Origin of the sequence: Gordonibacter faecis (assembly GCF_030077735.1) — a bacterium.
GTDB lineage: Bacteria > Actinomycetota > Coriobacteriia > Coriobacteriales > Eggerthellaceae > Gordonibacter > Gordonibacter faecis.
This window is the reverse complement of the sequence record NZ_JASJEU010000006.1, coordinates 57,061-102,803: the sequence shown is the minus strand read 5'-3', so window position 1 is coordinate 102,803 and position 45,743 is coordinate 57,061. Positions and strand designations below refer to the sequence as shown.

Annotated in this window: 41 protein-coding genes (1 of these 41 running past the window's edge); 27 read left to right on the top strand and 14 right to left on the bottom strand. The window is 60.6% G+C overall.

Translation table 11 applies throughout. The annotated features are described in order from the left end of the window. The first annotated feature begins 408 nt into the window (after positions 1-408). From QNJ86_RS03480 to leuB, 5 genes are all read left to right on the top strand, one after another. Positions 409-1,314: a peptidoglycan-binding domain-containing protein gene (locus QNJ86_RS03480; RefSeq protein WP_283831198.1), complete on the top strand. Its 906-nt coding sequence runs from the start codon at positions 409-411 to the stop codon at positions 1,312-1,314. A 151-nt stretch (positions 1,315-1,465) separates the two neighbouring features. Beyond that, positions 1,466-1,948 (top strand): spore coat protein SP96, encoded by a 483-nt coding sequence (locus QNJ86_RS03475; protein WP_283831197.1) that lies wholly within the window; start codon positions 1,466-1,468, stop codon positions 1,946-1,948. 177 nt (positions 1,949-2,125) lie between these two features. After that, complete coding sequence (gene leuC / locus QNJ86_RS03470; RefSeq protein ID WP_283831196.1) at positions 2,126-3,394, top strand: 3-isopropylmalate dehydratase large subunit; 1,269 nt, start codon at positions 2,126-2,128, stop codon at positions 3,392-3,394. 138 nt (positions 3,395-3,532) lie between these two features. Continuing rightward, entirely contained in the window at positions 3,533-4,030 is a 498-nt protein-coding gene (locus QNJ86_RS03465; RefSeq protein ID WP_283831195.1) for a 3-isopropylmalate dehydratase small subunit, read from the top strand. Between the two features lie 2 nt (positions 4,031-4,032). Then, positions 4,033-5,142 carry a 3-isopropylmalate dehydrogenase gene (gene leuB, locus QNJ86_RS03460; RefSeq protein ID WP_283831194.1) on the top strand — a complete coding sequence of 370 codons (1,110 nt, stop codon included), beginning with the start codon at positions 4,033-4,035 and terminating at the stop codon, positions 5,140-5,142. Positions 5,143-5,248: 106 nt separating this feature from the next. Here the strand turns inward: leuB and QNJ86_RS03455 are convergent, their stop codons facing one another. Further along, positions 5,249-6,238 carry a CPBP family intramembrane glutamic endopeptidase gene (locus QNJ86_RS03455; RefSeq protein WP_283831193.1) on the bottom strand — a complete coding sequence of 330 codons (990 nt, stop codon included), beginning with the start codon at positions 6,236-6,238 and terminating at the stop codon, positions 5,249-5,251. A gap of 133 nt (positions 6,239-6,371) precedes the next feature. Between QNJ86_RS03455 and QNJ86_RS03450 the strand changes: the two genes are divergently transcribed. The 6 genes from QNJ86_RS03450 (at position 6,372) to QNJ86_RS03425 (ending at position 11,956) form a co-directional block, all read left to right on the top strand. Then, a complete protein-coding gene (locus tag QNJ86_RS03450) occupies positions 6,372-7,115 on the top strand; it encodes an ABC transporter ATP-binding protein (protein ID WP_283831192.1) in 744 nt (247 codons plus the stop codon). A gap of 12 nt (positions 7,116-7,127) precedes the next feature. After that, positions 7,128-8,735: a hypothetical protein gene (locus tag QNJ86_RS03445; protein WP_283831191.1), complete on the top strand. Its 1,608-nt coding sequence runs from the start codon at positions 7,128-7,130 to the stop codon at positions 8,733-8,735. A 49-nt stretch (positions 8,736-8,784) separates the two neighbouring features. Next, positions 8,785-9,123, top strand: coding sequence for a hypothetical protein (locus QNJ86_RS03440; RefSeq protein ID WP_283831190.1), 339 nt, complete (start codon positions 8,785-8,787; stop codon positions 9,121-9,123). A 34-nt stretch (positions 9,124-9,157) separates the two neighbouring features. Next, the gene (locus tag QNJ86_RS03435) at positions 9,158-9,673 is read left to right on the top strand and encodes a GntR family transcriptional regulator (RefSeq protein ID WP_283831189.1); all 516 of its coding nucleotides are present in this window, start codon (positions 9,158-9,160) and stop codon (positions 9,671-9,673) included. Then, positions 9,674-10,795 (top strand): DUF1648 domain-containing protein, encoded by a 1,122-nt coding sequence (locus QNJ86_RS03430; RefSeq protein WP_283831188.1) that lies wholly within the window; start codon positions 9,674-9,676, stop codon positions 10,793-10,795. 201 nt (positions 10,796-10,996) lie between these two features. Beyond that, positions 10,997-11,956, top strand: a complete 960-nt coding sequence (locus tag QNJ86_RS03425) for a LysR family transcriptional regulator (protein ID WP_283831187.1) — start codon at positions 10,997-10,999, stop codon at positions 11,954-11,956. Between the two features lie 84 nt (positions 11,957-12,040). On the opposite strand, the gene QNJ86_RS03420 is transcribed toward QNJ86_RS03425, so the two are convergent. Next, entirely contained in the window at positions 12,041-13,876 is a 1,836-nt protein-coding gene (locus tag QNJ86_RS03420) for an FAD-dependent oxidoreductase (protein WP_283831186.1), read from the bottom strand. Positions 13,877-14,146: 270 nt separating this feature from the next. On the opposite strand from QNJ86_RS03420, the gene QNJ86_RS03415 reads away from it, so the two are divergent. Continuing rightward, complete coding sequence (locus QNJ86_RS03415) at positions 14,147-16,048, top strand: ABC-F family ATP-binding cassette domain-containing protein (RefSeq protein WP_283831185.1); 1,902 nt, start codon at positions 14,147-14,149, stop codon at positions 16,046-16,048. A gap of 154 nt (positions 16,049-16,202) precedes the next feature. Here QNJ86_RS03415 and QNJ86_RS03410 read toward each other — a convergent pair whose 3' ends face one another. Then, the gene (locus QNJ86_RS03410; protein WP_283831184.1) at positions 16,203-17,357 is read right to left on the bottom strand and encodes a helix-turn-helix domain-containing protein; all 1,155 of its coding nucleotides are present in this window, start codon (positions 17,355-17,357) and stop codon (positions 16,203-16,205) included. 279 nt (positions 17,358-17,636) lie between these two features. Here QNJ86_RS03410 and relB point away from each other — a divergent pair, with 279 nt between their 5' ends. Continuing rightward, positions 17,637-17,864 (top strand): type II toxin-antitoxin system RelB family antitoxin, encoded by a 228-nt coding sequence (relB, locus tag QNJ86_RS03405; protein ID WP_283831183.1) that lies wholly within the window; start codon positions 17,637-17,639, stop codon positions 17,862-17,864. After that, the gene (locus tag QNJ86_RS03400) at positions 17,864-18,139 is read left to right on the top strand and encodes a type II toxin-antitoxin system RelE family toxin (protein ID WP_283831182.1); all 276 of its coding nucleotides are present in this window, start codon (positions 17,864-17,866) and stop codon (positions 18,137-18,139) included. The genes relB and QNJ86_RS03400 overlap by 1 nt, the downstream gene beginning before the upstream one ends. A 31-nt stretch (positions 18,140-18,170) precedes the next feature. On the opposite strand, the gene QNJ86_RS03395 is transcribed toward QNJ86_RS03400, so the two are convergent. Beyond that, complete coding sequence (locus QNJ86_RS03395) at positions 18,171-19,586, bottom strand: L-cystine transporter (RefSeq protein WP_283831181.1); 1,416 nt, start codon at positions 19,584-19,586, stop codon at positions 18,171-18,173. Between the two features lie 604 nt (positions 19,587-20,190). Here QNJ86_RS03395 and QNJ86_RS03390 point away from each other — a divergent pair. After that, the gene (locus QNJ86_RS03390) at positions 20,191-21,591 is read left to right on the top strand and encodes an MATE family efflux transporter (protein WP_283831180.1); all 1,401 of its coding nucleotides are present in this window, start codon (positions 20,191-20,193) and stop codon (positions 21,589-21,591) included. Positions 21,592-21,860: 269 nt separating this feature from the next. After that, a complete protein-coding gene (locus QNJ86_RS03385; RefSeq protein WP_283831179.1) occupies positions 21,861-22,835 on the top strand; it encodes a helix-turn-helix transcriptional regulator in 975 nt (324 codons plus the stop codon). Between the two features lie 76 nt (positions 22,836-22,911). On the opposite strand, the gene QNJ86_RS03380 is transcribed toward QNJ86_RS03385, so the two are convergent. Further along, complete coding sequence (locus QNJ86_RS03380; protein WP_283831178.1) at positions 22,912-23,961, bottom strand: Fic family protein; 1,050 nt, start codon at positions 23,959-23,961, stop codon at positions 22,912-22,914. A gap of 144 nt (positions 23,962-24,105) precedes the next feature. On the opposite strand from QNJ86_RS03380, the gene QNJ86_RS03375 reads away from it, so the two are divergent. The 4 genes from QNJ86_RS03375 to QNJ86_RS03360 all read left to right on the top strand — a co-directional run bounded on the left by QNJ86_RS03375 (position 24,106) and on the right by QNJ86_RS03360 (position 27,694). Then, entirely contained in the window at positions 24,106-24,825 is a 720-nt protein-coding gene (locus QNJ86_RS03375) for a response regulator transcription factor (RefSeq protein ID WP_283831177.1), read from the top strand. A gap of 133 nt (positions 24,826-24,958) precedes the next feature. Continuing rightward, on the top strand, positions 24,959-25,873 hold the full coding sequence (locus QNJ86_RS03370) for an ATP-binding cassette domain-containing protein (protein ID WP_283831176.1): 915 nt from the start codon (positions 24,959-24,961) through the stop codon (positions 25,871-25,873). Next, the gene (locus QNJ86_RS03365; RefSeq protein ID WP_283831174.1) at positions 25,866-26,792 is read left to right on the top strand and encodes a hypothetical protein; all 927 of its coding nucleotides are present in this window, start codon (positions 25,866-25,868) and stop codon (positions 26,790-26,792) included. Before QNJ86_RS03370 ends, QNJ86_RS03365 begins: the two co-directional genes overlap by 8 nt. A 5-nt stretch (positions 26,793-26,797) precedes the next feature. Next, complete coding sequence (locus QNJ86_RS03360; protein WP_283831173.1) at positions 26,798-27,694, top strand: sensor histidine kinase; 897 nt, start codon at positions 26,798-26,800, stop codon at positions 27,692-27,694. On the opposite strand, the gene QNJ86_RS03355 is transcribed toward QNJ86_RS03360, so the two are convergent. From QNJ86_RS03355 to QNJ86_RS03345, 3 genes are read right to left on the bottom strand one after another with little or no spacing between them, the layout of a single operon-like run. Then, positions 27,691-28,911, bottom strand: a complete 1,221-nt coding sequence (locus QNJ86_RS03355; protein WP_283831172.1) for a diphosphate--fructose-6-phosphate 1-phosphotransferase — start codon at positions 28,909-28,911, stop codon at positions 27,691-27,693. The two genes, QNJ86_RS03360 and QNJ86_RS03355, sit on opposite strands and share 4 nt — an antisense overlap. A 52-nt stretch (positions 28,912-28,963) precedes the next feature. Continuing rightward, on the bottom strand, positions 28,964-29,344 hold the full coding sequence (locus tag QNJ86_RS03350; RefSeq protein WP_283831171.1) for an MmcQ/YjbR family DNA-binding protein: 381 nt from the start codon (positions 29,342-29,344) through the stop codon (positions 28,964-28,966). After that, positions 29,331-30,593, bottom strand: coding sequence for a M50 family metallopeptidase (locus QNJ86_RS03345; protein ID WP_283831170.1), 1,263 nt, complete (start codon positions 30,591-30,593; stop codon positions 29,331-29,333). Before QNJ86_RS03345 ends, QNJ86_RS03350 begins: the two co-directional genes overlap by 14 nt. A gap of 204 nt (positions 30,594-30,797) precedes the next feature. Here QNJ86_RS03345 and QNJ86_RS03340 point away from each other — a divergent pair, with 204 nt between their 5' ends. The 3 genes from QNJ86_RS03340 to QNJ86_RS03330 all read left to right on the top strand — a co-directional run bounded on the left by QNJ86_RS03340 (position 30,798) and on the right by QNJ86_RS03330 (position 33,677). Then, positions 30,798-31,490 (top strand): TetR/AcrR family transcriptional regulator, encoded by a 693-nt coding sequence (locus QNJ86_RS03340; RefSeq protein WP_283831169.1) that lies wholly within the window; start codon positions 30,798-30,800, stop codon positions 31,488-31,490. A 193-nt stretch (positions 31,491-31,683) separates the two neighbouring features. Further along, positions 31,684-33,006 carry an MFS transporter gene (locus tag QNJ86_RS03335; protein WP_283831168.1) on the top strand — a complete coding sequence of 441 codons (1,323 nt, stop codon included), beginning with the start codon at positions 31,684-31,686 and terminating at the stop codon, positions 33,004-33,006. Positions 33,007-33,086: 80 nt separating this feature from the next. Next, entirely contained in the window at positions 33,087-33,677 is a 591-nt protein-coding gene (locus QNJ86_RS03330; protein ID WP_283831167.1) for a TetR/AcrR family transcriptional regulator, read from the top strand. 52 nt (positions 33,678-33,729) lie between these two features. Here QNJ86_RS03330 and QNJ86_RS03325 read toward each other — a convergent pair whose 3' ends face one another. After that, positions 33,730-33,891, bottom strand: coding sequence for a hypothetical protein (locus tag QNJ86_RS03325; protein ID WP_283831166.1), 162 nt, complete (start codon positions 33,889-33,891; stop codon positions 33,730-33,732). 92 nt (positions 33,892-33,983) lie between these two features. Between QNJ86_RS03325 and QNJ86_RS03320 the strand changes: the two genes are divergently transcribed. Continuing rightward, positions 33,984-34,604, top strand: coding sequence for a class I SAM-dependent methyltransferase (locus tag QNJ86_RS03320; protein WP_283831165.1), 621 nt, complete (start codon positions 33,984-33,986; stop codon positions 34,602-34,604). An 83-nt stretch (positions 34,605-34,687) separates the two neighbouring features. Here the strand turns inward: QNJ86_RS03320 and QNJ86_RS03315 are convergent, their stop codons facing one another. Both QNJ86_RS03315 and QNJ86_RS03310 read right to left on the bottom strand, forming a co-directional pair. Continuing rightward, complete coding sequence (locus QNJ86_RS03315; protein ID WP_283831164.1) at positions 34,688-35,995, bottom strand: glycoside hydrolase family 3 protein; 1,308 nt, start codon at positions 35,993-35,995, stop codon at positions 34,688-34,690. 435 nt (positions 35,996-36,430) lie between these two features. Next, a complete protein-coding gene (locus QNJ86_RS03310) occupies positions 36,431-36,733 on the bottom strand; it encodes a helix-turn-helix transcriptional regulator (protein WP_283831163.1) in 303 nt (100 codons plus the stop codon). A gap of 196 nt (positions 36,734-36,929) precedes the next feature. Here QNJ86_RS03310 and QNJ86_RS03305 point away from each other — a divergent pair, with 196 nt between their 5' ends. From QNJ86_RS03305 to QNJ86_RS03295, 3 genes are all read left to right on the top strand, one after another. Then, the gene (locus QNJ86_RS03305; RefSeq protein ID WP_283831162.1) at positions 36,930-39,296 is read left to right on the top strand and encodes a DUF6273 domain-containing protein; all 2,367 of its coding nucleotides are present in this window, start codon (positions 36,930-36,932) and stop codon (positions 39,294-39,296) included. A gap of 21 nt (positions 39,297-39,317) precedes the next feature. Next, complete coding sequence (locus tag QNJ86_RS03300) at positions 39,318-40,175, top strand: InlB B-repeat-containing protein (protein ID WP_283831161.1); 858 nt, start codon at positions 39,318-39,320, stop codon at positions 40,173-40,175. Between the two features lie 414 nt (positions 40,176-40,589). Further along, entirely contained in the window at positions 40,590-43,088 is a 2,499-nt protein-coding gene (locus QNJ86_RS03295; RefSeq protein ID WP_283831160.1) for a ribonucleoside triphosphate reductase, read from the top strand. A gap of 167 nt (positions 43,089-43,255) precedes the next feature. On the opposite strand, the gene QNJ86_RS03290 is transcribed toward QNJ86_RS03295, so the two are convergent. The 3 genes from QNJ86_RS03290 to QNJ86_RS03280 form a co-directional block, all read right to left on the bottom strand. After that, on the bottom strand, positions 43,256-44,359 hold the full coding sequence (locus QNJ86_RS03290; RefSeq protein WP_283831159.1) for a hypothetical protein: 1,104 nt from the start codon (positions 44,357-44,359) through the stop codon (positions 43,256-43,258). Further along, positions 44,310-44,822, bottom strand: coding sequence for an RNA polymerase sigma factor (locus QNJ86_RS03285; protein WP_283831158.1), 513 nt, complete (start codon positions 44,820-44,822; stop codon positions 44,310-44,312). Before QNJ86_RS03285 ends, QNJ86_RS03290 begins: the two co-directional genes overlap by 50 nt. Before the next feature lie 278 nt (positions 44,823-45,100). Next, a protein-coding gene (locus QNJ86_RS03280) for an anaerobic ribonucleoside-triphosphate reductase activating protein (protein WP_283831157.1) crosses the window boundary here: on the bottom strand, positions 45,101-45,743 show its 3' portion. Its footprint extends 62 nt past the window's final position; the window shows 643 of its 705 coding nt (coding positions 63-705); its start codon lies off the right edge, out of view; it ends in the stop codon at positions 45,101-45,103.

Sequence of the window (45,743 nt, the reverse complement as noted above, 5' to 3'; positions counted from 1 at the left end):
CATGCAACCTACATTGGAAAGGACGTACTCGCCATAAATCTGGCGACATAAAGAGTATATGAGGGGCGGTTCACGAATCGCCCTCTCCGCCGAAGGCGGAGAACTCAATCATTACCTGCGTTTTCGCGCTTCGCGCGAACGGATGCACTGGAGTGCATCCCTACGCTGCTTGTCCCGATTGCATGACCTCGCCTTCAAGTCAGTCAGCCCGCGTCGTAAGGTGAGGGACTTGAGAAAACTTGTGGCGTAATAGGAAGCGCGATAGCGCGTCACACTTATAGGCGATCGCCTGCTCCGCCAGAGGTTGAAACACATTCGGCAAGAGGCTTATCTTTCGCCTTCTTCCCCTCTGTTGCTTTGGTGGAACCAGCTTTGTTGGCTCGGGTGGGGTGGGGGCGGTGCGGTACCATGAGGTTTATGGAAACCATCAAACAACATGACACGGGCGCTGCCGTTGAGGACGTGCAGCAGCGCCTTGCCACCATCGGGCTGCTTGACCAGGCCGATGTCGATGGCACGTTTGGCGAAAAAACGGCGGCGGCGGTGCGCGCGTTCTGCCTGCAGTCGGGGTTGCCGGTGGGCGACGACGTGACCGACAAAGTGTGGTCGGCCCTGGTAGACGCCTCATATTTTCTCGGCGACCGCACGTTGTATCTGCGCATGCCGCACTTCCACGGCCACGACGTGGTGGAGTTGCAGCAGGCGCTGGGCGCGCTCGGTTTCGCGTGCGGGGCCATCGACGGCATCTTCGGAGCCTATACCGAACTGGCGCTGCGCAAGTTCCAGCTGAACCTGGGCTTGCCTTCCGACGGCATTGCGGGCGCGTACACGTATGCGGCCATCCGCAACCTGCATCATTCCTGGGAGGGCAAGGAAGCCGTGCACGAGCCGGTGCACTTGGGCTTCGCACGCGCCGCTGACGTGCTAGAACGCAACGCACTTTGCCTGTTTGGCACGCATGAGTTCACGCGTAGCGTTGCTTCGCGCATGTCGAATCTGGCGCTGGCCACAAGCCCTGCCTCCAAAATCATGAGTGCCGACTCACTGTTGGTGGCACCCGATCAGAATATGCTGCTGGTGCACATTGTGTTGCCTGAGGAAACCACGGCCGAAGCGGTGCCGCGCGTGAGTTTCGACGACGACGCAACGCTGCCGTTGCGCCTTGAAACCGCCATTGGCGTGGCGGATGCGGCGTCCCCTTCACGCGTGGCGGTTGAGCTGCCGGGAACCATGTGGGAAGACGCCGGAGTCGGTCGCTCGGCCCAACACTTCGCCATCACCCTGCTTGACGCACTGTGCTCGGCGTTGTCATAACACCGTGCTGCTGTCGCATCGCTTCCTTGGCGTACACCGCGTGATGTAGTCACGTGTCAATTCGATGACAGTTTCGCCTCTTGAACGGTGGGTTTGCTAGGGGCTTTTATACTTCTGATCAGGAAACTTCACAAGGAAAGCAGGTGCACTAATGGCCGAAAATATGAACCCGAACGACCAGGGCGTTCCCACGCCTCCGCCGGCTGAGACGCCGGATTCCGCGACGCAGGTGCCGCCTACTCAGGTGCCGCCGACGCAGCCCTATCAGCAGCCTCCGATGGGGCAGATGCCGCCGCAACAGCCGTATCAGGCTCCCGCGCCGGGTTACCAGCCGCAACCGCAGCCGCCCGTGTATATGCCAGCGCCGCTTATGGAACTGACTGGCGGCATGAAGTTCGGCTGGTTTGCGGTGGGTGCGCTGTTGGGCATTCCGGGCATCGTCATTTCGTGGCTGGTGAATGTGGACAAGCTGCCGCAGGTGAAAAGCGACGCGCTCAAATGGACCATCATTGGCTTTGTTGCCTGGATTGTCATTCAGGTGCTGCTGTGGTTCCTCATTGGCGGCATGATTGCCGCAGCCATGGCAGGCGTAGCAGGCTCGTACGGCGGCGGCTACTATCACGGTTCGTGGTAGGCCATTCGCCATTTGCCTCACACACCGCTCAAATCTGGAATTCGCTTCACATTGGAAGGGCCCTTCGGGGTCCTTCTCTTTTGCGCACTAAAGTGAGTGGTACAATTGACGGCGTTTTTCACCTGCCCGCGCCGCTGCGTGGGCTCGCACGACCCAACCGCTACAAAGGAGCAACCCATGCCACGTCCCATGACTATGGCGGAGAAGATTCTCGCCGCCCATGCGGGGCTGGACGAAGTTGAGCCGGGTCAGCTGATCGAATGCGATCTTGACCTCGTGCTTTCCAACGACGTTACCGCCCCCATCGCCGTCAAAGAGTTCCGCAAGATTGGCGTTGAGAAGGTGTTCGACCCCACGAAGATTGCGCTGGTGCCCGACCACTACGTGCCGAACAAGGACATCAAGAGCGCCGAGCAGGCGAAAATTGTGCGCGACTTCGCGCGTGAGCAGGGCATTAACCACTACTATGAGGTGGGCTGCATGGGTGTTGAGCACGCGCTGCTGCCCGAGCAGGGCGTTGTGGGTGCGGGCGACCTTATTATTGGCGCCGACAGTCACACCTGCACCTATGGTGCGCTGGGCGCGTTCGCCACGGGCGTGGGTTCCACCGACGCGGGCGTGGGATATGCCACCGGCAAGGCGTGGTTCAAGGTGCCTGAGTCGCTGCTGTTCAAGATTGAGGGCGAGCTGGCGTCGGGCGTGACGGGCAAGGACGTTATCCTGCACATTATTGGCATGATTGGTGTGGACGGTGCGCTCTATCAGGCCATGGAGTTCACGGGCAGCGCCATTCGCGCCATGGACATGGACGAGCGCATGTCCATTTCGAACATGGCTATTGAAGCGGGCGGCAAGGCGGGCCTCATTGACGTGGACGACGTGACCCGCGCCTACCTGGATGGTCGCGTGGAGCGCCCCTATACCGAGTACCATTCTGACCCGGACGCTGTGTACGCGAAGGTGTACGAGATCGACGCGGCGTCCATTCAGCCGACCGTGGCGTTCCCGCACCTGCCGTCGAACACGCGCCCGGTGGCCGAGGCGCGCGACGTGCGCATTGACCAGGCAGTTATTGGTTCGTGCACGAACGGCCGCATCGCCGATATGCGCCAGGCGGCCGACGTGCTGCGCGGGCGGAAGGTGCACCCGGATGTGCGCTGCATCGTGATTCCCGCGACGCAAGCGGTGTATCGCCAGTGCATTGAGGAAGGCCTGATGGATGTGTTCCTGGACGCAAACTGTGCCGTGTCTACGCCCACGTGCGGCCCGTGCCTGGGCGGCTACATGGGCATTCTGGCCGCAGGCGAGCGCGCCATTGCCACCACGAACCGCAACTTCGTCGGCCGCATGGGTGACCCGACGAGTGAGGTGTACCTGTCCTCGCCGGCTGTCGCCGCAGCGAGCGCGGTGCTGGGGCATATTGGCTTGCCGGAAGACTTGGACTAGGGCTTTCCGTGGCGGCGCATTTGGAGTTCAGAATCCGGAGGACTTCGCACGCGGCACAAAGGCCGCTTAGCTCAGCCCTCCGGAACCTTCACCCCAACTGCTCTCGCCACGAAAACCCCTTTTGGGAAAGGATGTTATATGCAGTTTAAGGGAACCGCGCATCGTTATGGGCGCGACATTGATACCGACGTTATTATCCCGGCTCGCTACCTGACCACGTCTGATCCGGCTGAGCTGGCCAAGCATTGCCTGGAGGACCTGGATACGGAATTCGTGCAGAAGGTGCGTCCGGGCGACATCATTGTGGCTGATGAGAACTTCGGCTGCGGTTCGTCGCGCGAGCACGCGCCCATCGCCATCAAGGCGGCGGGTGTGGACGTGGTTATCGCCAAGAGTTTCGCGCGTATTTTCTACCGCAATTCCATCAACACGGGCCTTGCCATTATGGAGTGCCCGGAGGCCGTGGATGCCATTTCGGCCGGCGACGTGGTGAGCGTGGACGCCGACGCGGGTGTGATTGTGGACGAAACGACGGGCCAGACGTTCCAGGCCCAGCCGTTTCCGCCGTTCATTCGCGAGATTATTGAAGCGGGCGGGTTGATTAACCGCACCAAGGCCAAGCTGGGCAAGGAGTAACCATGACCCAAACGTATAACATTTGCTTGTTGCCGGGTGACGGCATTGGGCCGGAGATTATTGCTGAGGGCGTTAAGGTACTTAACGCGTTGGGGGCGAAGTACGATACGACGTTTGAGTATACGGAAGCGCTCATTGGCGGGTGCGCCATTGATGCGGCCGGCACGGCGCTGCCGGACGAGACGCTGCGCGCGGCTGAGGCGTCCGACGCTGTGTTGCTGGCGGCGGTTGGCGGCCCGAAATGGGATACCACCGACCCGGCGAAACCGCGCCCTGAGCAGGGGTTGCTTGGCATTCGCAAGGCGCTGGGGTTGTACACGAACCTGCGTCCCGTGCAGATTTTCAATGCGCTGGCCGGTGCTTCCACGCTGAAGCCGGAGATAGTGGACGGCGTTGACATGATGATTGTGCGCGAGCTGACGGGTGGCTTGTACTTTGGCCGTCGCGAGCGCTTCTACGACGAGGCGGGGTGCGGCACGGATGGCGCCGCAGGTCAGCGCGCTTACGACACGCTGGAGTATCGCGAGTACGAGGTGGAGCGCATTGCGCGCCAGGCGTTTGAGGCTGCGCGCAAGCGTCGCAACAAGGTGACGAGCGTCGACAAGGCGAACGTGCTGGAGACCAGCCGCATGTGGCGCGAGATTGTGCACCGCATCCACGACGAGGAATACGCAGACGTGGAACTTGAGGATTTGCTGGTGGACAACACGGCCATGCAGCTTATCAACCGCCCGGCCGATTTCGACGTGGTGGTGACCGAGAACATGTTCGGCGACATTCTGTCTGACGAGGCGGCCCAGATCACGGGCTCGTTGGGGATGCTTGCCAGCGCAAGCCTCGGCGATGGCGTGGCGCTGTACGAGCCCAGCCACGGCAGCGCGCCGGACATTGCGGGGCAGGGCATCGCGAACCCGCTCGCGCAGATTCTGTCGGTGGAGATGATGCTGCGCTACAGCTTCGACATGCAGGAGGCCGCTGACGACATTCGTCGCGCGGTAACCGCTGTGCTCGACGAGGGATGGCGCACGGGCGACATCAAGGATGCCGAAACCCCCGCTGACAAGCTAGTGGGCACCGCCGCCATGGGCGACCTGGTGGTGTCACACCTGTAGGCGATGCGGCGAGTAAGTAAGTCAGCCCGCGTCATAAGGTACGGGACGCGGGCTGACTTATGGCGTACTAGTTAGCGCGTTAACGCGTCACACTTTTATTTTCGTGCTAGGCGGCGGTGATGGGGCTTTCGGTCTTAATGGGGTCGCCCTTCTTTACGCCGTCGGGCAGGCCGGCTTTAGGCATGTGCAGCGTGCCGGCCTTCTCGCGGCGGTATAAATCCCACAGCATGAAGGCTGCCACCAGGATAAACGCGCTGCCGCCGACAATGCCCACGGGCAAGGGTCCCACGAAGGGGTTGCCGCCCGTCGCCGAGAAGATGAGCGCCGCGCTGGCGAATCCGTTGATGGCCCCGTGTCCGATGGCGGCCGCTAGACAGCTGCCCGTACGCTCGGTGACATAGGTGAGAAAAATGCCCAGCACGATGCAGAACACGCACATGGCGGCGATGCCCGCGAACGGCCAGCCGGGATAGTTCGTGCCGTAGTTGTGGCCGATGGCGGTGAGCGGCGCGTGCCAAAGCCCCCAGATTATGCCTGTGATCAGCAGCGTTGGGACAATGCGGAAGCGCGTGGCCATCTTCGGCACCAAATAGCCGCGCCAGCCCCATTCCTCGCCAAACGTCGTGAAAATGTTGAGGGCAGGAGCCGCCACCACGGCGAAGGGCAACTGCATGAGCAGCATTGAGCGCAGGGCATCGTCTGACATCTCGGGGCTGCCCGCCGCGGCCAGCTGCTGCTGTGCGGTGCCAATCATGAATGACGCACTCGGGTCGAAGTCCTGCGGGAAGATGAGGAAGTACACGGCTGCGCCCGCGACGGCCAGCACTGCCGGCCCGAACCACGCGACGAGAAACCACGGCGCTGCCTTCTTGAACCCGCGCGGCTTGATGACGCTGTTCTTGAAGCCTTCGCGCGTGATAAGCCGCGTGATGAGTACGCCGAGCGCGGGGAAGAACATAGCTGCGCCGGTAGCCAGCTGCGCGGCCATCGGCGGCACGCCCACCAGCGCCCCCGACGCAACGGGATACACCACCCCAAACTCATACGCCCAGGTCAATACAAACGTAACGAGTAAGAATATCCCGATTCGCTTCATGATGTTCCCCTCCTTGTGAGTTGTCATCCTTTGACTCCGCGCCTCACGGCACTTCGCTTAGGGTGAAAACACTTGCTTTCTTGTTCCATCTGTTATAGCATAAATATAACAAACAACGGCGAAAGGATCAAGTATGGATGCGACAGCCCCGGTGCTTGCGGTGCGGGACGTGGTGAAGACGTTTGGTGCCAAGCGGGCGGTGGATGGTGTGACGCTTGACGTGATGCCGGGCGACATGTTTGGCTTTGTGGGTCACAATGGGGCGGGCAAGACCACGCTCATCCGTGCCATTGTGGGCGTGACCGGGTTCGATGAGGGTGACATTCGCATCGCCGGTCGCTCGGTGCGCACGGACGCGCTCGCGTGCAAGCGCGCGACGGCGTATGTGCCCGACAACCCGGACATCTACGAATTCCTTACGGGCATCCAGTACCTGAACTATATCGCGGACATTTTCGAAGTGCCCGCTGACCTGCGTCGCGAGCGCATTGAAGCCTGCGCCGACCGCCTGGGCCTCACCTCCGCACTGGGTGACCTCGTGTCGTCGTACTCGCACGGCATGCGTCAGAAGCTCGTGCTTATTGGCGCGCTCGTGCACGAGCCCACGCTGCTCGTGCTGGACGAGCCGTTCGTCGGTCTTGACCCTGAGGCATCGTTTCATGTGAAAGAAATGCTGCGTGAGCTGGCCGACCGCGGCTCGGCTGTGTTTTTCTCCAGCCACGTGCTGGAGGTGGTTGAGAAGCTGTGCGACAAGGTGGCCATTATCAAGCAGGGGCGGCTGCGCGCGTGCGGACCGACGGCCGAGGTGGTGGGCAATGAGAGCCTGGAGGACGTGTTTTTGGACATGATCGACCGCGACCGCCGCGACCAGGCGTAAGGGGGCGGCGTCATGCGCGCGTTCATTCTGCTGCTGAAGGTGCAGCTGCTGGGCCTGTTCGGTGTCAACAAGGCGCTCCATGCGAACCCGGGGCGCGCGAAGCGTACGCTGGGGCTGGTGGCGCTGGCGGTCGTGGGCATTGTTGCGCTGGTGGCGGCGTACGTGGGGAGCGTGGCAACGTCGCTCGTGCAGTTCGGGCTGGGGGATTCCATTCCGCTTATCGCGGTGCTTGCAGGGTCGCTGGCGGGTGCGGTGGCGGCGTTTCTCAAGGCGAACGGCGTGCTGTTCGGCTTTAGGGATTACGACCTCGTGATGTCGCTGCCGGTGCCCACGGCGGTTGTAGTGTTGTCCCGCATTGCGTCGCTGTACGCCATGGGCGCGGCGTTTGGCCTGCTGGTGATGGTACCGGCGTTCGTGGTGTACGCGGGCAGTGTGGGTGTGCCAGCGGTCGGCGTGCTGTGCATGGCACTGTCGGTGGTGCTGGCTCCGCTCGCGCCGCTTGCGGGGGCCGTGGTGCTGGCGGCGCTTGTCGCGGTGGTGTCGTCGCGCTTTCGCCATGCGAATGTGGTGATGGCCCTGCTGTCGATGGTGCTGCTCGTGGGATTCCTCGGGCTGTACTTTGCGGTAATCGGTGGTAGCGGCGGTGACCTGGCGACGCTTGCCGCGATGGGCGCAGACAAGGTGGAGCTGCTGGGGGTCGTGTACCCGCCCGCCGTGTGGGCGGCTAACGCCATCGCGCAGGGCGATGTGCTGGCGTTTGCGCTGTTCGCAGGCGTGAATGTGGCGGCGGCACTCGTGCTGGTGGCGGTGCTCGCGCAGCTGTTTGTGCCGGTGAATGCGCTGTTTATGGCGTCGCACGCGGGCGGGACGTTCTCGTTTGAGGATGGTCGCGGGCGGCGCGGGCGGGCGGCTGCCGCGGGTGCGCGCTCGCCCTTCCGTGCGCTGCTGGCGAAGGAGGCGCGCCTGCTTATGGCGACACCCATCTATTTCCTCAATGGCTGCATGGGCTACGTGCTTGTGGTGGTAGGCACGGCGGCGCTGTTGGTGGCTTCGCTTACGGGCGTGCTGCCGCTTAACGAACTGCCGGCTGAGCTGGTCCCGTTCATTGGGCAAGCGGTGCCGTGGGCGCTCGCCTTTTTTGTGGGCATCATGTCCACGACGGTGGCGGCCGTGTCGCTTGAGGGGTCGGCGCGCTGGCTCATGCTGACGGCACCGGTGCCTGCGCGCACTATCCTTGCGGCGAAGGCGGCGCTTAACCTGGCGTTTGCCGTGCCTGCCATCGTGGTGAGCGGCGTGCTGGTGGCAATCGCGTTTCCGCTTGACGCGCTTTCGCTGGTGGGGGTGTTCGTGGTGCCGTTGGCGTTGGCGCTGTTTTCCACGTTTATGGGGCTTGCGCTGGACGCGCAGCGGCCGCGCTACGACTGGACGTCGCCATACGAGCCGGTCAAACGTGGGATGCCCGTGTTCGTGATCGCGTTCGGCGGCGTAGTGCTGGTGGGTCTGGGTTTCGCCGTAGCCGCGATCGGCGGCACGCTGGCCTCGCTTGTGCTGGCGGTTGTGGTTGCGGGGGTATTCCTCGCGGCGTACCGCCAGACGGTGCAGCGGGGGTTGACGAACTAAAGGCACGCGGCGGGTGGCCGCACGCGTAGACAGAAAAGGAAGGGCTATCATGGGATACGCGCAGAATACGGGCAGTATGAGGGATCGCGGCGGCGGCAGGGTTCTTGAGGGTCGTGCGGGCCTGGCGGTGGCCGCGGTGTTGGCGGTGGTGGTTATCGCGCTGGTGTTTGCGGAGTGGTTGCTGTTGCCTGATCAGGTGATTGTGCAGTTCGGCATCTCAGGCGAGCACTACGGCCCGAAGCCGGTGATTGTACTGGTTACGGCGACGCTTGGGCTGGGCGGTGCGGCGTGGCTTGCGGCAACGCGTGCGAAGACGGGCTTGCTGCTTTCGGTCATTGGCCTTGCCGTGGCGGTGGTCACGCTGGTTATCAACCTCATGCTGTTTTAAGAGTTCGATCCGCGTTCGCAAAGGAGGTACGCTTATGATTGTTCGCATTGATCAGAAGGCTGATGAGCCGCTTTACCTGCAAATACGCAACCAGATTATCGCCGCCATTGCGCGTGGTGAGTTGGAGCCGGGCGCGGCGCTACCGTCGGTACGTGCGCTGGCGAGCGACCTCGGCATCAACCTGCACACGGTGAACAAGGCGTACGCGGTGCTGCGCGACGAGGGCTACGTGCTCATGCGCGGCCGCAGCGGTGCCTACATTGCCGACCCCTGCGAGGACGACCGCGCCGACCGTGCGCGCATTGAGCTGGCGAAAATGGAGGACGAACTGTTCGAGCTGGCGCTGGCGCACCGTGCACGCGGCGGTAGTTGGGGTGAGTTCTTGGAGTGCGCTCAAGCCCAGGTGGCGCGCGCGTACGGCGCCGGCGAACGCCCGGAGGAGCGAGCCGCGCGCGAGGCTCGCAGCGCCGAGCAGGCGAAGGCGGGCGAGCCCGGGAACATCGAGCGCGCCGCTTCCAGCGCGCCTGCATTCAGGGGAGGTGTATCGTAAGTGGTGGATGAGGCGTTCGACCCCACCGTGATGGTGGTGCTTATGATGCTGCTTTTGCCCGTGACCGGCGCATTCATGGCGGTGACGCCGTACCTCATGCGTCGCGGCGAGGTGTTCACCGTCACCGTGCCCACCGCCGAGCAGAAGGACCCATTCGTCCGTGGTCTCAAACGCCGCTACGCCGCCATTCTCCTGGTGTGCACGGCGGTGCTCAGTGTGGCGGGCATTGCATGCGCGGTGACAGGCGCGTTCGGCGCAGCATTCGCCCTGATGGTGGTGGGTATGCTGGCGCTCACGGCCGGCGGTTACGCGCTCATGCTGTTCTATCGCGCGAAAATGAACGCGTACAAGAAGGAGCGTGGCTGGACAGCCGATGCGCAGGAGGCCGTCGCCGTGGTGGGCGAGCAGCCCGTTCCGCGCGCCATCTCGCTCAAGTGGAACCTGCTGTACCTGCCCGTGATGGCGCTTACGCTGCTCATTGGCGTGGTGGGGTACGCGCACATGCCCGATATGATTCCCCTGCACATGAATTTCGACGGCACGATTAACCGGTGGGAAGAGAAAACGCCGATGATCGTGTGGATGCCGGTGCTCATCCAGGCGTTCATAGCGGTGAGCTTCGCGTTTGCGCACTGGAGCATTGCGCGTTCGAAGAAGTGGGCCGAACCCGGCGCGCCCGCCACGTCGGCGCTAGCGTATGGCCTGTTCGCACGCGCGCAGAGCATCTTTTTGCTGGCTGGTGGCCTGGTGATAGACACTGCGATGATTGCTATGCCGCTGTCGTTTATGGATGTGATTACGCTTGGACAGGCCGGTGTGTTTGTGGCGGTTGCGGCCGTCATACTGTGCGTGGGTGGCATGGGCGTGAGCGCGGTGTACGGTCAGGCGGGTTCGCGCGTGTTCAAACGCATGCAAACGTCCGACCGACTGCTGGTGGATGACGACCGCTACTGGAAGTTCGGCGTGTTCTACTACAACCCCGACGACGCAAGCCTTTTTCTGCCTGAACGCTTCGGCGTAGGCTGGACCCTCAACTTCGCCCGCCCCGCCATCTGGGCCATCGTAGCCGGAGGCGCCCTGGTAACACTAGCCTTCATAGTGGCGGTGACGGTGATGTTCTAGGGCCGGCTGCTTCACCTGGTCACGAACTGTTGCCAGATAAGGAAAACTGGCAACAGTTCGTGACCAGGTGAGCAAGGTCCAGAAACGACGGTGTTCTAGCCAAATCGAAGTGGCGCATCTTCTCCCTGTTGAGCGTGTGCGCTTCGCGCGTGCCGCCTCTTGGGGATTCGTGTATAGTAGAACCAATGGCACAGGGGAGGGATGTCATTGGAAACCGCCTACTTGCACGAATATATCGTGTTCTCGCGTTCGCTCAACTTCGCTCAAGCAGCAACTGAGCTGTTCGTGTCGCAGCCGACGCTGCGCGCCCATATCCATGCGCTTGAAGATGAGGTGGGCGCGGCTCTTACCATCAAGCGCAACGGGGCGCTTGAGTTATCGCCGACGGGCAAGCTGTTCCTGAAGAAGGCGCGTGCCATCGTGAAGTTGACGGAGGAAAGCGTTGAGGAATGCCGTGCGTTTTCGGCCGCATCGTCGTCGTTGGTGGTGGGGACGCTCGATTATCCGCCGTTTGAGGAAGTACTGGTGCGCGCTCTTGCAGCGTTTCGCCAAGATTGTCCTGATCAGCACATTGAGATACTGTTCGCCTCCGGAACCTATGCCAACGTGGAGTCGGTGGTGGACGGCAAGGTAGATCTTTCCATCTTCGCGCACGTGCAGCGACCGGAGGACAATGGCATTCCGCAGCCCGTGTCTATGCCCGACGGCGTGGCACGTTTCTACTTTGAGACGGGCGAATGCCGTTTCTGGATGAATCGCTCGTGTCCGCTGTTTGAGCAAGAACGTATTACCGCGCGTGACCTGGATGGCTATACGCTGCTGCTTGGCAACTCTCAGAACATGGTGGCGGCGGGTGAGGCGGTGTCGTCGTGGTTTTCGCGTGCTGGTGCCCACGTCGAGCCCGATAATCAACCATGCACGAATTACCTGGACTTGTATCTGTCGGGTCTGGGCGAGACGTTTGGCATTGCGCTGGCCGGGTCGCACTCGGGGTTGCGTACAAGTCCCGACATCAGGATTTTTGCCGTTGAGGACTTCACCATTCCGTGCGATTTGCACGTGTTGAGTAACGAGGCGCGGCTCGACCCCTGCGGGAAGGCCTTTCTTGAGCAGCTGCGCGCGATTGCTGCGCCGGACCATTCATCTGACGGTGGCGAATAACGCGCCGCGCCCCCGGCATCGTGTGTGACACCGGGGGCGCAGGGCGAGGGAGGGAGTGCGCGCGACCGTGTGTCGCAGGTGTGTCTACTTCGCGTCGATGATACTGCCGGCAGCCATGTAGCCGCCCACGAACGACAGCCCGATGTCGCCGTAAATGCCGTTGAACGGCTTGCCCGCGATGTTGTTCTCGCCGTTCGAGCCGCCTGCGGTATGCCATCCGGCGTACAGGCCGTCAATGACAGCGCCATCCGTGTCGATGACCTGCATCTTCGAATTGATGCGCAGCCCGCACTTCGTGGCGAACAGGTTGCCGCCAATCTTTGCGCCGTAGTAGGGCGGCTCTTCGATGGGGATGAGCCACGAGGGGTCGTACTTGTAAGTGGGGACGGTGTCTTCGCCGGCCGCACATGCCGCGTTCCAGTCCTTCACCGCTTGCACGAGCACGCCTTCGCGCAGGCCAAGCGCTTCTTCCAGTTCCTCAATGGTGTTGCATTCCTTTACGGCGCCCGCATCTACCATGAGTTGGAAGGCGTTGCGCCAGTCGCGCTGCCACTCGGGCACACGGTCGATGAGCGGATCGTCTTCCGGGATGACTTTGCCCACGCGACACACCGACTGGCCGAAATAGTTTTCGCCCACAAGTTTCTCGAATTTGGAGTCGAAGCACACATAGGTGCGCCCGCCCGGCTGGCTCATTTCCACTGCCCCTTGGTCCGTGAGGGCTGTGACCATGCTGTTCGGGTCGGTGTTGAGGAAGGGGTAGGACGATCCGGCCGTACTCAGGTAGGGAACGCGCTGTCCCATGCGGTTGATGAGCAGCCACGGCTGGCGCACCGCTTGGTTGCCGTCCTTGTTGACGTGCGCGTTCATGCTGGTGGCGAACTCGTCGTACGGCTCCCACTCCACGCTGCCGTCGAAGCAGGCCACCGAGTTGTAGCCGGACAGGTCGGCGCCCACGCCAAGACCCATGCGGATGCAGGCACCGTCGTTGTAGGGTGGCGTGGCTACGTTGACGATGCCGCGCAGGCACGTGGGCGTGTACTTGCTGAGCATGGCGCGGTTCATTTCGAAGCCGCCGGCGGTGAGCAGCACGCCTTTGGTGCCGTGGTAGAACTTTTCGCCGTCGGCCGTTTTGGCTTTGATACCCACGACGGTGCCGTTGTCGACGACGAGCGCGAGCGCCTCGGTGCTGGTGTGGATATCCACACCATGATTCTTCGCCGTTTCGGTCATCATTTCGAAGGGGAAGTGCATGATCTCGATGGAGTTCTTCGCAGTGATCTGGCCGTTCCAGTAGAGGCTCTTCATGCCGGCGGGGCCCTTACCTGCGGGTGCCCACGGCACCTCAAGGGCGTCGGCCATCCAGTCGATGCACTGCGGACCTTCGACGGCCATCGCGTACAGGAGTTCCGGATCCACCGTCATCTGCTGGAGGTCGTTCACGTAGGCGACCACTTTGTTGGGATCGTAGGGGAAGCTGGGGTAGGCCCACTCCACCTCGTTGGCCAGGCGGTGGCCGCCGAAGTTGACGAACATGCCGCCGTAGGATGAGGTGCCGCCCGTCTTTTCGTTCTTCTCGAGCATGATAACCTTCATGCCGGCGTCCACGAGGCGCACCGACCCGGTGATGCCGCCGCCGCCCGAGCCTACGACGATGACGTCGGCTTCAAAGTCCCAGGTGGCCGGGGGCTCGACGGGCTCGATGGGAGCGGCGGCCGCCTCGAAGGCGAGTTGCGCTTTATCGACAGCGCCTTCCTTGCCTGAGGTACCGGAGCCTCCGGTGGGTGCGCACGCTGCGAGTGCTCCGCCAGCGGCGGTAGCTACCGTTGCGGTTGCGGCAGCCTTGAAGAAGCTACGCCTGCTGAGGGTGTGCTTGCCGTTTTGGTTGGATTGGGATTGCTGATTGCTGTTTGTGCTCATGATACCCCTCCTTCTTTGATGTCCCCTCCAAGGGATGCTTGTATAGTAAGGGTACGTTTACCTGGGGTAAGGGAGGGAAATCGGCGCTGTGGACGGAAGTCGTACAACGCGTGAAAGAAAATCCGCGGCGGGTGCGGTTTTTCTTTCGGCTCTTTTGTTGTGGTGGTGCGGGTTGGCTTGTGGGCGCGGCCTTCTCGTGGAGCGGGGGCGGGGGGTTGTGGCTTGCGTTATAATCGCCTGCGAACAACGGCGAATGAAGGACGGATGGGCATGGCGTTTTTGCTGGGTTGCGAGAAGGTGCGGGTGGAGTTCCCTACGAAGACGGTGTTCGAGGGGGTGTCGCTCGGCGTGGATGAGGGCGACCGCATTGGTATCGTGGGGCGCAATGGCGACGGGAAGTCGACGCTGCTTGCGCTGCTGGCGGGGGCGCTTGAGCCTGATGACGGCCGCGTGCTGCGCAATGGCACCGTGCGCGTGGGCATGCTGGGGCAGACCGACGCGCTTGACCCTGAGGCCACGGTGGGCGAAGCCATCGTGGGTGATCTGCCCGAATACGAGTGGGCGGGTGATGCGCGCATTCGCGACATCATTGCGGGGCTTGCGCGCGACATTCCGTGGGACGCGCGTGTGGGCACGCTTTCGGGCGGGCAGCGTCGGCGTGTTGACCTGGTGCGATTGCTCATCGGCGACTGGGATGTGCTTGCGCTTGACGAGCCTACGAACCACCTGGACGTGCGTGCCATCACCTGGCTGGCGGGGCACCTGAAGAACCGCTGGCGCGCGGGACAGGGCGCGCTGCTGGTGGTCACGCACGACCGCTGGTTCCTCGACGAGGTATGTTTGCGCATGTGGGAGGTGCATGACCGCACGGTGGAGCCGTTCGAAGGCGGCTTCTCGGCCTACATCATGCAGCGCGTGGAGCGCGACCGGTTGGCAGCGCTTGCCGAGCAGAAGCGCCAGAACGAACTGCGCCGCGAGTTGGCGTGGCTCTCGCGCGGGGCGCGGGCGCGCGCGACGAAGCCGAAGTTTCACGTGGCTGCCGCCCAGGCGCTCATTGCCGACGTGCCGCCGTTGCGCGATGAGCTGGCCTTGAAGCGTATGGCCATGGCGCGGCTCGGCAAGCAGGTGGTGGACTTGGAGCACGTCACCGTGCGCTTCGACGGACGCGAGGGACCGGTGCTCGATGATGTGGACTGGATCATCGGCCCTGGTGACCGCTATGGCATTGTGGGTGAAAACGGTACGGGCAAAACCACGCTGCTGCGTGTGATTCAGGGCTTGCAAGCGCCCACGTCCGGGCGCGTGAAGATTGGCCAGACCGTGCGGTTCGCCGTGCTGTCTCAGCATCTGGACGACCTTGCGCGCTTCGGCGACGATCGCGTGCGCCAGGTTATCAGCCGTTACAGTCGCCGCACCATGCTCGACGGCAAAGAGATGACGCCCGCGCAACTGCTGGAGAAGCTGGGGTTCACGCGTGCCGACCTCAACGAGCCGGTGTGCGACCTGTCCGGCGGCCAAAAGCGCCGTCTTGCCTTGATGCTGATTCTGCTGGACGAGCCCAACGTGCTCATCCTCGACGAGCCGGGCAACGACCTGGACACCGACATGCTGGCTGTGGTGGAGAACCTGCTGGATAGCTGGCCCGGCACGCTGCTTCTGGTCACGCACGACCGCTACCTCATGGAGCGCGTGACCGACCACCAGTTCGCCCTGATGGATGGTAAGTTGCGGCATTTGCCGGGCGGGGTTGATGAGTATTTGAAGCTGGCGGATGAGCGGGAGGCGACCTGTTCCGGCATGGGGGCTGGCGATCGTCGGCAGGCACGCAGTCGCTCGGACAGTCCTGCTCGCACGAAGCGTCCACAGGACGCTTCGGCTCGTGCGGAACTCGCTTGGTGCGCACCTACCGACGCTCACCCCGAGACAGAGAGCGCTCGTCCGCAGCTTTCCGGAGGAGAGATACGGACGTTGCGCAAACTCATGCAGTCGAACGAGCGGAAGGTGGAGACGCTGAAGGGGAAGATTGACGAGGTTCGTGCGCAGATGGCCGCCGCCGACCCCACCGACTTCACCGCCCTCGGCAACTTCCAATCCCAGATCAACGACCTCCAACAACAAATAGACACCCTAGAAGAAGAATGGCTAGAAGCCGCCGAAACCCTAGGGGAGTAGAAGGTACAGGAGTCCATAATTAAGAAAAGGGCCATTTCTTAATTATGGACATTCTTTAGGTAAAGAAATGAGCGTAGCGCGTTCTTTGTGATACGAGATTTTTCATCTGATGCCGCAACTGCTTGAGTATTGCGGCATCAGATGTAGAGCGTTGTTAGTTCCGCGGTTGCTCGCCGTGGGTGGTGTCGCCTTCTTCGGGGGTGCGGGACCAGGGGTCGGACTGGGCGGTGTCGGACTGGGCGTATTTGATCCAGGCGTCCTCTTGGCGGGCTTCGGCAATCCAGTCTTCTTTTGACTTCGACAGCACGCTGCCTACGAGGCACACGACGGCGCACAGGATGCCGCCCACGGCGAATGCGATCCAACTGATGGCGAACCCGCCCTGCCCGCTGCGGATGGCGTCTTTGATTTCGAACTTGTCCATGCCAGCCCAGCCGCCCATCTGGTCGAACAGTGGCACGAAGCCCCACACCAGAAACACGATGGTGGCCAGTAGCATGATGATGCCGCACGCTACACCCATGAGTTGCTCGGCGCGCAGTTGCTCCGGAGACTTCACGACGGCGTTCGGCGGCAGGTCGGCACCGAGGTCGCTGCGGTGTGCGATGTAGGTGAGCTCGGAGAGGTCGTATTTCGATTTCTGCATGCCGGCCCAGATGAGCAGGCCCACGGCTACGGCCATGATCAGCATGAACGGTGCAATAAGGAGGTCTTCAACCACAATTCCAAACGGCATGAAAGTGTCATCTTCGGGCGTGAGCCCAACAAGCATGATGACATCAAGCAGAATGAGCCCCACGCCTGCTGCAATCTGGAGGGGGAAGCGACGGCTGGCGCGTTCGAGCGTTTCGGCATCGTAGCGCGGTTCGATGGCGGGGTTGCGGCGCTTGAACTCGCTGTGGTTCAGGCCGGCCATGACAAGGAGCACCACGCCAACCACGACGAATGACAGCAGCGCGACTGCTTGTATGTTATCGGGAAGGTGCAGCGCCTCGGCAATGCTTGTCATTCCTACGCCCGTAAGGATGCAGGCCACGCCCGCAACGATAGACGCGTCATAGCGGTTCATGTGGCGGTCGTAGCGCTCGGTGTCGCCCTCCTTCGCCACGCTCACGGCGCCGCGCAAAAGATCATCCATGCTTACGTGGAAAAGGTCGCACAGCACGAGCAACTTTTCCATTTCCGGATAGTTCGTGCCCGCTTCCCACTTGCTCACGGTCTGGCGCGACACGCCCAGCTGCTCGGCGAGGCCTTCCTGCGTGATGCCGTAGTGCTGGCGCAAGTAGACAAGATTTTCGGCGAAACTCATGGGTAGTCCCTTCTTTGTGTTCGAATGCATCATACCCGAAGCGCCGGTCGGCCGAAGCGGCGCCTTCGATGTCTTGTATAATGCCCGCGCACCCCCGCCCGCTCCACCAACCTGAGCGCGCGTTTCAAGAATTTTCGCGCACGCTCAGGTTTACATTGGCTGTGAACTGGTGGTTTAATGCAGTAATCATTTTCGCGTTATTCCCGCAAAGCAAGTTGACAACGTATACTCTGCTTAGTATAGTGAGTTTACAACGTAAACTCTTGTAAGGAGACGGATATGGCTATGACGGCATCGGCAATTAGGTTCGCTCCTGAAGAGAAAGAATGGATTACCTCATTTGCCGAAATGAACGGTACAACTTTTTCTGCTCAGGTCAGGCAGTGGACGCTTGAACGTCTTGAAGATGAGTTGGACGCGCGCGATTTGCAGGCGGCCATTGACGAGGATGATGGCACGCGCGTCTCGTGGGACGAGGTTAAGCGCGATCTCGGTTTGGCGCTCTGATGGGATACCGGGTTGAGTTGACGAAGCGGGCTCAGAAGCAGCTTACCTCTCTTGATCGAAAGACGCTTCTTCTGGTGGCTTCGTTTATCGACAAGGAACTCAATGGGTGCGATGACCCACGCACACTTCCCAGTGCAAAAAAGCTGCAAGGCGTGGAAGATGGATGGCGCTGGCGAGTTGGGACGTATCGCATTCTGGGGAAGGTTGATGATGGGCGCGTCATCGTGGAAGTGTTCAAGGTGGGTCATAGGCGCGAGGTGTATCGAAGCCTGTGATTTAGTGATTCCGCGGTTGAGATGTGGGGCGCTATAGTCCCTCGTGGCTTTCGGTGGTTACGTGGGCGGTGGGGTCGTTGAAGATGGCGCGGTTCAGGGTGCCGGAGGTGTTGGCGGCGGTGATGCCGGCTACCATGGAATCGCTTACGTTGAGGGCTGTGCGGCCCATGTCGATGAGCGGCTCCACCGACGCGAGAATGCCCACAATCTCAATGGGCAGCCCCATGGTGCCCAGCACGATGAGCGAGGCGAAGGTGGCGCCGCCGCCCACACCCGCTACGCCGAACGAACTGATGGTGACCACCGCCACCAGTCCCGCCACGAACGCAGGTGAGAACACGTCGATGCCCACGGTGGGCGCGATGATGGTGGCTAGCATGGCGGGATAGATGCCGGCGCACCCGTTCTGCCCGATTGACATGCCGAAACTGGCCGAGAGGTTCGCCGCGGCTTCATCCACGCCGAGGGCATTCTCCTGCGTCTCTATGTTGAGCGGCAGCGCGCCGGCGCTTGAGCGCGCGACGAACGCGAAGCTGAGCACGGGAAACGCCTTCTTGAAGTAGCGTAGGGGGTTTGTGCGGTTCGCCAGCAGCACGGCTGCGTGCACCAGGAACATGAACGCGATGGCTGCGTACGACACCAGCACAAACTTGCCGAGGTCGAGGATGGCGGTGTAGTCGCTTGTGGCCATAACGTGCGCAATGAGCGCGAGCACGCCGTAGGGTGCGAGCCCCACCACCATGGTCACGATGCGCATGACTATCCCATACAAGCTGTCGATGAGCTGCTGGAAGAACGCGGCTTGGACTGAGTCGCGGTCGCGCAGGCGCAGGTAGGCCACGCCCACGATGGCGGAGAAGATGACCACGGCAATGGTGGACGTGGGGCGGCTTCCGGCTAGGTCGGCGAACACATTGGTGGGGATGAACGAGAGGATTTCCTGCGGCAGCGTGAGGTTTTCTACCTGCTGTTGGCTGCTTTGGAGGGCGGTAACTGCGCTGGGATCGGGGGCGGCGTTGGCGGTGAATGAGGCGCCTGCAAGTCCCGTCAACGCTGCTGCCGCCCAGCCGGTGAGTGCGGCGATGGCGACGGTGCCCAGCAGTACCGCTAGCACGACGGCGCTGATGTGACCGAGCCGCTCGGTCACCTTCGTGCGCGTGAACGCGCCCACGATGGCCACAAAAATGAGCGGCATCACCAGCATCTTCAGCAGCGCAATGTAGCCTTGGCCTATGACGGCAATCCAGTCGAGCGCCACAGTGGCGGCCTCGCTGCCGCGTCCGAGCGCCAGTTGTATGCCCACGCCGAGCGCAATGCCCAGCCCGAGCGCCGTAAACACCCGAGGCGTGAAGCCCACGCCGCGCTGTTTCATGAACTTGAGCAGGCCAAGCAACACTGCGAACACGGCAAGCGTAACTATGATAGGTACCAAGGTTTCTGCGGGCACGGATTCACCTTCGGACGTTGTGGCTTTGTGGAGCGTCGACTCATCGTGATGGGCCGACAGGGAACGAGTATGAAAGCTTCGTCTGACGCGCGCCGAGGTCGTGCGGCTTCTGCCAACGTCTCGATGGCAAATTGTTCCAAGGGCGAAGCGCGGCCAGTTGACGCTTTGCGCGCGGCGCGGTATGCTGCTGGGCGTTGTGCTCACCACTTGGGAGGGCTCATGATTCTCTGTAGAGCTGCCGCTCCGCGCGCTTATCGCCGATGAAGCATCGCACGGAGCAGGGACGGACATACTCATCGGCATCAGGAGGCGCGCCGCGTAAGGCCGCGCTTCGTCGTTGATGCCAGAATGCCGGAAACCTTGAGCGCCGCGGATGACTTCATCTGCGGCGTTTTTTTTGTTCCGATGGCTTGTCAGCCATCGGAACGCCTCGCCGCTGCGAAGCCTTGAGGCACTCCGCCTTGGCGCTCCAAGCCCTCCTCGCGTACCGCAGTACGCTTCGTCGGACTTTCACGCCAATTCGAAGCACCTCAAGGCTTCTCGCTGACTTTTTTGAAACCGGTGAGTTTTTCGTTTTCGTATTCTCCGATCAACGAGGTGAACTGTGTCGAATTCTGCTGTTTCTTTTACTGAGGGGCCTCTGTTACGGCGGCTTATTGTGTTTGCGTTGCCGCTGATGGCGTTGAACTTGCTGCAATATGTGTATCAGACGGTGGATATGGTGGTGGTTGGTCAGGTGGTGGGCGATGTGGGGCTGGTCGCCATTTCGAACGCCACGAACGCGGCCTATCTGGTGAGTGCGTTTGTGATGGGGCTGACCGCCGGCGGTGGTGTGGTGGTGGCGCGCGCGGTAGGTGCGGGCGATGTTGCTGGTAAGCGGCGTGCCTACGCGGCCACGCTGCTGGTGGCGGTGGTGGCTGCGGGGCTTTTGGCTGCGGTGGGTGCGGTGCTAGCGCGACCGGGGTTCACGGCGAACGCGGTGCCGGCTGAGGCGCTTGATGCGGCGGTGGCGTACACGCAGGTGGTGTGCGCGGGGTGCGTGGGGCCGTTTCTGCTGAATGCGGCAGCCGCATTTCTGAAAGCGCACGGCGACGCGCGCACGCCGCTGGTGCTGGTGGGAGTGTCGGCGCTCGTGAATGTAGCGCTTGACCTGGTGCTGGTGGGGCCTGCGGGACTCGGCGTGGTGGGCGCTGCGTACGCCACGGTTGTCGCGCAGGGTGTGGCGGCCGTGGGTGCGTTGGTGGCGGTGTGGCGACGCTATCCCGGTGGGCGGGTGCTCTCGGGCGGGGGCATGCGCGGCTCGCACTTTGGCGCGGCTGCAGTGGCTGTGTTGCGTGTAGGCGTGCCCTCTGCGGTGCAGATGGCGGTGGTGAACTTATCGTATGCGCTAGTCACGGGATTGCTCAACCGCTACGGTACCGACGTGGCGGCTGCGGCGGGTGTCGGGCTGCAAATCAGCACCGTGGCGGGGCTTCCGTGTTGGGCTATCGGCCAGGCCATCACGACGGCCGCCGCGCAGAACGCGGGTGCTGCGCTACCCGCTCGTGTTCGTGAGGTCGTACGCCTCGGTGCGCGGTTCAACGTAGGTGTGACCATGGGCATCCAAATTCTCATCCAGCTGTTGGCGCCCGTCATTGTGGCGGCGTACGGCCTGGTAGACGGCACGGCTGCGCATGACATTGCCGTGCTGTACCTGCGCATCACGTGCAGCGTGAACGGCCTGTTCTACGCCGCCATGTTCAGCTTCGACTCGTTCGCGCTCAGCGCGGGCTCGCCCCGGCTTGTGTTGGTGAACTCGCTCATCGACGCCTTCGCCGTGCGTTTCGGCCTGGCGTTCGTGTTGAGCGGCGTGCTGGGCTTCGGCTACGTAGGTATCTTCGTCGCGCAAGCCGCTTCGCCAGTCATCCCCGCCATCATCGGCGGCCTCTACGTCCGCCTCTGGTCGCGCACATACTCCTGTCATTTCGAACAGGGGGAAGTGCCTGATCGGGGAATGGGTGTGTGAGAAATCTTGTTACAACGTGGGCCCTCTTTCTTGCTTGGTCGGACAATCCTTGATCTGCGTGAAAGAGGGCTTTTGCTGCACGGAGATCTCTCATAAGCGCGTGCCCCGAAACCTACGCGGTTGTCAATTCGAGATGACAGTAGAATGCTGTATCAATCTTCTTGCTGCCTTCGCCGCGATGACGGCATCTTCAACACCGCAAGCAAAGTCAAGCGGCGGGGCGGTGCTTTCGGTATGATCGTTGCAACCGGTTGAAAGAGGCGCGTCCAATGTATGAATGGCAACGGCAGATACAAGCGATCGTCGACAAGATTGACGAGTGCATCAAAACCTGCGATGACGAGGCGCTCACGCTGCGCGCGCTGGCGCGTGAGCTGGGGTATTCCGAGTTTCACACCACGCGGAAGTTCAAGGAAATTGCGGGCATGCCGCTGCGCGACTACCTGCGCAGCCGCAAGCTCGCGTTCGCACTCAAGGAGGTGCGCGACACCGACAAGAGCCTGCTGGACATTGCGCTCGCGCACGGCTTTTCGTCGCATGAAGCGTTCACCAGGGCTTTTAAGGCCGCGTACGGCGTGACGCCCCGCGAGTTCCGCGAGCGGCCGCGGCCGGTGGTGCTGCGCACGAAGATCAACCCCTTCGATCGCTACCTGCTGGGATTAGGAGAAATTGGCATGACGAAATCGAACGACGGCGTGGAGACCTACTTCGTGACCATCCCCGCGCACAAGTTTCTGCACGTCAAGAACTACGAGAGCAACGGCTACTGGGACTTCTGGCAGAAGCAGAACGCCATTCCCGGGCAGGATTACGATACCATTTGCGGGCTGCTGGACAGCATCAAGGGCAAGCTTGACGATGATGGTGGCAGCGAGGTGAACAGTGGAAGTGGCCAGCTCATGGCCTACATGTGGGACCCGGAGGGCCGCCTGTGTGACTGGGGCATTCCGCGCATCGAGTGCTACGGCGTGCGTCTGCCTGCCGACTGGCAGGGCGAGGTGCCGCCAAACCTGCAGCTGATTGATGTACCCGAAGCCGAATACCTCGTGTTCGAGCACGGCCCGTTCGACTACGAGCAGGAGAACCGCACGGTGGAGGAAAAGATCGAGCGCGCTATGGCCGAGTTCGACTTCGAGGGTACCGGCTACTGCTATGACGAAACCCCTGGTCGCGTACTGTACTTCTACTTCAACCCTGCCCGCTGCTGGAAGTACGTCCGCCCCGTCAGTCGCATCGAAGGGTAGGGCGGACTTATCTGTTGCGACTTTGTATCAGAGCCCGTTTACCTTGGTCGTGCGAAGGTGAACGGGCTTTTTGTATTTACACATCTCTCCTTCGATAGACGGTCGCTCTTGCAGCGCCCACTTTTTCGATAACGTCTTCAGCCTGCAATTTTTGCAAAATGCGTTCGATGGTGCGTTGGCTCATTGAAGGGTTGGCCTCCATGATCTCCCGTTTGGTGACCGCGCCGAGTACGCCTTCGAAATAAGAACGAAGCGTGTCTTCGTTATTGCTGGTCGAAGTCAAGAAAGCGAAACGATCGTCGAGCTCCTTGTAGCAAGCAGTGATGATGCCGAGTAGGTACGTCACAAATGGGAGATAATCATTAGTGCCCTCTTGCCAGCCGACCGAACTTGCCGCCAGCGTCTCGTAATAGGTTGATTTAGTCCGTTCAATTTCCTTTTCCAAGGAAATGTATTTCCCCACGGTATAGCCGTTTTGGTACAGAAGCAGCAAGGTGAGCAACCTGCTCATGCGGCCGTTTCCGTCATTGAAAGGATGAATGCTCACGAAGTCGAAAGCGAAGAGCAGGGAAACAAGGAGGGAATCGTGAATACCATTATCAATCTGATCATGGTATCCGGCGCATAAACGCTCTATTGCGGATGGCGTACCAATGGCGCTTGTCGGTCGGAAGCGGGCGACCATCTCACCGGTGGCGCTTCGTTCTGCGATAACATTATCGGTGTCTTTCCACTTGCCAGCGTAAGCAGTATCGCTGAATCGGTAGAGGTCACGATGCAGCTGAAGAATAGTTCCTGGTTTCACGGGAATCGCTTCGTAGTTTTCGTGGATCAGGTCAAGCACGTAACGGTATCCAGCAATCTCTCGCTCGTCGCGGTTTCGTGGTTCAACCTTGTCAATCATTAACTCCCGTAACCGTTTGTCCGAGGTTGAAATGTTCTCTATCCTGTTGGATGAACCGGTGCTTTGGATTTTTGCGGTTTCCACTAAGCTGTTGAGGATGTCTGGCCTGATGGCAGCATAGAGAGCCTGTTTTCCGCGGTGCTCGCGTATGGTTCCAAGCGCCGAAACAACTTCGGGAACCATAAGGGTGGGAATGATTTTGTTGTAGTCAAACTGCTCCACGTATCTTCGCCACCTTGAAAGTATCTTAGCCAAATAACCTCTAATGGCTAAGATACCACAATGGTGGCGAGGATACTCGGAAAAAAGTAACGATTTAGCTATACTGGCCGCTGAGAGTGGGAATCGGCGGTGCAGGAGGTGCGGGTGGATCAAACGAGCGTACTCATTGTGGAGGATGATGCGGACATCAGTGGCATTGTGACGGAGCATCTGGGGCGTGCGGGGTATGCGTGTACGCAGGCGTTTTCGGGTACGGAGGCTCGGCTTGTGCTGGAGGGCGCGGTCGCGCGTGGCGAACGTTTCGACGTGGTGGTGTGCGACCTTATGCTGCCGGGGCTGCCCGGAGAGGATATCGTGCGGCTTATCCGCGCGACCGATGCGGCCACGCCCATTATTGTCACCTCGGCACGTACGGCGGCCTCAGTCAAGATCGACCTTCTGAAGCTGGGTGCTGATGACTACCTGGCCAAACCCTTTGACCTGGACGAACTGCTCGCTCGCATCGAGGTTCAGCTTCGCCACCGCGGCCGTCCGCTTGCGCCTCAACCCGGCAACGACGTGCTGCGCGTGGGCGCCTGGACGCTTGACCGCGCCGCCCGCACGTTGGTCGCAAACGGCGCCGAAATTTCTCTCACGCGCACCGAGTTCAACATCGTGGAACTGCTGGCCGCGCACCCGCGCAAGGTGTACACGAAGCAGGAGCTGTTCGAGCTGGCCTGGGGTGAGCCCTCCGCCGTCGACGACAGCACCGTGAGCGTTCACGTGTCCAACATCCGCGCGAAGCTCAAGCCCACCGGCACTGACGGCTACATCCAAACCGTATGGGGCCTCGGCTTCAAACTAGCCGCTGATGTGGTTCAATGAAGTATCCGCCCACCCGCGCCGCGCGCCCTGCCGTCCCTTCTTCAAACTTTCTTAAAGGTTGGTTTAACCTTCCTGAAATTCGGCCCCGTATCGTGGATACCGTGAAGGACACATCCATGAGAAAGGGGCATTCATGAACGTCGTTGAGACGCGGGGGCTGGCGAAGGCGTTCCGCGGCAAACGTGCGGTCGATCGGTTCGACATGCACGTGGCGCAGGGCGACATTTACGGGTTCGTCGGGAAGAACGGTGCGGGCAAATCCACCGTTATGAAAATGATATGCGGGCTGGTCGCGCCCACCGAGGGTGAGATTGCGCTGTTCGGTGGCACGCGCCCGGACGGCGAGGATAGTCTGCGCATCGGTGCGCTCATCGAGGACCCAGGGCTGCTGCCCAACCTTACTGCCTACGAGAACCTCATGGCGAAAGCGCTGGCCTCGGGCATCGTGAACGCCCCTGACCGCTGCGTCGAGACGCTCGCTCTGGTGGGCTTGGGCGAGGTGGGGAAGAAGAAGGTGCGCGGTTTCTCTCTTGGCATGAAGCAACGGCTGGGTCTGGCGCTCGCGCTCATAGGCTCGCCCGACCTGTTGCTGCTCGACGAGCCACTGAACGGCCTCGACCCCGAGGGCACGCGCGCCATGCGTAACCTGATTGTGCGGCTGAACCAATCGTTGGGTGTAACTGTCATCATAAGTTCGCACGTACTTGACCAGCTCGACCGCATGGCAACGCGCTTCGGCGTCATCGCGAACGGCCATATGGTGCGCGAAATGACCGCCGACGAGGTGCAAGCTGAATGCGGCGACAGCCTGCGCGTGCGCACTGCCGACCCTGCCCGCACGCTTGCGTTGCTGGAAGAGGCGCTGCCGGACGCCACCTTCCGCGCGGAACCGGACGGCGCACTTGTACTTGTGGGTACGTGTGACCACGGGGCGGTGTCGCGGCTTCTGCGCGACACCGACCAAACGGTGTTGGAGTTGAGCGTGCTCAAGCGCGACATTGAAGACTACTTTGTCGAACTCATGGAGGGCGGTGTTCACCATGTTTAATCTGCTGAAATCCGATATCTACCGCCTGGTACATGGCAAGTTTTTATGGGTAGGTCTCGCAATCCTGGTGGTGTACGTGGCGCTGGCGGTGGGCCTGGTGTGGTTCGGCACCACGCCAACGTTCGCGCAGATGGTGAATGAGCAAACCGAGACTGGTCAGGCAGCCGAGGTTGGGCCGAACGCGACTTTCCGCATCACCGATGGCAGCGGCGCAAATCTTTCTTCCGAAGAAGTCACATCGCTCAACGAGAAGGTTATACCATCGCGCACGTATTCGTATGCGCAGATACTGATATCGGTGGGCGCGCTCACGCTGCTGATTTGCCTGATCATAGGGGAACTTCTGCTTACCGATTTCGAAGCAGGGTTTGCGAAAAACATCTTCGCCGGGCGAGGGCGTCGCTGGGTGTATTACGCCGAGAAGCTGGTTTTATGTGCTGTAGTAAGCGCGGTGTTTCTCCTGATAGGAATGGCGCTGACCGACGTTGGCTTTGCGCTAGCCGGGTTTGAGCATCGCCAGACGGAAACGCTCGGCGAATTTTGGGGCTGGGTGGTGCTGGCATGGTTGGCGGTTATGATGTATGCAACCGCAACGGCGATAGCGGTGGGCCTTACGCGCAGCAAGGCGGTTAGCATTTCATTCGTGATTCTAGTTTCGACGGGAATACTGGCAAGCGTGGTCATGACGCCCGTCGCTGCGCTTGCTCCAGCGCTGCCGATTCTGACCGACCTGATGCAGTGGCTTCCTACGTCGAGCGTAAAGCTGCTTGGTTCCGGAGGAATTGGCCTGCTTTCCTCCGTTGAAGGTACCGCAGTGGAAGGGCTTACCGTTCCGGCGCAGATAGCCCTGGTGGCGGGCGTGGTTATTGCGGCATGCACCGCGCTTGCGGTAGCCGTCTGCCCGCGAAAGGACGTGTAGGGAATATGATGGTCGCGCTCGTGGGATTGGCGTGCGGTGTGGTGGGTGCGGGGCTTGCGGTGCTCGTGTACGAGCGGCAGCTTCGCCGCATGGCGCGCAACTTGCGCGAGCGCGATGCGCATAGCAACACGCGCCTCACGGTGGAGGCGCCGGGTTGTGGGTTCGCCGAGCTTGCGGCTGCGGTAAATAGACAGTTGGATGCCGCGCAGGAGGAACGGCTGGAAGCGCGGCGCCGCCAGCAGGAGTTTCAGCGCGATCTGGCCAGTCTTTCGCACGATATTCGCACGCCGCTCATGGGTGCCAAAGGCTATCTGCGCCTCGCGCAAGACGCGCGTGAACAGGAGAAAGATGAGGAAGCGCGTGCCCGTCGCCTGCGTGCTGCCGAGGCGCGGCTCGACGACATGGGTGCCCTGCTTGACCAGCTGTTCGCGTATGCGCAGGCGAGCGACCCGGATCTCGCGCTTGATCTGCGCCCTGTACGCGCGATGCCCCTGTTGGCGGACGTGCTAGTGGGGCAGTACCCCGCCTTCGAGCGTCAGGGGTGGGAACCGCAGGTGGACTTCGCGGACGAGGACCTACTGGTTGAGGCCGACCCCGAGGCTCTTACGCGCATCTTCGAGAACCTTGTGGGTAACGCGCTGCGCCACGGGGCCTCCGCACCTACCATCACGCAGCGCGGCAACGTGGTAACGTTCGCGAATGAGGTAGCCGACCCCGGGGCGCTCGATGTTGAGCGTCTCTTCGAGCGTTTCTACCGCGCCGATGCCTCCCGCACGCGCCCCGGCAGCGGCCTTGGCCTTGCTGTAGCCGCCAACCTCGCCAACACCATGGGAATGCACCTATCAGCCCACCTCGAAGGCCACACCCTCAGCATCAACCTGGAACTGCCGAATTCTCTCTAGCGTTCGCGTCGATTAAACGCCGGTAGCGTTACGGGGAGGCCGGCTTCGGTGAAGAGTTTGGGTTCGCCTTCGATGAGGGGGCGGAAGTAGGCGAGGGCTTCTTCGGTGATGCCTTGGTAGTTCGGCAGGATCCACTCGGCGGGGAAGTGCTTGACGAAGTTGGCGAACTCGCTGGCGGGGCCGGCGAAGAATTCGGCGTTGTAGCGGCCCTCGGCGGCCGCTGCTTCGTCGCGGCGGATGCCCACTACCTGGCCGGTGAAGGCGGGGTCGGCGCTGCGCATGTGGGCGCTCATCCCCAGCTCATAGGCCTCATTCACGTCCACGAGGCTCTGTGCGAAGTTGCTCGAGCGTGCCGCGCGCGACAAATCCTGCACCACGCCACGCGGCACGATGCCTGCGTCGATGATCATCTGCTTAAGCGTCTGAGCCGCGCCGCCCAGCACCGCGTGGGCAAATCCGTCGTTGGCCGCCTCCGTAGCGGCGAGGTACGTGCCGTCGGCGTAGTGTGCCCCTTCGGACACAACAATGTAGCATTCGCCCTGCTCAGTGAACTTCCGCTGCACTTCGGCCAGAAATGCGTCGCGATCGAAATCCACCTCGGGCAGAACAAGCAAGTCCACGTCGCCCGTCACGCAGCAGCTGGCCGCCAGCCAGCCCGCGTCGCGGCCCATCACTTCCAGCACGAACACCTCGGGGCGCGTGTACGCGTCGTAGTCGAGGCGCGTGGCGTGCGTGATCTGGCAGGCCACCTTCGCCGCGCTCGGGAAGCCGGGGCAGTGGTCCACAGGCACCAGGTCGTTGTCCACCGTCTTCGGAATGCCCACGAAGCGCTTGCCCGGCGCGTGCTCCTGCGCCCATTCGGCCAGTGCATCCACGGTGTCCATGGAGTCGTTGCCGCCGATGTAGAACAGCGTGTCAATGTCGTGCGCGTCCATCACGTCCACGAGGCGGCGGAAGTCGGCGTCGTTGCCGCGCTTCAGCTTGTAGCGGCACGTGCCCAGCGCCGACGAGGGTGTTTGGCGCAGAATCTCCAGGTCATGGCCCGACAGGTGGGTGAGGTCGTACAGCTTGTCGTCGAGCGTCCCCTCAATGCCGTGTAGGCCGCCGAACACGCGATCGTACACCGGGTTCAGCTGGTTGGCGCGAATGACTCCGGCCAGGCTGGCGTTGATGACGGCGGTCGGGCCGCCGGATTGCGCGACGAGGCAGTTGCCCATGTGATGCATCCTGTTCTCTTCGTTGTGCGCGGCATCGCCGCCGCGAAATGTGTCAAGCGCCGAGTATCTCGCGCTGAAGCTTCTTCGTCAACTTGTTGAACACGAGATTGTAGGAATGGTCGCACAATTCGCGCAACAGGTCCTCGGGCACGGTGCCATCGAGGTCGATGGAAATCCAATGTCGCTTGTCGGCGTAGAACCCCGGCAGAATGTCGGGGTGCGCGGCCCGCAGCTGCTCGGACCACACGGGGTCGCACTTGAGCGACACCAGGTTGCGGCCAGCGTATTCGCCGTACTGCGCGCCCGGACGCATGGTGGCTGCAAACATCTTGCCACCCACCTGATAGCGCCACCATTCCCACTCTATCTTGTAATCCTTGGTTGCGCCGGGCTTTGCTTGAAGATAGGTGTCCAACCACTCATGCGCCGTCATAGGAGGCCTCCTTCAAAAGATTGGTATCGGTTTCGCCCACTTTGTTGTTCACTGGCTTCTGTCGAGCGGCGGCAGTTTCGTCCACTCGCGCCATGAGTTCGCGCTCGCTTGCGAGGTCGGCGGAGTAGGGGTAGTTCGCTGCCACGCGGTCGAATTTCTCGCGCAGGACGCGGGCCTCGTCGGGATTGTGGTCAACAAGAAGCGCAGTTGCGTAGCGCGCCCGAAGAAGTGAGGGATTCGTGTGCATAGCCTTTGCGATGCGCAATGTTTCCTTGTCGAAGGGTTCGGGGCTTTCAGGGCGCGTGCCTTCCATCATCTCGCAAAACGCGAGGTCGATGTTGAGAAGCGCCCGATGAATACCGAGCGTTCCTGTGCTAGTGTTCAAATGCGTGCGGATGGACTGAGCTGCTTCGGGGATGTTGCCTTCATCGAGAAGTCGCTGGCAGCTCAGTACCGCGACCGAAGCGATGAGCGGGTTGGTGAGCGCCTCCGGCGACGAGGGCGGAGCGAACCAGGCTGCTGGCATATCCTTCAAGCGGCTGCCGCGGGCCAACTCTTCGCCGCTTTTCATGATAATCCAGAAGGCACGCAGCGCTTCAGGGCTCTTGCTGGCTGACACGATATTGCGACCGTCGTTATCTACTCCGCTCAGCGAGAGCGGAATGCCATTCATCAGTGCCAACGCCAGGCCCACAATAGCGGAGAACGTGCAGAACAGCGCAACGGCGCCGGAAGGAGTGGTCCACAGTGGTGCGCTCTCGCCTACTTGGCTCACCGCAATGAAACGCGCTACTACGGCAATGATGCCGCAGAGGATAGCTAGCGTGAGATTCGCCAACACGCCACCCAGGTTGTAAAGCACGTAGGGGACGCGCCCGTCCACCAGATCAGGCGGGCTGAGCAGGCATTGGCCGCCCGTACCCGCGAGCGAGAAACGACGCAGACGCAGGCGGCCTTGCTCCTTTATCACCATGATGCTGCCGATGCGAAATGAGATGAATTGATAGCCCGTTGCCAAGCCCATCACGAGGTGGCCCGCCTCATGCACGATGATGTGTAGCAGGTAGGCAAGCGCTAACACAACAATGAAAAGCCCGGCGATCAGTATGGTTTCAAGTGCCCCTGTTGTGGTGGTCTCATCTATCATGCGAGCTAGCTGGTATCCGCCAAAAGCGCCGATCAGGGTGAATAAAAGTATCGCAGACGCCTTCGCAAGCTTGTGCGATTTGTTGGTATTTGCCTTGGTCACTAGTGGTCCTTTGAAACGGGGGAATGTGTCCGCTTCCATTATTCCATAGTGACCTCTTGTCAGGGGCGGGGAGGCGCGCTAAGATACATACCGTTGGTATGTTAATGGCTCGCGTGCGGTGGGCCGAATGTTTCACGTGAAATATCAGTTCGTTTTTTGAATGCACGTTTGAAGCGCGATGAAATAATGAAAGGGGCGCTGCCCATGGCGCGTAATAAGCATCCTGAGGAAACGGTGAACCGCATTCTCGATGTGGCGCTCAAGCTTTTCTACGAGAAGGGCTACGACAATACAAGCATTCAGGATATCATCGACGGCCTGGGCGGACTCACGAAGGGTGCGGTGTATCACCACTTCAAGTCAAAGGAAGACATTCTCTCGGCCGCGCTCGACCGCGAGAACGCGGGGCTGTACCAAGAGATGGCCCGCATTCGTGACGACGGCCGCATGAACGGCGCACAAAAGCTACAAGCGCTGTTCGAAGCGTCGGTGTCGGGACCGCAGATGGAAATGTGGGCCGACATTGCTCCCGACGTCGACCCGGTAAAAAATTCGCGCTTGCTTGGCCTGCAATACCAATCGATATTTGAGGAAGCTGTGCCGCTGTTCGTGCTGCCCATCGTGGAGGAAGGCGTGCGCGACGGCAGCATTTGCACCGACCACCCCAAGGAGTTTAGCGAGGTCATCGTGCTGGTGGCGAACCTCTGGGCCAGTCCGATGTTCCGCTCCTGCACTGCCGAGGAGCTGCGGACGCGCGTGGATTTCTACCTGGATATGGTGAAGGCGCTGGGCCTGTCGCTGGAGGAAAACGGCCTCGGCGAAGTGTTGGAAGCCTATCGCCGCCGGTTCCACGCCCGCTTCAAGGAGGTGAGGAACGTGGACGCCGCGAAGGGGTAGGGGCGTGGCGTGGCTTCGTCGCCCGGTTACCCGCCCGGAATGTTTCACGTGAAACATTTGTACGTTCGCTGTTGCCGTTGTCCGCGCGTGCTTTCGTAGACTCACGGGCATGGAGTGTCGCTCGCCCTCGCGGGCATCTTTTTTAACCTAAATACATACCAACCAAAGGTATGATAAAAGAAAGGAAAGCATCATGGCATCACTGCTCAATCGTTCGTTCATCTCGGTAGTCATCGTGCAGATTGCGTCGCTGTTCGGCGACGCGGTGCTGCGGTTTGCGCTGCCGCTTTATGTGCTGAACCTTACGGGGTCGGCGGCGCTCATGGGGGCGGTGGCGGCTGCGGCGTGGATTCCCTACATTGTGCTGACGCCTATCGGCGGGGTGGCGGCCGACCGCGTGAACAAGAAACGCATCATGGCCTCGCTTGACGTGCTGCTGGCCCTGACCTGCGCCGCGTATCTCGCGTTCGAAGGGGTCATCGACATCATCGCTCTGTCCGTCTGTGCGCTCATCATCCTGTACACCGCACAAAGTGTGTACCAGCCGACGGTGCAGGCGGCGGTGCCGTTCATCGTGCCGCGCGAGAGCATCGTGCGCGCCACGGCCATCGTGAGTCAGATCAGCGCGCTGTCGGGACTCGTTGGGCCGGTGATTGGCGGCATGGTGTTCGGCCTCTTCGGCATCGAACCGGTGGTGGTTGTGTCGGGCGCGGCGTTCGCGCTGTCGGCCACACTCATCGTGCTGTTCGTGCGCATCCCGCGCGACGCTATCGAACGCAGCGACGTGGGTGTGATCCGCACGGTGGTGCGCGACATCGCCGAAAGTTTCGCCTTCCTGCGCCACGACCGGCCCGTCATCCTCAAAGTCATCCTGCTGGTGGCAGGAATCAACGTCACGCTGACCGCGTTTATCCTCATCGGCGCGCCCGTTACGGTCACCCAGATTCTAGGGCTGCCGAACCAGTACATGGGTTTTGCCGAAGGTGTGCTGGCGCTTGGCGGACTAGCTGGTGGCATCACAGTGGGCGTGCTGGCGAAGCGTCTCAAGCTTGAACGCGCAGGGCTGCTGTTGCTGCTGGCGGCCGCGGCACTGCTGCCGATGGCGGTGGTGCTGGGCGTGCCGATGGATCCGCTGCTCGCGTACGGCATCTTCGTGACCAGCCTGTTCGTGTGCATGGCGTGCGCCACCATGTTCAGCATCCAGTCCATCTCGTTCGTGCAGCTGGAAACACCGGGTCACCTGGTGGGGAAGGTGATCGCGCTGGCAATGTCGCTCGCGAACTGCGCGCAGCCCGTGGGGCAACTCGTCTACGGCGGCCTGTTCGATGCCCTACGCGGCAATGTGGTGCCCGTGGCGCTGGGCACTGCGGTGGTGTCGTTTGTGATTGGCCTGGCGACATGGCGCGTACTCAGCCGCGGTTTGCGTGAGATTGCGGCGGAGCAGGATGGGCACGCTGCATTGGACGCTCAGGCTGCGCAGGTTACACCAACTACACCGGTCAAACTTGTCGATTAAACATCGTTCATTGACGTTCGTTCAATAAAGATGTACGATGACCGCATCGACGAAAAGAGGCAGGGGAAAAGGAGGCACGCGTGGTGCGTATTGTGAAGGCGCCGGACGATCGCAAGCGCGAAATTCTGGATACCGCTATGCAGCTATTCGCGGAGCGCGGCTTCCACGCTACGTCGCTGCGGGATATTGCCAAGCATATGGGCATCACGCCGGGGCTGGTGTACCACTACTTCGACTCGAAGCAGAAGCTGTTCGACGAGGCTATGGCAACCTATGTGGAAGACCTTACGGCGGAATTTGTGCGTACACTTCGCTCAACCGACCTGGACTTTCGCCAAAAAATCGAGGCTCTGTACGAGGGGGTGGCGAACGAGGAGCCACTGCGCTACCGCGACTTCTTCCATCGGCAGGGCAACGAGGGGTTCCATCGCCAGTTGGCGTTGCAGCTGTGCGCACACGTGCAGCCGCACCTGGTGGCTGCGCTGGAGCAAGCGCGTCGCCGCGAGGGGCTTGCGGTGCGCGACCCGGAGACGCTTGCGAGTTTTCTGCTGTACGGGCACGTGGGCATCATGTCGGCTCACGAAGACATCGACGAGAAGAAACTCGCCCGCCTGCGCGAGTACGTGGAAACGCTGCTGAAATCCCAGGTGGAAGCTTCACCACCGCAGTAAACCGTACGAATGTTTCACGTGAAACATTCGGGCCCTTCGCCTCGCGCGGCATTCATGTTTTGAATGCTTTCGAAAAGGGAACGCCAAATTTTGAGTGCGATTGTTTTGTTGAACTCAATTTTTTAATCGCTTCACTTGTTTCACTTGTTGCAGTTGTTACGGTTGCTGCAGTTGTTTCGACTGTTGTATTTGCTTGTTGTTGGACTTGTTTCACGTGTTGTCATTTTTGGTTGGACAGCCCGGTTGTTGTGGCCGGGCTTATTTTGGACTTACGATTGAACAGTGTTTAATGAAAGGAATCACCCGATGAACGAATACAAAGAGAAGTCACGCGCTACCTTTAATGCGCAGGCGACCACCTATGACACCACCATGCAGGGGGCGCATGCGCGGCGGCTTTATCCGCAGGTGGTAGCGGCGCTCGCGGATGTGCCGGAGGCGGGCGAGTTGCTTGATGTGGGGTGCGGCACGGGTGCGCTCGCGCGGCTCGTGTTGGAGCAGCGGCCGCTGAGCCGCGTGACCGGCCTCGATCTTGCGCCGAACATGGTGGCGCAGGCGCGCATCAACCTGCAGAGCTTCGGCGAACGAGCGCAGGTGGTGGAAGGTGACAGCGACCGTCTGCCGTTTCGCGACGAATCGTTCGACGCCGCCTACTGCAACGACTCCTTCCACCACTATCCCGACCCGGAGAAGGCATCGTTCGAAATGTGGCGCGTGCTGCGCCCCGGCGGTCTTTTGGTGGTGGGCGATGCCGCGCTCCCCGCGCCGGCCCGCGCTCTCATGAACGCCTTCATCCCGTATTCGAGCGAAGGAGACGTGCGCATGTATTCCCGCCGCGAATTCGAGCGCATTCTCGGTCGCTGGTTCTCAACCGTGGCCTGGGAAAATGCTGGCAATCATGCCTGTATCGTGCGCGCGCGGAAGTAGCCTATTCGGCCGTGAGTAGGTGTGCTCGCCCACGTGAGGGCGTGGGTAACTTGAGGTATCGGGCCGGACTAATCTCGCATGTGTCAAACTAGAAATTCCAGCTTTGCCTTCACAATGCGCGTGAGTGATTCGTCGATGCGGGATTCGGGAATGTCGCCGGTGCGCACGGCGGTGAGCAGGCCCTCGTAGGCAGCAAGGAAGTCGGCGGGCATGAGCACGAGGTCGGCGCCAGAGCGCACGGCGGTGACGCCCGCCTGGTCGGGCGTGCAGACGCCGTCGACGGCTCCCATGCCTAGGGAGTCGGTGATGACGAGCCCCTGATAACCCAGTTCATCGCGCAGGATGCCGTTGATGATGGCGGGGTTCAGCGAGGCGGGCACGTTGTCGCCGGTGATGGCGGGCAGCGTGAGGTGGCCCACCATGATTAGGGGCACGCCTGCGTCGATGGCTGCTTTGAACGGCACCAGTTCGTGTGTGCGCAGGTCATCAAGTGATTTGTTGTTTACGATAGCGCACTCGTGGCTGTCGACGGAAAGCCCGCCAATGCCGGGGAAGTGTTTCGCGGAGCACAGCATGCCCGCGCTCGTGAAGCCTTCCACCTGGGCTGCTACCATGCGTCCCACCAGGTTGGGGTCGGTGCCGAACGAGCGCAGCGCCATCACGTCAGTGGCGGGGTCGCCGCATATGTCGGCGTCGGGCGCGAAGTCCAGGTTGAAGCCGAGGTCGCTCAAGTAGCTGCCGATGTTTGCCGCCACGGTGCGCGCCTGGTCGGTGTCGCCCGTTGCGCCCACGTCGGCCATGTTACCCGGGTTCTCCACCGCGAAGCCGGGGTTGCCGCCGACGCGCGCCACCGTGCCGCCTTCCTCGTCCACGCCTATGAACAGCGGCAACCCGCACGCCTCCTGCGCGTAGCGCTGCGAGTTGGCGGTGAGCTCCTTCGTTTGAGCGGGGTCGAGCAGGTTTTTCTGGAAGTACACGAGGCCGCCTACCGGGTATTGTGCGAGCGCGGCTTCGGTGGCGGGCCCGGCCTGCGTGGCGGTGCCAACGCCGGTGATGGCCTCGGGCGGCACTACGAAGAGTTGTGCCACCTTTTGTTCCAGCGTGAGCCCGGCCACCTTTTCGGCGACCTGTTTGTCGAGGTTTGAGGCGGGGTCGGTGGGCTGTGTGGCGTCGGGGGCGTCTGGCTTTTCGGGAGTTGTGTCCTCGTACGTGTCATCTACCTGGTTGAATTCGCTTTCCGGCTGTTCCGGCGCGCTGGGGCTGGGCGATGCGCTGCATCCCGACGCAAGCGGCAGCGTCAGCAAAACGGCTGTCAGCACAAGGCCGAACAGCGCTGTGCCACCGGGTAACGTGCGGCACACGCGCGACCGCGAAAAGCGAAGTGCGAACATGGGTCGTTCTCCTTGAATACGAGCCGGTCAGCAAAGCGCGTACCAGTATAGAAACACCCCCACGCCAGCGTTCAGGCATTTCATGATTCGATAAAAAGTTGATCCAGGGGTTTTACTTTGACGCAAGGGTGTGACGCGCTTCGCGCTAGCGAATACGCCACAAGGTGACCGCCCTCTTTACCACTATGACGAGGGCTCATCCATGTACGATAAACCTAACTAAAAAGGTAATCCACGTAGGGGTTCAGTTCACGAAGCGCCCTCTCCGCCAAAGGCGGAGAACACAACCATGATCTGCGCTTCGCGCTCCGCGCGAACAGGCTGTAAAAAGTGTGACGCACCAACTATATAAATAGGTAGAATATATTACTCATACCGTTTCGCGTAGTGAGCACGTAAAGGGGAAGCGGCCTTGCGGCGGAGTCCAAGCAGAAATCAGTACACCGAACGCAGCGCCTTCGCGATAGTAACCAGCACTTCTTGCCCTTCGGGTTTAAGCGCGCGGAAGTTGTTGATAAGTTTCCGCTCAAGTGAGATTTGCGTCGGACGTCCAGCCAGTTCGTCAAGCGAAATGCCCAGCGCATCAGCAATGGCAATGGCCTTCGGAAGAGAAGGCTCTTTCCTCCCTGAAACATAGTCCGATATCGTGCTTGAAGTGACGCCCGACATCCGGCACAGGTCAGCCTGAGTCAAGTCGCGCTCATAAAATATTTTGTTCAGCGAGTCGGATATACTCATAGGTAGGTACCTCGCTTCTTATCGAAAAGCACTAAAAATGTTTCAAGTCGTGCGCCTGAATTAATCCTAAAAACGGTAAATGGAGTTGACAGCACTCCTCATTACGGCGAAAATATCCGCTATAGCGGACAAAAACAGTTGTTTTGTTCACTATTGCGGACAAAACCGAACAAAGCACGGCGTAAAAGGAGCGATTATGAAAGCGAATACTCAACGTTGCATCTCCGGTGGACGTGTGGTGTCGTTGTTCGTTGCTCTTGCCTTTGTGGTTGCTTTCTACGGTGGAGGAAGCGTCGCTGCTGCGTCTGTGAAGTCCGGCGAAAGTGCAGCCCAAACACAGGCAGTGGCAAGTGTTCCGCTGTCGCAGAATCCTCGACCTGCTGTCGGTGAACTGTATGTCGATGGCTTGGTCTTCCGCATTATGCCAGGTGGTACGTCGGTTGCTCTCGTTGGCTGGTATGGCGAAGCGCCCACAGGTGACGTGGTGGTACCCGCGCGCGTGACAAGCGGCGCCGATTCCTACTCCGTAATGCGCATCGGCGCCCCCAATGCAAACGGCTCGGCCGACGAAAAGGCTGCCGACTTGTTTGCCAACACACACGTTACCTCAATTTCCCTTCCCGCATCCATCGAGGAAATTGCCGACGAAGCGCTGTCGGATTGTTCAACCCTCACGCGCATTCTCGTTTCCCCTGATAACAAGCACCTCGCCTCTTTCGATGGCATGCTGTTTACCCATGACTACTCCCAGCTCCTGCTCATTCCGCCGAGCAAGGAGGGCGCTGCCCTCATACCCGACCAGACGGCCCTTGTCCCTGCTTCCGTATTTTCCCGGTGCGGAAGCCTGCTCACCGTCGAAGTTGGAGAGGGCAGCGCCGCACTCTCTTCGCATGAAGGACTTTTGTGTACGAAAAACGGAAAGTCCCTGATTGCGTGTCTGCCGGCCGCTGGTAAGAACGTGGTGCTTCCCGTAAGCGTGGAATCTATCGCCCCTCAGGCGTTTGCCGGCTGTGCGGTTGAGTCCGTAAACGTGCTCGGCCGCGTGTCCGAAATAGCGGACGACGCATTCGAAAAAGCGGCGAAGACAGCTGTGATAACGGTGACCGAAACAGAAGACGCCGCAGCGCACAAGGCCGTATGGGAAGCCGCGGGCTTTTCGCGTTTCGTCACGCCCGGCGAACCAGCTGAGCCAAGCGCCGCGGTGGCGAAACAGCCAAGCGCAACTCCAGCGAACTCCGATAACGCAACACCACTCGCCACCTCCCAAATTCGCGAAACAGCGAAACTGCTCCCTGGAGTCTACCTCGCGAATGCGCGCAGTACTTTCGCTCCTATCAGTGTGACGGCACCTCTCGCTGTCACCTTCGGCGATGGCAACGGCTACGACATAGCAAATCCTGCTAAAAGCATTGTCTCGACGGGTTATTTTGAAAACACAGGGCGCAATGCGGTGAGACTCGCAAGTGTCACCAGCACTAATAAAGGTATTGATCAGGTGCTGCAAGCAAAGGCGTCAGCGCCTACGCTTGACACTCAGAAATTGTTCAGCGTCTATCCCAGCAGTGACATCTCGAAAGTGGTGGACTTTGGCTATAACGATCAGGTAGAAGTGGCGGCTTCCGATCGTAGTGCCTTTGCCATGGAGGCAAACAATAAATTAGCTTGCACCTACCGCCTGAACCTCGACAATGCCGAGGTGAAAGAGGGGATTGCCGACAACGGCATGAGCGTGCTGCCGCTTGCTACTGTTTCTTGCTTGTTCGAACTTGTTCCTGGTCAGGGTAAGGAAGACGACAACTTCTATCTCAAGGACAACAAAAGTGGCATGGTGTACAGCCTGGCCGAGGTCAAAACTCACGCAAATGACCTGTCGGCGAAGGGTGAGCAGTCTATCTATCGCGCTCTATACGACGGCTATGTTGCTGACGAAACCGCGTATACCTGTCGGACGAAATGGGGCGAAACGTACTACGACGTGCGCGTGATTGGCGTTAACCACGACAAGAAAGCAAGCGGTACAGGAACCGCAGGTCTCACATTCCAGTTCACGAATCTGTTGAATAGTGAGTACCGAATGAAGGCTGAAAACGTGAGTGAAGGCGGCTGGGGAACGGCCGAATTGAGAATAAGTATGAACGAAGGGGAGATTTGGGCGATGGTTCCGTCCGATTTGCAAGAGGTGATTGAGCCTGTCGTCAAAGAATATGGATTTGAAAGAAACATGACCACCGATGGTTTGCGCACCTCGAACGATAAGCTTTTCCTTGCGAGTTATTTTGAGCTGACGGGTTCGGTAGACAGTCGCTGGCTGCTGAAGGAATGGCTGGCTGGTGAAGGAAAGCAGTACGAATACTGGGTGGGCAAAGTTGAGAACAACTATGGACCAAATCCGAACCTGATAAAAGGATATCAGTCCGATCCAAAGACACCGGTTCTCTGGTGGGAGCGTTCCATTTTCCCTGATACTGATACCCATTTCTTCCGTGTGATCCATGATGGTAACCCCAGCAATAACGGAAGCGCGAGCGCTCCGGGTGGCATCTGTCCCTGCTTCTGCCTGTGATCTGGGAAGGACGGCTGCCTTATGCCACGCTGGTTACACATATATAACGTACGCGCCCGCGCGCTCATTCTAACGGCAAGTGCGCTGGTGGTTGCGCTTGTGCTGCCGGCGTCCGCCCTGGCTGCGAATGATACGCAGCTGGGCCTGCGCGTCACCGACTCGTCCCAGTTCCAGGGCGCGACCGACCCCTCCACGGGTCAGCCCGGCGGCATCCAGCTGGGCATTCGCGTGACGGACTCGGCGCATCCGGTGCCGCTCACGGTGCAGGTGACGTACGACGCAAACGGCGGTTCGGACGTTCCTTCCGAAACCGTTCGCTACAACCAGCAGGCAACAGAACCGGCCAACCCTGAGCGCGATGGCTACCGGTTTGTCGGATGGTTCACGCAGCCTTCCGGTGGCGTTCGCTACGATTTTTCAACGCCGGTAAAGCAGGACCTGGAGCTATACGCCCAATGGACAATGACTATCGCGTTCGCCGTGCCCACCGCAGCCACCGTTACGGTTGATGCCACCGGCACCGTCACGGGCGACAATGTATCTTTCGTCTCCTCCACGGTGGCGCCGCTGAAGGTGAGCGCCGTCATGAGTGAACAGTTGGAAGGTGCCGCAGCGTTGTTCCCCGAACAAGCAGTGCGTGTCGGCGTGAAAACGGTGCTCACGCCTTTGGCGGGCGCAGGTGCCGAAGTGCAGGTGCCGCTGACATCCGCCGACGGGGTGGCGGCAAACTTCCTCATTCCCCAGCGGCAGGGTGTGCGGCAGGGTGAATTCGCGGTGAAGTTCGCCTTGTTGCTGCCGCCGGACGCACACCTTGCCTACCTTCCCTCTGAGGTTGAGGTTGCAAAGCTTACCTACACGATAGGTCTTGCTTCTTCGTAAGTATTCGCGTCCCCTTTACGCCACCCACCCCTGATAAAAAGCCAGTTTAACAACCCAACCGCTTGTCGAAATCCATCAGAAATGGATAGTCGCAGGTGGGGTGAATTCGCTTGTGTCTGGGTTGCTTGTTATTCGCCTGTCATAGGTTTGTTCTATTGTCGCAGGTCGCTTTTCATAGGACGCGCGCCGGCCGCTCGCAAAACCCCTGGTGGCGTAAATCTACCATATATTGTTGTTCACCATTTTTTGAACTTCAACATATAGATAACGGGCATTGACGACCCTCGGCCGTGCTGGTAGGGTGAAAGCCAACCGAAATCCCCGACCGATTGCCCTGTTCGTCGCATCCTCAGATGCCTGGTTCAGTGCGGTCGGCGAGCGGGACACGAAACGCAACACGGTAAAGGAGCAAGCATGTACGAGGTTCAGAAGCGCGACGGCACAATCGCCGATTTCGACATCGCGAAGATCTCGGCCGCCATCGCGAAAGCGTTCGACGCACTGGAAAAGCAGTACCATCCGTCTACGATCGACCTTCTGGCCCTCAATGTGACCGCCCACTTCGAGCCGAAAATCAAAAACGGCATTATCAGCGTGGAGGACGTGCAAGACAGCGTGGAAGAGGTGCTGTCCACCGCCGGATACGCCGACGTGGCGAAGTCCTACATCCTGTACCGCCGCCAGCGCGAAAAGGTGCGCAACGCCAAAGCCACGCTGCTCGACTACAAGGACCTTGTGGATCAGTACGTCAAGGTGGAGGACTGGCGCGTGAAGGAGAACTCCACGGTCACGTACTCCGTCGGTGGCCTCATTCTGTCGAACTCGGGCGCCATCACGGCAAACTACTGGCTCTCCGAAATCTACGACGACGAGGTGGCGAAAGCCCACCGCGACGCCGACATTCACCTGCACGATCTGTCCATGCTGACGGGCTACTGTGCGGGGTGGTCGCTCAAGCAGCTCATTCAGGAGGGCCTCGGCGGCGTGCCCGGCAAAATCACGTCCAAGCCGGCCAGCCACCTGTCCAGCCTCTGCAACCAGATGGTGAACTTCCTCGGCATCATGCAGAACGAATGGGCCGGTGCTCAGGCGTTTTCCAGCTTCGACACGTACCTCGCGCCGTTCGTGAAAGTGGACAACCTCACCTATGAAGAGACGAAGCAGTGCGTAGAGTCGTTCGTGTTCGGCGTGAACACGCCCTCGCGTTGGGGCACGCAGGCGCCGTTTAGCAACATCACGCTTGACTGGGTGTGCCCGCCTGACCTGCGCGAACAGCCGGCCATCGTGGGCGGCCGCGAAATGGACTTCACCTACGGCGACTGCAAGCGCGAAATGGACATGGTGAACAAGGCGTTCATCGAGATCATGATTGAGGGCGACGCGAACGGCCGCGGCTTCCAGTACCCCATTCCTACGTACTCCATCACGAACGACTTCGACTGGAGCGACACGGAGAACAACCAGCTGCTGTTCGAAATGACAAGCAAGTACGGCACGCCCTATTTCTCGAACTACATCAACTCCGACATGGAGCCCTCTGATGTGCGCTCCATGTGCTGCCGCCTGCGCCTTGACCTGCGCGAACTGCGGAAGAAGTCCGGCGGGTTCTTCGGCAGTGGCGAATCGACGGGCTCCATTGGCGTGGTTACTATCAACATGCCGCGCCTGGCGTATTTGGCTGCCGATGAGGCCGATTTCTACAAGCGCCTCGATCATCTTATGGACGTGTCTGCGCGTTCGCTGCACACGAAGCGCCAGGTTATCACGCGCCTTTTGGACGCCGGTCTCTATCCGTACACGAAGCGCTACCTGGGCACGTTCGAGAACCACTTCTCGACGATTGGCCTGGTGGGCATGAACGAGGCGTGCCTGAACGCGAAGTGGCTGCGCGTCGACATGACGCAGGAGCCCGCGCAGGAGTTCACGAAGGCCGTACTCAATCACATGCGCGACCGCCTGGCCGACTACCAGGAGCAGTACGGCGATTTGTACAACCTGGAGGCTACGCCGGCCGAGAGTACCACGTACCGCTTCGCCAAGCACGACAAGGAGCAGTTCCCGGATATTATCACGGCCAACGAGCAGGGCAAACCGTACTACACGAACTCGTCGCACCTGCCGGTGAGCTACACCGACGACATTTTCAGCGCGCTTGACGTGCAGGACGAGTTGCAGACGCTCTACACGTCCGGCACCGTGTTCCACGCGTTCCTTGGCGAGAAACTGCCCGACTGGAAGAGTACGGCCACGCTGGTGCGCAAGATTGCCGAGAATTACAAGCTGCCGTATTACACCATGTCACCGACATATTCCGTGTGCAAGAACCACGGCTACATTGCCGGCGAGGTGTACGAATGCCCCTGCTGTCACGAGGAAACTGAGGTGTACTCGCGCATTACCGGTTACTATCGCCCGGTGAAGAACTGGAACGATGGCAAGAGCCAGGAATTCGCCGACCGCGTGGAGTACGATTTGACGCATTCGCACCTGACGCGCGCCGGCGTGCAGGTGGCTGCTGCGGCCGAGAAGGCTGGTCAGGCGGGTACTCATGTGACAGTGCCTTCTGAGGTGGAAGCCGTGGAGCTGCCCGAAGGTGCTGCGGTTGCTCTGGGCGAGGCTCCTGCGTTGGGTGGCGTTGAGGCGCCGTCGCGCAGCTCGCTACCTGCGGGTCTGTATCTGGTGGCCACGCGCACCTGCCCCAACTGCAAGCACGCCGCTCTGCAAATGGACGAGGCCGGCATTGCCTACGAGGAACTTCTGGCCGAAGAAAACGTTGAACTGGCCCAGCGCTACAACATTATGCAGGCCCCGACACTGCTTGAAGTGGGTGCGGATGGCACCGTGTCCGTCACTGCGGGTGCCGCGCCGGTATTCCAGTTCATTAACGAGACGAAAATGCAGCTAACCGCCTAATTCCCGGCGCGCAAGCACCGGCACAAGACGAGAGGGCGCACCACAACCACAACCGCACCCCACGCATTCACACCAACAGCAAGCGCCCACCCCCGGGGCCGGATCGCAAGATCCGGCCCCGGGGTTTTTATAAAGCATGCGCATGGTAGGTGGGTAAATCTACGTAGTTACTCCGTGATCTCGGTGATGGTGTAGAGGGTGGGGTTGATTTTTTCGGGATTTTGCTCGTACCAGGGTTTGAGGCGTTCCTCAATGTAGGCTTCGTAGCGTTCGTCGAACTCGGGGACGGGAGCGATGAGGTAGGACTTTGTTTGTGTTGTGCCGTCCGTGAACGTTGCAGTGAGTGTGAGCGGGGCCTGGGCCAGCAGCTCAGCGAAGCCGCGATGGACAATGCGGCCCAGTTCGTCGTTGAGTGCTTGCACTTCTTCGTCGGATAGTAGCTCGGGGTGCTCGTTGGGGTCAATGCGTGTGGACTCGCCGTCTTTGGCTCCCCTGCTCTCGTGGATGCGTTGCCGCTTTTCGCCGTTCTCAATCAGTAGGGCATTAATCTCGCTCCCGCGCTCGTTCAGGGGGAAGTATGCTACGAGGTTCCGCTGTGTTTCCGCCTTGTCGGCCTCTTGCTGGTCATAGGCAATGGTGAAGCTATCTTGCTGCTCGAAGTCTACCGGTTCGTCGCTGAAGGGGCCGTATATCCAGTTCTCACGTGTGAAGTGAACGCGCTCGCCGCCTATGCTGTAGGTGACGGACTGGATGTTGTTGCCGATGCACGTCAGGTCCAGCGGGTAGCGCACCTGCGCAAACGCCTGGCCGTCGTCTCCGACGCACGCAGGTCCGTCGCCGTCGCTGTGCACCTCGCCGGTTTCCACATCCAAGTCGCCCGCACCCCAGCCGCCGCCCAGGCCGAAGTTGCGCAACGCGAGGGTTGCCGACTGGCCGTTGCTTCCTTCTTGCTCAGCCGCATAGGCAGCCAGCGTGAAGAAATTGCCGGTTGCGGGAACCATACTTGCGCCGTTGTGGGTGGGCGCATTGTTGGGCAGGTGCACTAAACCGCTGGCGAAGGCCAGCCCCGCCATCAGCACCACCGCACACGTGCCAGCGGCAAGGCCTCGCACCACGGGGTGACGGCGCGGTGCGGTGCGGCGTGCAGGTTGCGGCTGCGCCTGGTGGGCGTCCGGGGCAGTAGCCGCGCGCATAACGCTCTCACGGACGCTTTCAGGCAGATCAACGTTGTTCATCAGCGAGCGATATTCGTTCATAGCTGGTTGTTTCATGAGGAGCCTCCTGTTCTAAGTCGAGGCGGAGTTTCGTTCGTGCGCGGTGCAGCCGCGTGCGCACAGTGATAGGGTTGCAGTGCGTAAGCCGCGAGATGTCCGCAACGGGGTACCCTTCGAAATAGTGCAGATGCACAACAAGCCGCATCTGGTGGGGAAGCCGCTGCACGGCCTCCCATACATCGCTTTCCATCAGTTGCTGCATCGGTGCCGCGAGGTTCGCCAGCGCCGGTGCGGTCGTATCGGTGGCATCTACCCGCCGCTTCCACACCGATCGGTGCAGCTCACGGCACCGATTCACGGTGACGCGAATAAGCCACGCCTTCAAGTGCTCGTCATCCTGAAACGGCGTTGTGTCGTTCAGCAGCCGCAGAAACACATCCTGTGCCACATCTTCCGCATCCTGCGGCGAGCACGTCTGGCTGAGCGCCAACCGATACACCAGCGCCCCATGACCATCCATGGCTCGCTCCATAAACGCTGGCGATCTCCTACAAAAATCAGCCATAACCTCACCTCCTCGCCACCAACATGCCCCAGCCCCCCAAATAGTTCCCAGAAAGCAAAAAGTTTTTCGAAAGCCTCTCAAAATAATATAAGTAATAGAATCATTATTAATACAAAACGAACAGCTTAAAGTTAAGAAATTAAGGTAAACACTCACATAAACTGGGTTCGTGTGAGTGTTTACCTTAATGGAACATAGAGATATTGGATCAGTGAAGATAAAGTGCGCTTCGCTTACACGCCGCGGAGTTGGGTGTTAGGGACGTGGTGGCGGAGGTCGGGAAGTAAGGCTTCGAGGTCGGCGGGGTCCCAGGGGTGGAGGGTGTCCAGGCCAGCGAGTACGTTTTCTGTGTCGACGAAGCTTTGGAGGTACCAGGCGTCTGCGCCTTCGATGTCACGCGCGAGGGCGCGCAGGTCATCGGCGGTGTGCAGTTCGCGCACAACGGTGGTGCGGAACTCGTACGGCACCGCGCCCGAGCGCAGGTAGTCAAGGGAAGCGCGCACCGGCGTGGTGTCGAATGCGGGCACCCCAGCAGTTTCGGCATAGCGCGCCAGCGTGTTCTTCATATCCATGGCAACGTAGTCCACGAGGCCTGCTTCCACCAGGTCGCGCAGCCGGTCGGGGAAGCTGCCGTTCGTATCCAGCTTCACGGCGAAGCCGGCCTGTTTTATGCGCGCGCAGAAGTCGGCCAGTTCAGGGTGCAGCAGCGGTTCGCCGCCCGTGATGCACACGCCGTCCAGCAAGCCATGTCGCTTATCCAGGAAGGCGAAGAACTCCTCAACAGGCACTTCCGGCGTTTCCGCCGCGCCGCCTGCGGTTACTAAATCCGCATTGTGACAAAACGGACAGCGAAAGTTGCACCCCGGCAAAAACACC

Coding starts and splice junctions, on each gene's coding strand:
- QNJ86_RS03365 (WP_283831174.1), top strand. CDS start 25,866: ATGTTTAATCTGCTGAAATCCGATATCTACCGCCTGGTACATGGCAAG.
- QNJ86_RS03475 (WP_283831197.1), top strand. CDS start 1,466: ATGGCCGAAAATATGAACCCGAACGACCAGGGCGTTCCCACGCCTCCG.
- QNJ86_RS03285 (WP_283831158.1), bottom strand. CDS start 44,822: ATGGATGGTCATGGGGCGCTGGTGTATCGGTTGGCGCTCAGCCAGACG.
- QNJ86_RS03445 (WP_283831191.1), top strand. CDS start 7,128: ATGCGCGCGTTCATTCTGCTGCTGAAGGTGCAGCTGCTGGGCCTGTTC.
- QNJ86_RS03310 (WP_283831163.1), bottom strand. CDS start 36,733: ATGAGTATATCCGACTCGCTGAACAAAATATTTTATGAGCGCGACTTG.
- QNJ86_RS03320 (WP_283831165.1), top strand. CDS start 33,984: ATGAACGAATACAAAGAGAAGTCACGCGCTACCTTTAATGCGCAGGCG.
- leuC (WP_283831196.1), top strand. CDS start 2,126: ATGCCACGTCCCATGACTATGGCGGAGAAGATTCTCGCCGCCCATGCG.
- QNJ86_RS03400 (WP_283831182.1), top strand. CDS start 17,864: ATGGGATACCGGGTTGAGTTGACGAAGCGGGCTCAGAAGCAGCTTACC.
- relB (WP_283831183.1), top strand. CDS start 17,637: ATGGCTATGACGGCATCGGCAATTAGGTTCGCTCCTGAAGAGAAAGAA.
- QNJ86_RS03295 (WP_283831160.1), top strand. CDS start 40,590: ATGTACGAGGTTCAGAAGCGCGACGGCACAATCGCCGATTTCGACATC.
- QNJ86_RS03410 (WP_283831184.1), bottom strand. CDS start 17,357: ATGAGTTTCGCCGAAAATCTTGTCTACTTGCGCCAGCACTACGGCATC.
- QNJ86_RS03350 (WP_283831171.1), bottom strand. CDS start 29,344: ATGACGGCGCATGAGTGGTTGGACACCTATCTTCAAGCAAAGCCCGGC.
- QNJ86_RS03455 (WP_283831193.1), bottom strand. CDS start 6,238: ATGAAGCGAATCGGGATATTCTTACTCGTTACGTTTGTATTGACCTGG.
- QNJ86_RS03415 (WP_283831185.1), top strand. CDS start 14,147: ATGGCGTTTTTGCTGGGTTGCGAGAAGGTGCGGGTGGAGTTCCCTACG.
- QNJ86_RS03340 (WP_283831169.1), top strand. CDS start 30,798: ATGGCGCGTAATAAGCATCCTGAGGAAACGGTGAACCGCATTCTCGAT.
- QNJ86_RS03435 (WP_283831189.1), top strand. CDS start 9,158: ATGATTGTTCGCATTGATCAGAAGGCTGATGAGCCGCTTTACCTGCAA.
- QNJ86_RS03360 (WP_283831173.1), top strand. CDS start 26,798: ATGATGGTCGCGCTCGTGGGATTGGCGTGCGGTGTGGTGGGTGCGGGG.
- QNJ86_RS03465 (WP_283831195.1), top strand. CDS start 3,533: ATGCAGTTTAAGGGAACCGCGCATCGTTATGGGCGCGACATTGATACC.
- QNJ86_RS03425 (WP_283831187.1), top strand. CDS start 10,997: ATGTCATTGGAAACCGCCTACTTGCACGAATATATCGTGTTCTCGCGT.
- QNJ86_RS03355 (WP_283831172.1), bottom strand. CDS start 28,911: ATGGGCAACTGCCTCGTCGCGCAATCCGGCGGCCCGACCGCCGTCATC.
- QNJ86_RS03315 (WP_283831164.1), bottom strand. CDS start 35,995: ATGTTCGCACTTCGCTTTTCGCGGTCGCGCGTGTGCCGCACGTTACCC.
- leuB (WP_283831194.1), top strand. CDS start 4,033: ATGACCCAAACGTATAACATTTGCTTGTTGCCGGGTGACGGCATTGGG.
- QNJ86_RS03440 (WP_283831190.1), top strand. CDS start 8,785: ATGGGATACGCGCAGAATACGGGCAGTATGAGGGATCGCGGCGGCGGC.
- QNJ86_RS03420 (WP_283831186.1), bottom strand. CDS start 13,876: ATGAGCACAAACAGCAATCAGCAATCCCAATCCAACCAAAACGGCAAG.
- QNJ86_RS03480 (WP_283831198.1), top strand. CDS start 409: ATGAGGTTTATGGAAACCATCAAACAACATGACACGGGCGCTGCCGTT.
- QNJ86_RS03385 (WP_283831179.1), top strand. CDS start 21,861: ATGTATGAATGGCAACGGCAGATACAAGCGATCGTCGACAAGATTGAC.
- QNJ86_RS03300 (WP_283831161.1), top strand. CDS start 39,318: ATGCCACGCTGGTTACACATATATAACGTACGCGCCCGCGCGCTCATT.
- QNJ86_RS03335 (WP_283831168.1), top strand. CDS start 31,684: ATGGCATCACTGCTCAATCGTTCGTTCATCTCGGTAGTCATCGTGCAG.
- QNJ86_RS03305 (WP_283831162.1), top strand. CDS start 36,930: ATGAAAGCGAATACTCAACGTTGCATCTCCGGTGGACGTGTGGTGTCG.
- QNJ86_RS03370 (WP_283831176.1), top strand. CDS start 24,959: ATGAACGTCGTTGAGACGCGGGGGCTGGCGAAGGCGTTCCGCGGCAAA.
- QNJ86_RS03450 (WP_283831192.1), top strand. CDS start 6,372: ATGGATGCGACAGCCCCGGTGCTTGCGGTGCGGGACGTGGTGAAGACG.
- QNJ86_RS03290 (WP_283831159.1), bottom strand. CDS start 44,359: ATGAAACAACCAGCTATGAACGAATATCGCTCGCTGATGAACAACGTT.